Genomic DNA, 57,671 nt, shown 5'->3' with positions numbered 1-57,671 from the left:
TTTCCGCGACTTAGCCAGATCCGGGTTTCGATAGGGAGAATAGGTGTTTGGAGCTTTAGGGAGACCAGCCAAAAATGCCGATTCAGGAAGACTCAAATCCGAGACGTTTTTATCAAAATAGGTTAAGGCGGCGGCGGCCACTCCATAGGCACCGTGACCGAAATAAATTTGGTTTAAGTACATTTCTAGAATTTGCTCTTTGGTTAATACCCATTCCATTTTCACTGCGAGAATAAGCTCTTTAATTTTTCGCTGATACGTTCGTTCGGGAGAAAGAAAAAGAGCTCTGGCTAACTGTTGGGTAATGGTGCTCGCGCCTTGAAAACGGCCACCTTTTTTGAGATTGGTCCAGGCGGCCCGGCCGATGCCGACAATGTCCAGCCCAGGGTGATCAAAAAATCGGGTATCTTCTGTTGCAATGACCGCCTGTGTGAAGGCTTTGGGAATTTTGTCGATAGGCGTATACAGACGACGTTCGATGAAAAATTGCCCAATGAGTTCACCGTTATCTGCATAGACTCTAGATACTAAACTCGGATGGTAGTCTTGAAAGGAGTCGAATGTGGGAAGATCACGGGTCGCAATCCAGAGAATTCCCGCAAGACCTCCTACCCCGACACATAAGCCAAGGAACGTGGTGATCATCGTTATTCGAAGCCAGGACCAGCCGCGTAGGGTAGAAAAAAACGCCTGAAATTTACTCATAAAGCATACGTAACCAACAATAGCCTAGAGATTGGGAAGATTTTGGATGGTATCAAGGAGGAAGAAGATTTCACTGGCCTTTTGTTTACGATACCCCGAGATAGACCAAAACACAAGATCGATATCTGTTTCCGAGAACGGCAAGTATGCCGCCATGGCATATGTCAACGATGTTGGGATTAGAGGTGGTGAAAATTGGTGTGAGGGAAGATAGCAGATTTGAACCCCATACGGCTCTGGGGACTCAGCAAACTACATCCGGAGTGGAAATTCGTTAGGGCTAAATGGACAATTCTGTAGGGCTTCTGCCAGATTGACAAACTTTTTCACCCCATGTTACCACCAAAGGTCAAGTGAATTTTCGGCATTTCCATAACAACGAAGGAGAGTCATTATGTCTACAGATGTTGCCGCAGAAGTTAAAGTCGGAGACACAGCCCCCGATTTTACATTAAAAGACCAGGACCAAAAGGATATTAAGCTCAGCGACTATCGCGGAAAGAAGAACGTGGTTCTGGCATTTTATCCTCTGGATTGGAGCCCGGTTTGTACCGGAGAAAATAAATGTTTGACCGATGATTTTCCTAATTTTGGATCAGTCAATGCCGAAATTTTTGGCATTAGCTGTGATAGCTTTTTTTCCCACAAAGCTTGGGCGGATTCCTTAGATCTTAAGCATCAATTACTCGCCGATATGCATCGGACGGTATCAAAGGCCTATGGATTGTATTTTGAGCCGTTGAATTGCTCAAAGCGGGCTACCGTCATTGTGGATAAAAATGGAAAAGTGGCCTATGCGAAAGTTCAAGATATCAAAACCGCTCGTGACGACAAAGAAATTTTGGAAGCGTTGCAGAAGTTGAAATAATCAAGAAGATGCTCTGACCGAAGGGGTTGGTACTTAATCCTACCCCTTCGGCCTGTAATCTTGGACAGCGAGGCTGTGATGTCCGGTATCGTTGAAGATGTGAACGATGACAATTATGAAGGGTTTACGGAGGCTTCAGCTGCGGTTGTGGCCTATGGCATTGCGACCTGCGAACCGTGTAAAGCCTATGATCCTGTTCTTGCGGACATTGCTCAACAGTATTCGAATGTGCGATTTGGAAAGGCTAAAATGCACGTTCCGGGGCGGTGTCGGGCCATTAAAAAGCGCCATCAATTTGAAACGTATCCCACCACCCATTTCTTTTCCAATGGAACCCTTGTGCTTACCAAAGAGGGAAAATTAGAACCCGCCGAACTGGCCGACTTAATTCGGCAATCGTTCTCTATCCAAACCTAAATTTTGTTTTGGGGAAATTTCACCAGGTCCGGGTTCCATCCGGCCTGCAGAGGGTTTTTCAGCTGGCAGAGTATCCTGTTTGAGTCGGTGCGCGTCCTCGAGATGGTGCTTCCAGATTCAGGCTATACAGAATACACAGCCACGGTACCGGGTTGTTGGCTCACGGAGACTCGGCATAGCGGAGGGGTGTGGAAGTGGGGCTCCAGTGTTTCCCAGATGACCTTGGCCAGCGCGGAGTTTGTGACGGGAATGTTGGCAAAGGCCTGATCCTGGCTTAGATTTCGCTGGTCAAATCGTGCAAGGATCTGGTTTCTGACGATTTGATCCACAGTCTGTAAATTCATAACCTGCCCGGTGTCGCTGGAAATTTGGCCCTTAGTGGCAATCCACAGAGCATAATCATGCCCTTGCGTATGCCCTGTCCCGGATTGATGCAGGGCTGAAAACGCATAATGTCGAGCGATGATGGCCGATTCCACGTTAGCAGGTTGGAGGGCATCACCCATAAAACTTGCATTCACCTCGGCGTAGAGAGTTTCGTCCTCATAAAGACGAAGGGCATCCGGATTAGGGAGGTCTGGATGTTTTTCCAAAATGTGCCAGAGAGTGACTGCGAGATTTTCGGTCGTGGGAATTCTCTCGGAAAAATATGGGGTATCGAGATTTAAGTTTTTATGATCAAATTGTTCCAGGACCTGATTTAAAATGAGTTTTAAGTCATATAAATTGATGATCATTCCTGTGACAGGGTCGATGTCTCCCCGCAAGGTGACTTCCAATAAATAATTATGGCCATGGGTATTCACATTGTTACAAAGACCAAAAACCGCACGATTTTTTGCGTCATCCCATTCAGGATTGTGGTAGCGGTGAGAGGAGCAAAACTCTAAACGTTTGGTGAGGGTCGCTTTAGGCATACAGCCTCTATAGAAAAGAAAAAGGGCTGGATCTTGGTCGCCTATGGAAGCCCAAGTCCAGCCCTAATTTGGTTAGGGTTCTGAGTGATTATTTTCTAGGTCGAGAATGAGCTTCCACATCCACAGGTGGACTTCGCTTGAGGATTTTTGATGGCAAATCCCGACCCTTGCAGGCTATCAACGTAATCGACTTCTGCGCCGCTAAGCATTGGGGCGCTTTGGGAATCCACAATGACCTTCACGTCGCCTTTTTCGATGATGGTGTCATCATCGCTGGTTTTATCTTCAAATGACATTCCATATTGATAGCCGCTGCATCCGCCGCCTTTGACGTAAATACGCAAACCGACAGAATTTTCTTCTTCCTTAATCAGTTCCTTAATCTTCTGCTCTGCGATCGGGGTAATTGTTACCATAGTCGTTGTATCCTCCTTATAATCACATTATTTTTGTAGATTCATCTTTCCTTTCAATCGGTTGAAAGGAATCCAACATTGAGCTTACATCTTAAAGCACGACTTTTAATCTTGTCAATTTATAGAGGACCTGCGACATTGCGGAACCATGCACGGCATGGATGATGAATCACTTGAGATCCTTTAGCCATTCCTGCCTCAACTCCGGAGAAACTGGGGCTTCTGCACGATATTGAGGGTGGAGGATAGTCAGAAAGGCAGGGACTTCCTCCTGGGCCAGGAGGTCTCGAAATTTTGGGGTTGTGGAAAAACGGACAAAATGCACGGCACTGATTTTATCTTCCTTGCTATGCCCGGCCTCAAAATTTGCAAAAACTGAGGTATCGCCAACCTTGATGCCCACGGTATTGGCCTGGTCAATATTCTTAAAAGAATCCAGAAGCGGTTGAATTTTTTCGGAATCGGTGATTTCGATAAACAGTGTGGCGCTCAATTCATTTCGATCGGGTAGGAGGGCATTATACACGTCACATTCCTCCTGAATTTTTCCCGGATCAAAAATGCGCTCTATTCGAATCATTTCTTGTATTTGAAACAGCAGGGTTTCCCGATTCTCAAATACGAGCGTCACGAATTCTCCTACAGAAATGCGGCGCCGTTTTTTAAGGGCTATAATTTTTTGCCGAATGGCGGCGCGGTTTTCCTCATATTGAGCAGCCGGGAGGAGATCTTGCGGTGTGAGCAGTTTCATGGTGTTAATCCATAGGCGTTACGAACGACTTGAATAGGATGAAGGGCCGATTGAGTTGGTGCAGTTTGAAGTGCTTGGTCCAGTTGTAGTGCCGACAGAGGGCAATCGGAGGCGACGACGTCGAACGGCTCCTCTTGAATTTCTCGCACGGCTTTCTTGGCGATTTTCATCGAGAGATCAAAGAATTCGGTCTTGGCACTCCAGGCTCCATCGTGTCCGGAACATTTCTCGATCAGATGAACCGTGGCCCCGGTCAACTCCATCAATTCTTTTGATTTAAAGCCGATATTCTGATCACGTAAATGACAGGGAATTTGATACGCCACGCGTCCAGGATTAGCTTGAAAATCAAGGGAAAGCCTACCTTCCCGTTTGAGCCGCATTAAATATTCGCAAAGATCAAACGTGCGCTCACTCAATTGCTTCATTTCAGGTGTGGGTTTGAGGTAAGGGTATTCCCGTTTGAACATCAGGCTACAACTGGGTGCTGGAATGACAATGTCATATCCCTGATCGAGATAGGGCGCAAAGAGTCGATATTGAGACTCGGCAATCTTGGCCATTCCATCGGTATCACCCACGTCAAACCGTGGCATCCCACAGCACTGCTGATTTGGAGGTACCACGACCTCAATGCCGTTTTTCTCCAAAATTTGTACGGCAGCTTTTCCAATATCAGTCACCTGATACGTCACCAGGCAACTTGGGAAGAAGACTACTTTCCCCTGGCTGCGGGTAAGTGCGGGAGCCGGCTTTCGCTGACACCACCATTGGGTAAACGTCTGGGATTGAAACGAAAGGACTTGGCGGTTTTTGTGCACTCCAACCATACGCTCAACCAGACTTCGAAGCCACGGTGTGCGAAGGGCCCAATTGGTCAGTGGAGCGGTCAGACTTCCCAGTTTTCCGATTAAATCGGTTTGGATCAGGAGCTTGTCGCGCCATGTGGCCCCACCCTCAGCCGTCCGTTGCTTTTTCCAAGCAGCCATGAGCCTGGGAAAATCCAGATCGTATTGATGGGGGGGAGAATAAGGACAATGGTTGAAACAGAGTTTGCAGTAGTAACATTCCTGTTCAATCTTTGTGAAATCCTGCGCAGTGAATTGTGTTGAATCGCTCTCATACTCATCAATCCGGTCAATAAGGGTATTGAACGACGGGCATAAATTAAAGCATCGTCGACATCCGTCACAGACATCGAAAATGCGTCGTGTCTCCGTTTCGAGCTGAGACCGTGTCCAGCCTGGAGTGATAAGGTCAAATTTTGGCACAGGTTATGACTTCGTTTGAGAGTCTGTGAAAGAGTGTTTACAGGGCGGCAGCCTTCTTTATCGACCGCCGCCGTGTGTCATGAGGCCGAGGCTATCAGCTCTGTTTTAGAGTTTCCAGCCCTTTCGTGAACCGGTTCGCATGGGATCGTTCGGCTTTGGCCAACGTCTCAAACCATTCTGCGAGTTCCTCAAGACCTTCATCACGAGCGGTTTTCGCCATGCCGGGATACATCTGGGTGTATTCATAGGTCTCACCTTCAATCGACGCTTTTAAGTTGGCTTCGGTGTTGCCAATCGGCACGCCGGTGGCAGGATCACCGACTTCCTTCAAAAAGTCCAGGTGACCAAACGCATGTCCGGTTTCAGCTTCCGAAGTATCACGAAACAGACCGCCGATATCGGTATAGCCTTCAATGTCCGCCCGCCGGGCGAAATATAAATAGCGTCGATTCGCTTGCGATTCACCGGCAAATGCCGCTTTTAAGTTTTCGTGGCTTTTTGTGCCTTTAAGAGCTTTTCCCATGGAGTCCTCCTTTGACGGTTGTGGGGTGTAACCCCGGTGATGAATGGTTGATGGAGCGCCCCGTGTGGCGGCGACAGGAGCCGCAAAGTCCACGGAAAGCGACCTGATAACTTGTAATTTCAAAATCTTTGGGAATGCCGGCTGGGGAGGTCAGGCGATTCAGTCGAGGATCGATGACATCGACAATGGACTGGCACCCCAAGCAAATTAAATGGTGATGGGGAGACAGGTTGGCATCAAAGCGAGCCCGGGTATGGCCAATATTGACTTCATGAATCAACCCGGAGGTACGCAAGGCCCCAAGTGTGTAGTAGACGGTGTTCAGAGACATCATCGGAAATTGCGGAGCGACTTCAGCAAAGAGCTCTTCCGCGGTCGGATGGGTAGTGCTGCGAAGGAGTGCGTCATAAATAGCCGTTCGCTGCGGAGTCGTTTTTAATCCGCATGCCTGAAACTTTTGTTTGATGTCCTTGAATGAAATTTCCATATCATTCCTGTTTAGGAATAATTCCTATTTAACAAAACACTCAAGAGATGGTCAACCGGAGTACGTAGGCTGTATGGGGGAAAGCCGAGAAAAAAACCAAATTGGGAAGACCCGTGCTTCGTTGAGTGGCGGTTTCAAGGTATTTAACGTTTTGCAGGAACCCATTGCCGCCATCCCTGGCCTTCGTGTCCAAACTGAAATTGAGTGGGATGGAGGATCTCAGCCAAAATTTCGAGGGATTCCACGAGACGCGGGCCCGGGCGGTTGAAAAACTGGTTCCCATCTGTCAAATACACCCTCTGATTTTGCACTGCTCGTAACTGTGGCCAAAGAGGATGCAATGTCATGACCGGCAGTTCTTCTTGAATGCGGGCCATGGAAAATCCACAAGGCATCAAAATCAGGATATCCGGATCCGAAGCGGCTAAGGCTTCCCAGCTTATCCATGGAGCATGTGCTCCCCGCTGGCCAAACACCGATTGCCCTCCGGCAAACTGAACCAGTTCGGGTACCCAGTTGCCGGCAGCCATAAGCGGTTCCATCCATTCAATGCAGGCCACAGTGAGGGGAATAGGTTGTTGTTGGGAGCGGTCCGTAATATCGGCTATGCGTTGGTGGGCCTGTTTTAGAAATGCCTGCCCTGCAGCTTGCTGTCCTAAGCCGTCCGCCACTCTGGTCAGATCCTCCCAAACCCCTGATAAGTTCTGTGCACCCAAAGAAATCAACGTTGGTGACATTCCTATCAGGTCGCGAAGAGCCCGCTGCACCTCATCAGCACTTACGGCACACACCTCACACTGGGTCTGGGTGACGATGACATCCGGACCTAAGTCCTGTATTTGATCAACCAAGACCTCATACAAGGAAATGGCTGACTGGAGACGTTTGGAAACCTGGGCATGAATAGCTTGGCTCGTTCCCTCACTATCCACCGTGGCTTGAGTGCAAACAGGAAGAGAGGTAATGTCGGAAGGGAAATCGCATTCGTGTGACCGGCCGACAATCTGGGCACGGCAACCTAATGCGCAGACCATTTCTGTCCCACTAGGAATCAACGACACAATACGAGAGGACATAAATATTTCCTTGAAGGTGAATAGAATAGGGGAGTGTTGAATAAAACCAATTTCCAAGGGCATATTGCCCCACAGGCACGTTGCATATTAAAGGTCTCGGGGCGGTTCAAAAAAGTCCGTCCAGCAAGGCCGCAGTCATTTTTGCGCGTAGAGCGTACTTCCAGTACGTGAGCACGGAAAAATGGCGAGAACGCCGCTGGCGGCTTTTTTCAACAGCCCCAATAGGGGAAAAATAATCGTTCATCCTACCTGAGAAAGGCAGGGCATCCGCAACTTCTTTTTGGTTACCTGGGCTGTTTGAGAGAGAGCGGGAAGAGAATGGAAGCTACTTTCCATCTATGGTACAAAGGTACTTTCAGCATGGCTCGGCAAATCGCTAATGACTATATCTTTTGTGTCCCAACACCAATTTCACTATTGATGACCGAAATCTGATTCGCATTCATTAAGGAGGTATGTATGGCAGCCAAAGCGTATATTCTCATGAAAGTCAAAGCAGGAAAAGTCCAGGATGTGTTAGAGACCCTCAAAGCCCTTTCCGGGGTGGAACAAGCTCATGCCTGTTTCGGTCAGCCTGATATCTTTGGTCTGGTCAATGCGCCTGATGACCGGGCCCTGTCCAATCTCATCATGGCCAAGATTCACACCATCCCCGGAGTGGAAGAAACCGACACGCATATCGTCGTCCAGGATTAGTTCTTCTTCATCCTTGGAGTAGAAGCGAGGGGTGGATTCCACGGCTGGGACCGATTGAGAACGAACTGAGGATTTTAGATGAAATGGAGAATGCGCATTGCTCCAAATGGTTGCATTGGCGTCTTCGTGCTTACAATCCTTCCAGGCGCTTCTGGTAAATCGAGAGAACAAACGATGCTATAAGAAAAAAGCCGGGGTCTTTTGACCCCGGCTTTTGTTTTGGTTCCGATTCGTTAGAAAGTTCTGATCTGAAATCAGAACAGACCGGAAGCATGGCCAGAATTGGCCATGAAAAATAACATTGGGATGGAAAGCATGGTATTCGTGCGAGACGCCAGGAGTGCCATCCGTCCGGCCTTGGCTTTTTCTTCAGGTGTGGCTTCCTTGAGCCCGAGGACTTTTTTCTGATTGGGCCAGATGATTCCCCACACATTCAGCAACATAATGGTCCCGAGCCAGGCACCCATGCCGATCACGGCATCCGGTCCCTGCAGCATAAATGCACTTCCCATCCGATGCTGATTCATTAGTAAGGCGGCACCAAATATCCAGGTGAATAGGGCTCCCCAGCGAAACCACCAGAGCGCATTGGGCACCAGGTGTTTAAAGGATTCAGCTTTGGTTTCGGGTGTGACGGCTTTGAGAAATGGCACTTGGATGAAATTAAAGTAATACAGGATTCCAATCCAGGTAATGCCCGCGAGGTAATGTCCCCACGCCAATAAACTTTCCATAAAATGTCCTCGTATTCGTTAGGTTGATTAATGATGTCTTTGGAGGTGATGAGGTTCACACCAGCATTTTGACCAGGCCGTACAGGACCACGGTCAATACAAAGCCAGCAGTGATGGTGCCAGAGATCGTATCGAGCGGATTGCCCATTGTCTTCCTCCTTTATTGTTCGTAGTGTTGAGAAGCGGGTTGTGTCATGTGGACTACGGAACGTAGCCAACACGTGTCTGGTGATCTAGCCTAACGTAGACCGGCTATCTTGTTCAAGATATCGGGCAAAAGGATTCGAAAGTATTTACTTCGGGGTGACTCGACGTGTTTTTGGGGGAGTCGAAGCCGGCAGACAGAACCGCCACAATTTCTTTGCCCATTCTCCCGCATAGTCCACGCCGATTCGAGGCAGAGTTTGAATCTGTTTGGGCAAAACGGCCAGTCCGTGGTCTTCGATCCAAAGGGTGGTGCCGAGTGTGGCATCCAGTCCGTTATGCGTGCGATTCACTTCTAAAAAGCGGCAGACCCGGCCGGGACCGTCGATGCGTTTTGGCAAATCCGGCGAATGATCCCCTCCCAAGATTTCCAGTCCTCGAATTAAGACTGCGGCAGGATATTGCTCTTGTTCCGTCACGATATTGAGACAGTGGTACATTCCATAAATCAGGTATACATAGGTGAAGCCAGCAGGGCCGAACATAATTTCTGTCCGTTTCGTACGGCCTTTGGAGGCATGGCAGGCTCGATCCTCCGGTCCCACGTAGGCTTCCGTATCCACAATTTTGGCCTGGATAATCCCGTTTGGCGTCTGTTTGATCAGCACCTTTCCCAGCAGTTCTCTTGCGACTTTCAATGTGGGCCGCTCAAAAAACATAAGCGGTAAAGGGTTCGGAGTATTTTCAAGTTGCCGAACTGTGCTCAAGGAGAAAGAATTCTGATTTCGCTCATTGGTAAGAAAGGTCCGAGGTCTACGGTGAATGACTGGCAGGAATTTCGAAGTAGGGTCATCGTTTTGCCTTCCCCTCCTTTGTAAGGAGGGGTTAGGGGAGGTAGAGCTCTTGGATATTTGGAGGGTTATATTTTCTAATACTCCATCCAAATTGCCTAGAACCTCGTCATTGTTGTAACGAACAATCATGATCCCCAACGAATGTAAATGGTTTTCCCGTAGTCGATCGTTCTTGATTTTATTTTCTGTCGCGTGTACATCCCCATCAACTTCAATGGCCAACGCTCGTTCCGGACAAAAGAAATCTACGATGTAAGGTCCGATTCCATGTTGTCGACGAAATTTGAGCCCCTGGATTTGATAGCCGCGAAGTTTCGACCAGAGCAATTGTTCGGCCGGGGTTTGGTTCGACCGAAACCGACGGCGTATCGGAAGAAAGGCTGACTTCCCTTTTTGTGTGGTCATGGATCCTTGGTCAAATTGATTAAGTTTTTCCCTCCTTAGGTAAGGAGGGCTAGTTGAGGTAGAGACTTCCGGCTACTAACCCAGATTTCAAAAATTTGATACCTCTGACTTCTTTTGGAGAAACTCTACCCCACCTACACCTCCCCTTACAAAGGGGAGGAATAGGAATCGAGGATTTGGGAAAAACCTCCCTCTTTAAGTCCTCTTCGAAATTAAACCCATCACAAAGGAGAGGAAGATTCATCATGTGACGTGAGGGCCGTAGGGTGGCAACGTCGTAAGACGACCATCGTCCAGCGGGCCGCCAACAGTGAAATGATAAAGCGATTGCCACTTGGTTTGAGGATGAATGCCGAGCACCCGATGGACCGGATCATCAAAAAAACAGCCGATCCCCGTTGACCGGATGCCAGCCGCTTCGGCCTCTAGGTAGAGGACTTGGCCAATCAATCCGGTTTCCCAAAATAACCGTTTGTAAAACCACGGGCCATACGTTTCTAAGCTCCTGTCGAATTCGGCGACCATTCCAAGCGCAAAGGCACTGTCTCCGGCAATGTCCTGTCCGCAACTGAGTTGTTTGGCCAGATTTTGCGCATTACCTTCTTCCAAGAGGTAGAACGGAAGATTGGAGGGGCATGCTTCAGGAGTCGACCAGACAAACTGCTCGTGCATCGCGCTTTTGAAAAACATGAGGTCCCGGTGTTCGGGATTTCTATTGACCCAATACAGTCCAGGCGTTAGGCCGTCTATTCGATGTACGAACAAGATGAGGTGAATCGTGGGCTCCCAGGGAATGGCATCCCAGGGCATGGGTCGATCCGGTAAAGGCAAGCCCTCTCTTGGCATGATCCGTTGCAGCATGGTGAAAAAACGATCGGCGGGGAGGCCGGTTCGTCCGTCAAATGCGACGGCACTCCGTCGTTGATGGATGATGTGACCAGCCAAGGGAGTGGATTCAATCACTTCGCCTTCGTTTATGGGAGCCGCTGAAGCATGAAAGGCAATACGTTCGGATTCTTGGGTCGATTTCCATGACGCCTCCGTGACCGAATCGATAATTTCCCACAGGACCGGTTCATCTTTGCTCAAACGGTTTGCCGTGCCTTTCCATTCTCCTGATGTTAGTACCGTATCATGAAGATCGTTGAATGCCAGATTCAGCGTGGGAGAGGGTTGAAGGTTTCTGCGCCAGACTGTCGCCAGCAATTCCGGATATTCCCGTTCTGCCTGTTGAAAATCCTGCGGTCTCGTCAGACCCAAAAGCCGTGCGATCGTCTCGTCTGAGGTGCCACTCAACACCAACAGATTCCAGCCTAAGGTCGCCGCAGCAATTCGCAACGTGCCGATCGCATGGCCCGTATCATGTTGGCAATATCGAAAGGCCCGCTCTCCATATTTCCATGCTTCCCGCCAATGAACGGACGTGAGGCCTATCAGAAATCCTTCAGAAGGCATGCCTTGAAGTATCGATTGGGCGGGTTCAGGAGGAAGCGCCCAACGGTATTCGAGGGCATGTTCCTTCGGGGCATAGTGGTACAGGCCTGGTTCCACGGCAAGATGAGGGAGGGAACCCGTGAAGAGATAGCCCTCCGTGGGGTGGAGGTTCCCGCTGGAAGGGTTACTCCGCAGTGCCCACCGGGTCCCGCCGTACTGTTTCCACGCCGTCAGTGATAACCCATATTCGAAGAAGCGAGAGAGTGTTTTGAGGGTAATGGGTTGAGAGGGGATCGAGTGCAGATGAAAGAGTGATGCATATGGTGGGGAAAGCGGATCTTCCTCACGTGTGAGGTGAGGAAGCGCGATGAGCGGAGCGCCGTCGAATCGTCGGAAGGGATCGGGCTGATTGGCCCAATCCAAATATCCTAACGAGCGGGCGTACCGGTTGAACTCATGCTTGGTCTGCTCGTGATATTGTTTGACGTGGTCAAGGGCTGTTTTCGATTCTTGCTTGGACATGTGGAAGTTCATGAGGACAAGTGTAACACCGTGAGAGGTGAGTGAAACAATACGGGGAGTGTTGAATAATAAAGATGTTCAAGGGCAAATTTGCGCAGGATGAGATTACTCCTCAAAGGCTCCGGGTCGGTTCAAAAAAGCATGCCCTGAGTCTTCCCGAAGGGTCCGTCCAGCAAGGCCGCAGCCGTTTTTACGCGCGGAGCGTACGCTGAGTACGTGAGCACGGGAAAATGGCGAGAACGCCGCTGGCGGCTTTTTTCAACAGACCCATACGGCCTGCCTTATCGCGATGGGTTGGTGTTCCCACCGTTTTTGTTTACAGCTGGCGGGTTGTTACACGTCCAGGTTATCAGCCAACCCGGCGTTGGCCATCAAAAATTCGTACCGGGCTTCTGTGCGTTTTCCCATCAAATCCTGAAAGGTCCGGTCGGTTTGAATTTCGTCTAACAATTCGACTTTGAGTAAGCGACGAGTGGCGGGGTGTAAGGTCGTGACTTTGAGCTGTTGAGGAAACATTTCGCCCAAGCCTTTGAATCGGCTGATGGTGGGATTGGCGTTGCTGCGAGCCCCTGCCACAATCCGTTCTTTTTCCTCGTCGGTGCCCGCCCAGTGGACTTCCTTCCCGATCTCAATTCGGTAGAGTGGGGGTTGGGCAATGTAGACGTGGCCTTGCCGGATCAGATCAGGCATGTGCCGGAAAAAAAAGGTCAGCAACAGTGTGCTGATGTGATAGCCGTCAATATCCGCATCCATCAACAGGATAATTTTATGATACCGGAGCTTCTTGACATCAAAGTCTTTCCCGACTCCACAGCCCAAGACTTTGACGACATCCGCGAGCTCTTTGTTCTCAACCACTTTGCCCAGGGTGAGTTCTTCCGTGTTCAGCACTTTGCCCCGTATGGGAAGAATGGCCTGATTTTTTAAGTCGCGGCCTTGTTTGGCTGTTCCGCCTGCGGAGTCGCCCTCGACGATAAACAGTTCGCTGATGGTTGGATCAGTGCTCTGGCAGTCGGCCAGTTTACCCGGCAGATTGAGACGATGGCTGACGGCCGACTTCCGCATCACGGCTTTGGAGGCTTCACGAGAGGCTTCGCGGGCTCGTGCGGCCAGAATCATGCGACCCACGAGGGTTTCCCCAATACTTTGGTTTTCGTTGAGATAGGTTTCAAGCGCCGGCCGGACCAGATTATCTACTTGTGCCTGCACTTCCGGATTATTGAGCCGTTCCTTCGTTTGCCCCTGAAACTGGGGGTGGAGGACGAGGACGCTCAGTACGGCCGCCATGCCCTCGCGAATATCTTCGGCTTGAAGGGAGAGGCTTTTGGGTGTGAGATTGTGGGTGTCGATGTAATTGCGTGCAGCTTTCACGATGCCGCCGCGTAATCCCATTTCATGCGTGCCCCCATTCGGAGTGGCCACCCCATTGACATAACTTTTGACAAATTCGGCGGGTTCATCGGTCCATTGCAAGGCAACTTCCATCTTCAGTGCCTGTGCCCCTCCTTCAGGGCCTGATGCGCCATTTTTAAATTGGCGTTCCAGGTAAAAGACGAAATCGACGGTCGTTTTTCGACGGCGATCCGCCACTAATTTGCGCAAGTATTCCTGGATGCCCTGTTCGTGATGGAACAGGTGGGTTTCTCCGGTGGTACCATCTTTGAAAGTCAGCTTGAGCCCCTTGTGCAGATAGGCTTTCGCATCCAGGGTATCCTGTAACACCGCGGGATCGAATTGAATGGTTTTGCCGAATATTTTGGGGTCGGGACGAAAATAGACCGAAGTCCCGGTTCCTCGTGCATTGCCCAAGGTTTTGACGGCACCTTGAGGTACTCCGGCCTGATAGGTCTGTTCCCACTCCTTGCCGTCACGTTTCACCTGAACTTCCAGGTGACGGGACAGGGCATTTACCACCGATGCGCCGACTCCATGCAATCCGCCGGAATGGATGTAACTTCCGGTATCAAACTTTCCTCCGGCATGTAAGGTTGTCATAATAATTTCTAATGCCGACTTTTTGTGTTTGGGATGTTTATCCACCGGAATGCCGCGACCGTTGTCCGTGATGCGGAGACCTTCACGCGATTTATCCAGTTCCACGATGATGTGAGTGGCGTAGCCATTAATGACCTCATCGATCGCGTTATCCAGGATTTCCCAGACTAAGTGGTGCAGGCCCGTCTTATCGGTGCCTCCGATATACATCGCAGGGCGGCGTCGGACGGGCTCAATACCCTCCAGCACCACGATGTCACTGGCATCATATGTTTTACCCATGAGTGGATCCTTGTGAGTGAATGGGAATCAAAAAAGGGAGTGTTGAAAAATGCCGCCAGCGGCGTTCTCGCCCCTTTGCCGGGCTCACATACTCCTCCGTACGCTCCGCCCACCCAAGCCGCTGCGGTCTTGCTGGACGAGCCTTTTTGAACACTCCATCAAAATCTTCAGATGAGTATCGGTCATTCATATGTTTATGAAATGCATCAGGAAGCTAAGGGGTAACTTCTGCTTGGAAAATCGGCACGGTCAATTCAGTTGGCATCATGCCGGTCAGACGACCCCGCTTAAACAATGGATGTCCTTTCCCTCCACGTCCGACCACCTGGTACTTGCGAAGGGAGACGGAAAGAGTGCCACCGTCTTCTTTGGCAAGCACGAGTTCTTCCTCTTTTGAAGACAATAACCTAAATCCAACCACGGTATCGTTCTGGTCTAATTTCAAAACGATGACTCCACGGCCCGGTCCGGCCAATTGCGCCACCTCTTCGGCCTGACAAAGCAGGGCTCGTCCTCGCGCAGAGACGACCGCCACGACGGTTTTTTGCAGAGGAGCGGTGACCTGGCTGACCCCGACGACTTCTTCCCCTTCCTTAAGTTTACAAAATTTTCGGCCCAGTCGGGTCGAGGGTTCCTGGAAGGGGTCAAGCTCAAACCGGATCCCCATCCCGCTTGAAGTCATGGCGACGGCTTCTCCGTATAGACCGGTTGGGGTGCTGTCGAAGAGTGGCAGGTTGCGACCTTTTGACGGTGCAAGGGCGGACACTCCCGTTGCCCGCATTCGCGGGTCGAAGCTCAGCCCCTCAATAATCCGTTCGCCATCTTTGAATTTAAAAAGCTTTTGCGCCGGATCTCCAAAGCCACTTCTGGCCGGTGGAATATCGCCGATGCGAATAGAGTACGCGCTGCCATAATTAGAAAAGAACACCACCGATTCAAGGGTGCTCCCGCCTAAAATCGTCATGACCCGATCGCCTTCCCGAACCCGTGCTTTGGAAAGATCTTTAATAAGGCCGACTCGCCGGATCCACCCATCTGCGGAAACGGTGATTACCGCATCTTCTTTAACCCGGAACGCGTCCGGATCAAACTCGACTTCCTCGGTTTGCCGCCGGCCGATTTTGGTCCGACGTTTGTCTCCAAACGCTGTAGCGACCTCTTCCAGTTCTTTTTTGACCACATCCCATAATTTGGTATTGGAAGCCAGAAGGGTTTTGAGATTCTTTGCCTGGCGGAGCTTGTCGGCCAGCTCATCCAGCATTTTTTTGATTTCGGTTCGGGATAATTTATAGATGGGCGTTTCCAAAATCGCGTCGGTTTGAATGGGTTCGAGTCCGAATCGTTGTTGGAGTTTATTGGCAGAATCGGCTTTACCCTCACTTTGCCGGATGATTTTGAGCACCTGATCCAGAGCGTCGAAAATGAGTTTGAATCCATTCAGGATATGGATGCGCTTTTCCAGGACTTGCAAATCGTAGCTGAATCTTCGCTTAACGGTGACAAAGCGAAAGTCGATGAACTGTTCCAGCATCTGCTTGAGATTCAGGCAATCAGGACGCGCCACGGTCGATCCTGGTACCGGAACCAGGCACGTCAAATTAACGGAAAAGTTATTTTGCAGCGGCGTATGTTTAAAGAGATAGGCCATGGCCAGATGGGGATCGGCATCTTTTTGTGTCTCAAGCGCGATTTGAACTTCGGTCGTGGACTCATCCCGGACATCCACCAATTGCGGAACCTTTTTGGTGATGATTAATTCGCCGATCCGTTCCACTATCGTGGACTTATCGACGGCAAAGGGAATGGATGTAATGAGAATGGCTGATTTCCCGTGATCCAATGCTTTGACTTCATATTCTCCGCGAAGCCGGATCGACCCCTGTCCGGTCTCATACATTTCCCGGATCTCAGTTTTGTTGTTTAAAATTTCGCCGCCGGTCGGAAAGTCCGGGCCTTTCAGGTATTTCATGAGATCGGAAATTGAGGCATCCCGTTTCGCAATCAAGGCGATCGCGGCCTCGATCACCTCTCCTAAATTATGGGGAGGGATATTGGTGGCCATGCCCACGGCAATGCCTGTTGAGCCATTCACCAGCAGATTGGGAAAGCGCGCGGGGAGTACCAGCGGTTCTTCCGCTTTGCCATCGTAATTGGGTTGGAAGTCGACCGTGTTTTTATTCAGTTCATTCAGCAGTTCGAGTGCGAGGGGTGTCAGACGGGCTTCGGTATAGCGATAAGCGGCGGGACGATCACCGTCCTGGCTGCCGAAATTTCCATGGCCATCCACCAGGGTGTTACGCAATGACCAGGGCTGGGCCATTCGAGCCATCGCGTCATAAACCGCCGCGTCCCCATGTGGATGCCATTCACCGATAACCGACCCCACGACCTTGGCGCTCTTGATGGGAGGCCGGTCAGGCACAAGGCGATGATTGTGAAACATGGAAAACAAAATGCGCCGCTGCACCGGTTTCAATCCATCCCGGATATCCGGAAGGGCCCGTGAGGTAATAACCGAGAGCGCATAATTGAGGTAGCGTTGACGTGTTGTCTCATCCAATAGAACCGGGATGGTTGCTGAAGGGTTGGTGGTGGAATTATCGGTGCCAGACCGGGTTCGTTTGGCCATACGTTCGTATCCTTTGATGACTCAGAGGGTCTTGAAATTCATGTAGGATTCGGATCTCGGAGGGTGAAGCCGCCTTATGACATTACTGGACTGGCGCGGGCGAGGGGCCTAAGTGTGTTGTGGCCGGTTCCGGTTCTTCATCCGTTGGTTTAACCAGAGAGGGCAATCCTAACTGGTCTTTGATGCGGGTTTTCACCCAAAACGGATCCCACCATTCCGTGGGATTCACCTGTTCGCCATGCAAAATCAAACTAAAATGCAGGTGATCGCCGGCTGCGAGACCGGTGGTGCCTGATTTGCCAATGGGTTGCCCCAGGGTGACAGCGTCACCGGGTTTGCCTTCAATTGAGGAGAGATGTGCATACAAGGAAAGCAATCCATATCCATGATCAACAATAATTGTGTTCCCATAAATTCCCAGATATCCGGCAAATATTACGATTCCATTATTAGCGGCTTCGACGGGATAATGCTGGGTGACGGCGAGATCAAACCCTAAATGATCTTGGGTATCGACGACCTGTCCTTTATACATATATTTGCGGTGATCGGCGAAGGAGGCTTCAACCTGTGAACCTGACAATTGACGAAACGCCCCTTTCCAGAGAAATTCATGGCGGCTGTTTTTGGCCAGTTTGGCAATGGTCTCGTTATTCATTTTGCGTAACGTGTCATTGACCAGAAGGAAATCCTTCAGTGGATCGCCCAGACTCTGTAATTCAGGGGTCTGTGCCAGAATGGTCGGAACCGTTTTACGGATAAATGAGTCGGAAATCGTGATGGAACGGGTACGCCAGGCTTGAGGTTTGACTTTGAAACTGACATCCATGAGAGCGGAGTTGCCATGCCCGTCGTCTGCAATGACTTGAATCGGGGTCGAGGAGGGCAAATTATAAGGAAAGGCAATGAAGGCAAACATGCCGGCATTGTCAGGTGCAGGATATCCCGGGAAGAAGGCCTTTCCAATCTTGATCCCGTGAATAGACACTTCCGGGATCACACGATACCTGACGATACCTGTCCCACCTTGCACGATGGTCGTGGGGGGGGACAGGAGTTCCAATCTGGGTGGGGTAAATTGTGGAGTAAATTCCTTCTCCAATCGTTGTCCGTTACCTTCAAACCAGTTTCGCCAGGAATAGTCCCTGGCGGTCACAATGAGTTGGGCCTGACCTTGCCGGCGAGGCAGGTCCGAGTTGGCATAGGGAATCACGTTCAGCGTGAATTCATGGTCCCGTCCTCCGGTTGCCGACAACCACCCCTCAGAAGAAAAGGATTGGTCAGCCAGGCTGAATGTTTCCAAGTTGTGAATAATGCGGACTGAGATATCCCGAAGACCGGTCTCATTATCATGAATACGAAGCACCAGTGGCGTGGTTGGGCCGACCAGCTCGAATGGTTGTTCGAGCGAGATTTCAGGGGCGGTGGAATCTCCCCATCGTGCGTTCCCGATTAATCCCAGGTAAATGGCGATAAGAGCCAGGACGATGATAAACAGCAAGCCTTTTTTAGACACGATCGAGGTAACTCTTCCTCCAGAGGATGATGCGAGCCGGACAAAAAATGTTCCTCTTCTTATACCATACCCAGCCTTCAGAGCAAGTGGACGATCTGTGTGAAAGACGGTGACGCGCGCGCGCCTGATTCACAAACGTAGAAATCGGCTCTCTGTACTCTTGACATGGACAGGATGATCGCCTAGCCTGTGCCGGGCCACAGCCAGGCCCCATGTCTCATATCCCTCCTCTCGGGCCAGGTGTTCCGTCCAGATGGATGATGTGGGAATTCCCGCTCCCTGAATGGTTGATCAGGAGCTTGGTTTCATGGAAGAAGCCGGTGGCTTCTTGGTGACAAACACATTCCCGAACATTTTCTCAATATTCCTTTATTTTGATAAATGGTGTTCCGATATATGTCGGTAGTGCCGAACAGGCGACAGCCTGATCGGCATTTTCTGAATCAACCGTCTTTCCACATGGGGGGCTCATGCCAGGGTTGAGTGATATTCTAGGGTGGTTTTCGAGTGATTTAGCCATCGATTTAGGTACGGCGACGACACTGGTCTATGTTCGTGGTAAAGGCATCGTCCTGAGTGAACCCTCGGTGGTGGCCATCGAAAAACAATCGAACACGGTATTGGCCGTGGGTGTAGAAGCCAAACGCATGGTGGGAAGGACGCCGGGTAATATTGTGGCGATCCGCCCGATCAAAGAAGGAGTCATTGCCGATTTCGCCATGACCGAGCGCATGTTGCATTATTTTATTACCAAAGCGCATAACCGACGGGCGTTCGTCAGGCCTCGCTGTATTATTGGCGTGCCATCCCGTATCACCGAAGTTGAGCAACGGGCCGTCCGTGAATCGGCCAGCCAAGCCGGCGCTCGGGAAGTCTATCTCATCGAAGAGCCGGTTGCGGCAGCAATTGGAGCGGGGTTACCGATTACGGAACCTTCGGGGAACATGGTGGTCGACATTGGAGGAGGTACCACCGATATTGCGGTCATTTCCCTTGGGGGCATTGTGTGTAGCGAGTCGGTTAAAGTGGCGGGTGATTCCATGGATGATGCCATTATGAGTTATATTAAGCGACGATATAACCTCCTGATCGGTGATCACATGGCGGAAAAGGTGAAAATCGAAGTCGGATCTGCCTACCCGTTAGAACAAGCCAAAACGATGATGGTCAAAGGGCGTGACATGATTTCGGGTATTCCCCGGACGGTTGTGGTGAATGATTCCGAGATTCGAGAAGCATTGGAAGATCCCATACATGCCATCGTGAATGCCTTACGAAACGCGTTGGAGAATACCCCGCCGGAATTGGCCGGAGATATTATCGATAAGGGAGTGGTGATTACAGGCGGGGGTTCGCTGTTGCCTGGCATTGCCACGCGGTTTCAGGAGGAAACCAATCTGCCCATCATTACAGTGGAAGATCCCTTGACCTCCGTGGTGTATGGCGTGGGAAAAGCTCTTGATGAAGTCGATTTATTTCAAAAGATTCAAAAATTTTAATGGTAGGCTAGGGCAAGGCAACCGACGTGTTCGGTGCGATCTGAAAAATCTTGCCTTGATGACCGATCACATAGAGTTCTCCCTCACGATCTTCCCCAAAAGACGCGATTCGTAGTTCCGTATCAAGCAGTTGTGTGGTCTGCCCGTCGCGATAACCCCAGATTTCTCCGGTACAATAATCTCCGAACACATAGAGCCCTTCTAACGAAGGCACGCGTTTTCCACGATAGACGTAGCCTCCGGTTACCGAGCATCGTCCCTGTTCGTGCCGGTATTCTGTGACCGGCGGCGTGATCTCATGCTGGGCCGATTGGCAATTCTTGGCGGGATTGAAACAGTGGGTCCCCTCTAAGAGTCGCCATCCATAGTTTTTCCCTTTTGCAATCACATCGATTTCTTCCCAAAGGTTTTGTCCGACATCCCCGGCCCATAAGTCTCCGGTCTTGCGGTCAAAGGAAAAACGCCAGGGGTTTCGAACGCCAAGCGCAAAGATTTCAGGTTGGCCTGGTTGTCCGACAAAGGGATTGTCGGCAGGGATGCGGTAGGGAGGCGGTCCATCTACATCGATCCGAAGAAATTTACCCAACAAAGACTTTCGATCTTGAGCTCGGTTCTCCGGATCACCGCCTGCTCCGCCATCTCCCGTCCCAATATACAAGAATGCATCGGGACCAAAGGCGATCATGCCTCCGTTATGGTTGCTGTAGGGTTGCGGAATGACGAGTCGGATGGTTTCTTGTGGGTCCGCTTGGGCAGAGTCGGATGATACTTGGTATTCGGCAATCACCGTGGCCCCGTCCTCCGCCCTAGTGTAGTTCACAAAAAACCGGCCATTTTTCGAGTACTGAGGATGGAATGCCAGACCCAGGAGTCCCCGTTCCCCTCCTGTGGACAGCTTTTCAGCGATATCCAGGAAAAGAGCAGGATTCCGTTGGCCTGGAGTCAGGGTAACAATGCGGCCATTCTGTTCTACCACGAACAAGCGATTGGTTTGATCCGGACTGCCGGTGAGAAAAACCGGCTTAGAAAAGTCGTGCTCCACCAGGGGTTGCAATCCAATGGGACCTTTAACAGAGGCAGGTTTTCCAGAAAGACCCCAGCCGGAGGTTGACCAAAGCCCTACCGCGATCCCTATGACGATTCCCATCATTACGGGGCCCAGGTGTCTAGGAAGGGCTGCGTGAAGGTGGGATGACTGATTTCGGGAATGAATTGAGCGGAATAGGGATTGCCCGGGAAATCGATGCCTTGTTATAACTTGAGAGGCCATAACGGTAACGTGAAGGAGTGTAAGATGATTTTAAAGTATGAGTCCGATATCTTAGATGATGAAAATGCCCGAGGAAATTTCTATCATGTTTGTCAGGGAAAGGTCCAGGACACTCCGGTCGGCATTCCACCTGAGGATCAGCCCTATGAATGCCCTGCGTGTGGGATTGATCTGGAACAGGAAGACTTTTTGTTAGCGCAACAACGAGGGTGGTCATAATGTCGGTTGAGACCTCACCCATCTTAGGCAGGGAGGACGTTATGCATTTACCACGTAGCCAGGGAAGAAAAACGGTATCGGTTATGCGAGGCCTCATGATGCTCTGCCCAGCATGTTACGACAGCATTCATGAAGAAAAATTGGTGGATGAAAAAAACTATGTGGCGGATCATGAAACCTTTTTTGACGTGATTTGTCCAGGCTGCGAGGATCTGAATCGTCCCCTCATCGACGATATGCTGGGCAGTTCGGAATAGCCCAGGTCAGCTCTTGACCGGGCATGCTGAACCGGTCCTTTTTTCCATACGACCGGGACTTCGATCCGGCCGCTCGACTTTTACGGGTTCGTTTATCCCTCCTAATCCAATCTAAAAGTCCGCATTGGCCTTGAGGCATCACGATAATGTTTTCATGAGATCACGTGCGCATGCAGTTTGAGATAAAGACCGCAAAATCCATTGAACTTTTTGTGCCGCCATTGCACAAACTGATCTGACGGCCCATCCCGTCCAATTGTTCAATCCATTTGCCTTTATAGCACCTTCCAGGTCGTGGACTTAGTTTCTTTGTTCGTTTCTTTAATTCCTGTGCGGATGTGACCGATAAGAAGATGAGGGTTAAAAGTTGTCGTGAAGATTCCCGAGCAGGAGGTGTCCGATGGGAGGCTTCAGAGCTGGTCCACTGATCTTTGCGGTCTTTGGGTTCTCACCCATCTTCCTGATTACTTCCCCCTCTGCAACGTTGTCGTGTGATTCTTTCCTCAATCCTTCAGCCTTTCAGGTTACAACTTTCACCCAAAATACCCTCCTTCCGAATGGAATGATGGCCATTCGGTATCCTGAAACGGAGCAGGAGAGCTCTCCGCATGTCAGCGTGCATCGAGTGTTGATGGTGATTCCTGGACTACAGGAATCCCTTCCTGAAGCCTCGGATATGCACTATCGAATCGTTGAAGGAGATGGCACGATTGGATGGATAACCTACATCCTTTCGGCCCAGGCACTTTTCTATGGTGTGGGTGAAGATTCGTTAGGTTTTCCCGAAAAGATGTGGATTGATCCTGAAGAAGATGGCCTGAATGGTAATGAACATATCAATGGCAGAGAGCCTGATTCGGGGAAATAAGGCTGTCATCTGCTACCTAAGGTAGGCTTCCGGATCTCCTAATTCATCGAGCAGGCGCCTGGTCCACGGGGATCTCCGCAGGATCCGCAACTGCCTGGATCAACAATGTTCATTCCACTGCCTGTCCCCCCTACGGCAAATCCCGTCAACTGTTTTTCAAGTCTATCGGCCTGACATTCCGGACATTGCGGGATGGTTGAGCCATGGACAAGCATCTCAAATTGATGCGAACATTCCTGACATCTATAAGCGAAAATCGGCATGGGTTCTGGACCTCCTTTTGAATGAAATGGTACATCTAGTATAGGCAATCATGTGAGATGAGGACAATGGAGGTTCGCGAAAAGGAGTGGCCTCCGGTCATGATGGAGAAGGAGAAAAAGATGTATCAAGAGGAGGAGTCGTTTAACCTAAGGTTTTCCCTGGAAGCCAACTTCCCGGATGAATATGAGGGCGAGGAGGATGAGAGGGCATGGCTCGCACATTGGGAAGAAACCGTGAAGCCTGCTATTGTGAAAAGTATATTTTGCACATTAGAACGGTATCCCGACTGGGTGGCCCGTTTTCGCAATCGAGGAAAGGCCGCTACGGACGAAATTGAAATTGTCTTAGAAAAAACCTATACCGATTCTTCATTGAATTAACCCCATGATGTTCTGGTCATTCGCCAAACGATCTGTGATTTGCGGTATCGCCTGGGCGTGTATGACCGGATGGCCTCTCTCCGCATATGCGCAGAATCTCACCTATTCCCCCACGCCGAGTAATCCGGTTGGGCGCGCTCCGCAAGCTATTACCGCAGGAGATTTCAACGGGGACGGATTATCGGATATCGCGACGGTTAACGGCACATCCGACGATATCTCAGTGCTATTAGGCAACGGCAACGGCACTTTTCGATCGGCTGTGTCCTTTGGAGTCGGGAAAATTCCGCTGGCGGTCGTTGCTGCCGATATGGATGGTGACGGCCTCCTTGATCTGGTTCTGGCCTTGAGCGGAGCTGATCAGGTGGTTGTGCTGAAAGGTGAGGGCACCGGCCTGTTTAAGAAGTTAGCCAGCCAGGGGGCAGGCAAAGGGACGACCTTTCTAGCGGTTCGGGATGTAAACGGGGATGGGTGGAGTGATGTGGTGGCGATCAATAGCGGACGATTTGGTTATTACCCGCCTTTTGATCTCTCGGTGCTCATGAACGATGGGAAGGGCGGACTGTTGACCCCTGTGACCTATGAACAGGACGGACGGGACGGCATGTTTCCAACCGGGGTGCTGGTCGAGGATCTGACCGGTGATGGAAAGCCCGACCTTGCGGTGACATGGAGTCAGCCGAGTTGGCGGTCCCCGAACGGGCTTGTTTCCATGCTAAAGAATACCGGTAATGGAAAGTTTGTCCTTGAGAAGGAACTCAAGCCGGGCTTCACCTTAAGCGCGATTCAGGGGGCCGACATCAACCATAATGGATTGGTGGACCTGGCTGTGACCAGTCTTTTTTCGGATACCGTACGCATTCTGCTCCAGCGCGAGAGGGGATCGTTTACAGAATTGGATCCCATTAAGGTGGGTTTTGCGCCGGTGGGAGTGGTGTTTCGTGATTTCGACGGAGATCAAGAAATGGACATGGTTGTGGTCAATCGTGATTCCAATAGTTTGTCGATTTTATTGGGGAATGGAGCCGGACTGTTTACCTCGGCGGGCCATTTTGGTGTCGGAGCCACGCCTTCAGCAGTGGTCGTGGAGGATTTTGATCAAGACCGATTCCCCGATCTGGCCACGGCCAGCACGAATATCGATGGCGTGTCGGTCCTGCTCAGCGGAGATGGGGGTATCCCCCTCCCAAGCCTGAGCACGGATGCCATGGTCTTTGAGATGGAGTCGGGCCAGGAGGCGAATCCTTCATCCTCTCATCACATGATGCGGGTCTCCAACATCGGATTGGGATTGCTCAAAATTGTGGAGGTAAAAATTACCGGCAATGAAGCGGATGCCTTTTCAGTTGTGGATAACACCTGCGCGGATGTGACTTTGTATACGGGCGATTCGTGCACGCTCCAGGTCGGATTCGCTCCACACGAACCGGGAACCCACCATGCCATGCTCACGATTCACGATAATGCCAGCGGTAGTCCACGACGCGTGGTGTTAAAAGGCCTGGTGAAAAGTTAAGCAGCCGCATTCGTTGGAATAAATGTATAGCTGAACCAGCCCCTTTTACCCCCTTCCCATCACGCCATGTGATGTTTGCGCTTCAAACCTTTCCCATAATCCGGTATGCTCTCTTTACCATTCCTTGAATGGTCTGTTGAATAATTCAAACATCTTGCTGTTTCATCAGCATATGAATATCCAAGGCTCACCAGAAAAAATAGTGGAGTGTTCAAAAAGGCTCGTCCAGTCCTGTCCTGAGGCTTCTCGAAGGAAAGGCCGCAGCCGCTTGGTCGAGCGGAGCGCACGGAGGAGTACGTGAGCACGGCCAAGCGGCGAGAACGCCGCTGGCGGCATTTTTCAACACTCCCCTGAAGAAGAGTGTGTTCGATGTCGACTTTCGGCCAATCGAGTCAAAATGTATGGGTGGGGATAGATATTGGAGGGACCTTTACCGACTTTGTTATCTATTCCTCCTCGGATCAATCTCTCCAGCGATTTAAAATTCTTTCGACCCCGTCCGACCCTGCGGAAGCGGTACTGCAAGGGTTAGCCCAACTTCCTCACCATCCTGGTCGTCATATTGTGCATGGTTCCACCGTCGCCACCAACGCCATCCTGGAACGCAAAGGGGCGCGGACGGCTCTCATTACGACAAAAGGCTTTCGGGATGTGCTGCTGATTGGACGACAAGATCGTCCTGCGTTGTACGACCTGTTCCCTGTCATTCCTCCGCCCTTAGTCCCGCGTGAATGGTCATTTGAAATCCCGGAACGGGTGGATAGTGCAGGGAACATCCTGACGCCTCTTCAGGAACAAGGCCTTATCCCAATACTTGAAATGTTACGGCATGAAGCGATTCAGTCGGTGGCTGTATCGTTTCTATTTTCCTTTGTGAATCCTGTTCATGAGCAATGGGTGACAAAGCGATTGCGTGACGAAGGATTCTTTGTCACGGGTTCTTCCGAAATCCTGCCGGAATTTCGAGAATATGAACGAACCAGTACTACGGTGGTGAACGCCTATGTTTCTCCGGTTCTTGATACCTATTTGGGCCGGTTAGAACGGGAGATGAAACCGACCGAGTTTCATATTGTGCAGTCGAACGGGGGGCGAATTTCGGTCGCTCAAGCGCGAGGGCATGGCGTCCGTTCCATTCTGTCTGGTCCGGCCGGAGGTGTGGTGGGTGCCCGATACCTGGCAGGGTTGGCGGGCTTCACCCGGATTCTGACGTATGATATGGGCGGGACGTCCACGGACGTGGCGTTGGTTCATGAGATGATTCATGTCACGAACGAAGCCAAAGTCGGGGGGAATCCCATCCGTGTGCCTGTCATTGATATTCATACGGTCGGTGCCGGAGGTGGCTCTCTAGCCACGGTCGATGCGGGCGGCAATCTTCGTGTGGGACCTCAAAGTGCCGGAGCTCAACCGGGTCCGGTGTGTTATGGGCGGGGCGGGACCATCCCGACGGTCACGGATGCTCATGTGGTTTTAGGGCGATTGCCGACCGACGGGTTTTTAGGTGGCCGGATGAGATTGAATGTCGAGTCCGCGCAACAGGCATTTGATGAACTAAGCCGGCAGATGGTGTTGGCCCCTCGTTCCGGCTTGGATGTCCGGCAGACCCTGGCCTTGGGTATGATCCAAATTGCCAATGTTCATATGGAGCGCGCCCTGCGTGTTATTTCGGTGGAGCGGGGAGAAGATCCCAGGGAAACTGTCCTGGTGGCATTCGGTGGGGCCGGAGGATTACATGCCTGCGATCTGGCCAGAGCATTGGGTATTCCACACGTGTTGGTGTCGCCCATGGCCGCCACGCTCTCTGCTCTGGGCATGTTGGCTGCGGAGGTGCAATTGGATTATGTCCAGACGGTGATGCTACCGGGAGACACGCCGATTGAGATTCTTGAACAGTGTACGCAACCGTTGATTGATCAGGGGCAAAAGGACTTACATCGGGAAGGCGTGGATCCTGACCAATGGGTTCTCTCTCGAACCGTCGATGTCCGTTATGTGGGTCAATCCTTCGACCTAGCGGTGCCGCTGACTTCAATGGTCCGCGAGGAATTCCATCGGATTCATCATGCGCGCTATGGCTATAGTCAGACAGAGACCCCAATCGAAATCGTGAATGTCCGCGTCCGGGCAGTCGGCCATGTGACGCCGCCCACCATTCCCACCAGGCCGCTAGGGTCAGCGGATCCGACTGCAGCTCAATGGGAAGATCGTCCGGTGGTCTTGCCCCAAGGGATGAAACCGGTCCCGCATTATTGGGGAACCCGCTTGCGTCCGGGACATGAAATCAAAGGACCGGCCATTCTGGTTCTGGATGATACCACCATCTATCTTGGACCCACGGATCACGCCGTGATTGATACGTATTCGAATATTCTCATAAAGGTTGGAGCCACCGATGGATGATCCCATTCGCACAGAAATGATGAAGCACCGGTTGGTGTCCGTTGCCGAGGAAATGGGTGCTCGCCTGCAGAGAGCTGCCTTCTCCCCCAACATCAAAGAACGCTGTGATTTTTCCTGTGCGGTGTTTGATTCATCCGGAAATCTGGTCGCGCAAGCGGCGCATATCCCGGTTCATCTTGGAGCCATGCCCTTGTCGGTGCAAGTCTGCCTTGAGTTCTTGACGCTGGCGCCCGGCGATGTGGCCATGGTCAATGATCCCTATCGCGGGGGCACGCATCTTCCCGATCTCACCGTGGTGTCGCCCGTTTTTGTGGAAGACACCTCTCCTCCCACTCTCTTGGGATTGGTCGCCAATCGCGCGCACCACGCCGACATTGGGGGAATGTCGGCGGGGTCGATGCCGTTGTCACAGGAAATTTTTCAAGAAGGACTCATTATCCCCCCCGTGAAACTCATGGTGGGCGATAAAAAAAATGAGGACATCTGGCGGATGTTATTGGCGAATGTCCGTACTCCGGAGGAACGCATGGGTGATCTCCAGGCTCAATTGGCCGCGAATCAGATTGGAGGTGAACGGATGCGAGCGATGGCTGAACGGTTTGGAATGCAACCGTTGCTTGCGGAAATGGATGCCCTGCTTCGTTACAGCGAACGCATGACGCGCCAGTTAATCAGCATGTTACCCAAGGGCTGCTTCCGTTTTGAGGATGCACTGGATAACGATGGATTCACTGAAGAACCGGCTGTCATTCGTGTCGCCATTATGATCCAGGATGAACAGGTCACGGTGGATTTTTCTGGAACCGATAGGCAACGGCCTGGGAGCATCAATGCAGTCTATCCGGTCACGTTGTCCGCCGTGGCTTATGTGTTCCGATGTGTGTTGGGATTGGACATCCCGGCCAATAGCGGATGTTTGCGGCCGATTCACGTCATTGCGCCGGAAGGCACATTGGTAAACGCCAGACATCCTGCCGCGGTGGCGGCCGGAAATGTCGAAACCTCCCAGCGAATTGTGGATGTGTTACTTGGAGCCCTGGCGCAAGCCTGTCCTAATCGCATTCCGGCGTCCAGCCAGGGCACGATGAATAATCTCACCATCGGTGGATGGGATCAACGACACAATCGGCCCTTTGCCTATTACGAAACCATTGGCGGTGGGATGGGTGCGGGTCCTGAATGTGATGGCGTGAATGGCCGCCACTCACACATGACCAATACCCTGAATACCCCGGTGGAAGCGGTTGAGTACGCCTATCCGTTTCGAATTGCTCGCTATGCCTTGCGGAAAAAGTCCGGAGGAAGCGGTCAGCATCAAGGCGGAGAAGGAATCGTCCGGACGTACGAATTTCTTCAGTCTGCTGAGATCACCCTCTTGTCTGATCGCCGGATTACCAGACCCTATGGATTGGAGGGAGGCGCACCAGGACAACCTGGTCGCAACCGCATGAAGCAAAACGAAATCGAAAAAGAGGTTAGTGGAAAATGTTCATTCCCCGTTGAAGCGGGCGATGAAATCACCATCGAAACCCCAGGCGGCGGTGGATATGGAATCAACTAGAATCTCGGTTGGTTGGGGAAAAGCGATCCTACAATTATGGAAGACTTCAGGATAGAGACCTTAGGCATGAGACTGCGTCTTGCTTCGTCAAACTCCCGGACAAAAGCCCTTACGGAAAAAATCAACAATCTCGTATCCGAATAGATACAATCGTATCTCAGGACCTATCAAAATCCTCCCATCCTTGCTTTTAAAACTTCTTCTCACCGTTCCGATGTCTTAACCGTACAATAGTTTTAAGGCGTTGGAATAGTTGCCCATTAATCGTCATCCTATGGAATGGTTTTTGCTGTTACTCAACAACGGCACAGAAAAAAGTGAAGCTTAGCCTTACAACTCCCGGGATTACCGCAGTGGCGTATGACAATATCCTGGACGATGACCAAATTTCACAGTTACCGACAGAAAACGGTGCGTGGGGTGACCCGGGAACCCCCTATCATCCAGACACCCTTTGGAATCCTGTACCGTGGATGATGGGGCAAAACATCTATCTGGCTAATGAATTGTACCAGACCATTTATGTTGAATATTTCTACGAGCAATGCCATGAGACAACTCAGAGCAACATCCTTATTCACCCCCATAAGGATGTTCTGCAATGCCGAAAGGGGTCAGTCATGAAAAAGTTCACCGGGAGGTCTATGATGATGACACATGCAAGACGTCGAACTTTTACCATGGTTGCATGGGCTGCAGTGCTCTGCGTCCCACTTGGTGTGTATGGCCAGCCTGAAAGTAATCAGGGGATACCCATTCAAGAGGCCGGTCAAGCAGGAGTATTGATGGAAGAAGATAAGAATCAGGACGCCAAGTTTTTTTCGTCTGAGAATAACGCTAAGGTTCAGTGGCGTCTGTCTTCCACTCCATTCAACTATTCACGAGTAGATCATGGGAGTGATGTCTCGATACGGCTTGTGGCGCTTGATTCTGTTGATGGGCCACCGCCTTGTGGGGCGGATGGCTCTTGTAACTTGAACGCTTGCTCTGCCGACCCGGATTGTCCCGCCGGCCTTCCCCAGCAGGAGAGTGAAAGCGAGCCCTACGAACCTCCGCATGATGAAAAAGGCATTGGGGGGTCAGTCTGGCTGACGACAGGTCCTGACGGATTTGAGGGTGGACATTCCTGTGATTTTGACAAAGGCACTTGTAACATCAAAGTGACCTGGAGTGTGCAGCCGGATAAATATGATAAATGGAAAATCTGCTGGAAAGATTGGGGCGACACCTTTACCAACGCGTGTGACGTGAACCAAAAAATTCGAAAATTTGAAAACAATTTTTATGTCATTCCTGATTTGAAGGAAGACCATCACTATCGTATTCGGCTCGAAGGTCGAAAGGATTCAAACGATAAGTGGAAATGCCTGGCAAAAGCGCGATTGCGAAATGTTCACTTGAATGGGACGAATATAAGAGGAGTTGTGCCATGCATCGTGCCGTAATTTTGGCATTGGACAGGTGCGGCCTTGCCTCGGGGATTTTTGGGGACATTAAGCCCTGTTGAACTATTATCCTGTACCATCGCGTCTATGGACTTTAGGGAGCAGGCCCGTATCTCTCATTAATTTTAAAAGACCACAGAGAGGGTATAAGGACAGGTTCGAAAATATTTTTCCTGAAAAGACGGAGGCTACCTACCAAACGACCCCTCGGCCATTTTCGCACTACGCCCAAACCATTCAACAGGCTCTACAGCAATCATTTGGTGCCACGCCTCCTCAACTGATGATTGAACCCGGTCGTTTCTGGTGGCGGATGCGGGAGTGATACAGAGCGAGGTCATACTAGTGGCTCACAAATCCCGCGAAAATGTTCGGCGATGGGTGTATCTCGATATCGGTAAGTTTGGCGGTTTGCCTGAAACGATGGATGAATGTATTAAGTACCGCCTACGCACCCTCCGTGAGGGTCCAACGGGACCGGTGATTTTGGCGGGTCCCACTTGCGACAGCGCGGACGTGTTATATGAAAAAACCTCCTATGAGTTGCCCCTGAATTTGGCTATCGGTGATCGAATCGAAATTTTAAGTGCCGGTGCCTATACCAGCAGCTACGCCTCTGTGGGGTTTAATGGATTTCCTCCCTTGCGGACCTACTGTCTCTAACGGATAGCCCCGTTAAGGTAATGGGCTCATCCCATTGGTCATCAGGATACGCAGGCCGGTGATGTATTTCCTTTGGTTTTCTCCCGTCTTTTACTGATTCAGATAGCGCTGCAGGGCGGTTTCGTCCAGGCTGAAAGGCCTGGACCCCGTCCTTCCCGGTAAACGAAGAGGACTGTCTACGTTTCAGACAAACAGGAAAGGGTAATTGTATTAATTGTTCCATTTTTAATACATTATATAGAATGCTAGGGGGTTTTCCCCGGAAAACTAGGGATTTCACTAGTTGTGCATGAGATAGAAACTCTTATTTACTCTTTATAAAGAGCTAAAAGAGTTAAAGAGCACTGAAATACAGCTGAAATACATTGGTGAGAGAATCATCTCTATGATAGGGGAAATGGATAGAAACCAGGGAGGGTTCGATGTCCAGGGAACGTTGGTCGAAGGCCATGTGGGAGGAATTCCTGAGCAGGATTTTTTCAGGGGATCATGTCTCGTTTATTCCCCATAAAATCTTTCGCTGGGATAAAAATGGGATCTATCGGGATTGTTTTTTTCCTGTTCCTTGTCAACACCTTTTAGGTGGAGAGCATCTTCTTGGACGGACCATTAATGAGGTCTTACCTAAAGACTCAGCCAAAAGTTTGAAAAAGGCCCTGATCAAAACGCTGAAAACCCAACGGCCGCAAGATGTTCAATTGGTGTTTCCCACCCTGGGAAAGACGGTTGTCGCGGTAGTCCGGTTATTTCCCTATGAGTCTGAGGCATTGGGCTTTGTCACAGATCATTACCTGGATGGTTGTCCCGTCATCTCGGTTTCCCCGCAGGATTCCTCCTTGTCCTTTCTGAAAAGCTCCCCGACTTATACCATGTAATTCGTGTGGGAGAAATCTACTGAAAATTACTCCCGATGATCGGGCCGGCAATGGGTGGGAATTCTCTGCGGTTGTCCTGACAGGGCTGCTGCATCTTGTATTCAAGAGTTTTGATGCAAAGGGACTTTTTATAGCCTTGGCGGGCAGCAGTTGGATGAGCTATGTCGTCTGGCAGGTTCGGCGAGATCCGACGAGGTGGAAAGAGTGGGGATTTCGCACCGACAATCTAAGACAAGCCTTTATGTGGCCATCGGTATTATTTGCCGGGGCGGGATTTGCCATGGCCTGGTATGGCATCGTGGCCGGTCGAGAGCTCTGGCAAGGCCACATGCTGTTCCTGTTGTTCCTATATCCTTTATGGGGAATTCTCCAACAGTTTCTTGTGCAGGCGCTGGGTGTCGATAATCTTATAAAAATATTTCCTCAGCATGGCCTGTGGCTGGCCATTCCCATTGGGGTGATTCTGTTTGCCCTGGTCCATTTCCCCGACTGGTGGCTGACGTTAGCCACCGGCCTTATGGCCTGCTTTTTTATCCCGTTTTATATCCGTGATCGGAATCTTTGGCCACTGGGGCTCTATCATGGCTGGCTGGGCACGTTTTTTTATCTCTGGGTTCTTGGCCGCGACCCCTGGGTATCTGTTTTCGGAAGATAGCCACCCACTTGACGAGTTTGATGAGAGCGGAGTAGAAAAAGAACCATTGTTGTCGATGTGAAGGGAGAGGTATGGCTATGGAAAATAATCCGCTCGTAATTTCTGATCAAGAACGGTTGCAGCTTTTGTATGAACGGTTTCGGGATGTGTGTTTGGTGGAAAAGGAAGTGTGGACGGAAATCTATATGCCCCGGCAAACGGAGAAGGGCATGGTGCTCACCAATCAACACGAATGTTATGAAGTGATCATTGATGATGAAGCGGTTGAAAATGCACTGGAGGCCAATATTCCACTAGGTTCGAAGGCGTTGGGCGCGGCGATTCAGGAGTATAAAGACCATATTTCGTTTCGAAAGAAATAGTTCGTATAGTCGAGCAGGGTGCATTAAAGCCTGATGGTTACCGCCATGACTATTGCCGGCTTTTCTCCAGCCCTTGTTATCAAGGTTCTGCAGGGTGCAACCGGCTTAACCAGGCCCTCATTCAGATTTCTTTAGTTTGAGGATTGCAAAATATTGAAGCGTTTCCCCCTCTGCTTTTTTTGGCAGAGGGGGAACAATGGTGATGCCCCTCAAGTGAACGGGGCCTTTTTTAGCCCTGGAATGTTCTGTAATTAGGGAGGGATTGATTAGGTTGCCGCAATCGCTTCTTTCGCAGGCGCTGTGACTTTTGCTGCAGCAGGCGCTACCTTTTTGGCTTTTTCGGTATCCTGATAGGCTTTGTCTTGCGCCATCCAATCATGTCTGAGTTTTTCAGAAATGATTTTTGTGCTTTCCAGCATTTCCGGGATTTTGGTCAGGGTTTTGTCGTGGGCCTCCATGGCGAATCCGATGTGGTTCGAGCTGTATTGATCGAATTGCACGCGAATGATTTCCACGTTCGGAAGAATATCCGAAAACCGAGCGGTATAGGTTTTCCCCTTCGCCGTTAAGCTTGTGCCGTCTTCCTCCACCAGGGCCTCGGTGCCTGCCGGTACAGTCTTTCCGGTAAATTTATGCAACTTTCCAAAATCTCCAATGGCATAGCGTGTGATTTCGGTTCCCATGTGACCCACCCCTTGTTGTGTGTTGATGATAAGAGCCTCGTACTAGACAGACGGGGTGTGAGTGTATTTGGAGTTGTGGTCCAGACAAAGACACCATACATTCCGGTATGTCTCGAATAGGTTTATTATGAAGCCTCCAGGGCTAGAGAGCAATGGGTCAGATTTCCAAAAAGGTGAGTGGAAAATCCCCTCAACAGGGTTCCCAGAAGTGGAACTCCGTTAAGAAGAGGCTCTGTGGAGTCACTTGCAGTATGTATTGATCTCAGACCACTCAGCGTGAAAGGGGAAGGCTCGATAGGCCCTGGAGGCTGGAGGTAGCAAGGACTTCAGGTGTGCCAGGCGGTCTTGGGTCGCTGGATGGGTCGAAAGATAACGAAGGACGTCGTTTGCAGGTTGTTCTTTCCCAAGTTTAGCGAAAAAAATGACCATCCCCTCGGGATTAATTCCCGACCGTTGCAATAACCGGAATCCCTGTTCATCGGCTTGGTCTTCTGCCTCACGGCTATAGGACAGGGTCTGAAGAGTTTGGGCGGCTTGGAGGGCATAGGCCACCATGCCGCTGGCATCCCCGCTAAGGGCTGCGATGACGAAAGCCATCGACACATGCCGCACGATAAGGTGCATGGTGTGTCGAAGCAGAACGTGTTGAATTTCATGAGCTAACACTCCTGCGAGTTCTTCCGGCGAAGCGGTGTCTCGTAAGAGACCGCGGAAAACCATGACATATCCGCCTGGGGCAGCCATGGCGTTGACGAGGGGGCTATCCACCACGGTCACCTGAAATTGATAGGGAAGGTGGTCAATGGATCTGGTCAGGGACGTCATTATGGAGTCGACCGCGTGGATCAGTTTCGGGTTGTCGCAAACCGGTTTCCCGTCTGTGACTTCCTGTTGTACATATTGGCCCAATTGAATTTCCCAGGAAAACGGAATGGCGGCGGTGATTGGCTGAGCCAATGATGGAATCCCCCAGGTGAAAATGCCATACACGATGGGGATGCTGGCGAGTGCGGCCAGAACGGTCCAATACACACGAGTGTGTCGTGTGCGGGGATGATGAAAATGCCTGGCGTGTGATCCGCCATGCTCATGAATCGCCAGCAGAATTTTGGGGCTGGGGATGACCAGGGTTTCGCCAATTCCGGTCCCTCGCTCAAATCGTACTTCTTCGCCGGAATAGCGCCCCTGGGTTTGTCGAAGATCATGATAGTTCCATGTCGTGGTTGTGTGGTCAGCAAAGTGAAGGGTCAGGCCGACACCTGAAATGGTAATGGTCACATACTGTGGAACTACCGATTGTCCGTCATAATAGGACCCTTTCCATTCGGTGGGGTATGCCATGATCGAATTGGTTTAGCCTAAGGAACGCATCAATCGTCGATGGATGGAAAGGTCAATACGGGGAGGATCGGTGCCGAAAATGCACAATGGCCAAATTAGCCTAAATCAAAACCAGCGTCAAAGTACCCCGCAAGCTCTTCTCCGGTGGGGGACGCATCCAAAGCTTCCTGTTCGATGCGTTGAAAATCTAAAGGTCCTTGAAGGTTCAGATGATAATAGAGAAATTGGAGGTTCCGGACCTGGACCCACGGCCAGGCTAATCCAAACGTGAGAATAAGCATGAGGAAGTTCGTCATCCGTAACTCCATGAGATTCCATGTGGAGGCAGAAAAATGAAAATGCGCGTCTCCAAAATCTGAATGATTCCATTGGTACCGTTGTTTGGCTACCTGCAGGTAAAACCATGGAAGCAGCAGCGTGAGCAATCCGGTGATGAATAGGGAATTAAAAAAAATGTCTCGCCAACCTTCAGATGGCCATTGGGCGAGGATGGTGAGACCGTCAGGTCCCGCGTTAATCCCGATGAGTGTGATCATAATGATCATGATGAAGGCGAGGGATGTGACATAGATCTTCAAGAGCCCGCTTCCCGTTCCGGAATAGGTGAATGGGCGATTACCAAAGTAGGTGTGAGCGACGAGAAATTTTCGTCTGGCATTTTCGAAAAACGGGTAATAGATGCCGGCGGTCAACACGGTCAGTACGCTTCCCAAGACCCATATTTTCGTATAATCTTTCACGTGTCCCCGGAAGGAGAAACGGATCGTTCCCAACGAGGTTCGACTCAACCGATAACGATGCGATCCAACCACGGCGACTGGAATGAAGCATAAGGCCATGGTCCCTGCAAGTGCATTGGGAATCCAGATCGGAATCTGGTCCCAAATGAGGGGGGTGAGACTGAGGAATGCATAGGGAAGACCGAATACCAAAAACGCTTTTGACCATCCCTTCAATAATTCCTGGGGAGTTCCATGATAGGAAAAGCGAGTGTGGGCAAAGCTGGTCTGACTGCTCAAAAATTGGCGAATACGCACTCTCCCCCAAAAAGAATACAGGCCAAGTGTCAGTAATGTGAAAAAGGTATTGACAATGAAAATGCCAAAAAGCGTTCGCCCACGGCCCCAAAAAATGGGATGGTGGATGGGAAACAAATCGGAATCTTCCGACTTGTCCGGGCCGGAAGGGGGTATTTCGTGAAGGGCCCGGGTTTGGTCTCTCTGACCCTGGCCCCAAGTGGCCAAATCAGAACTGCGTTCAGCCGATGAGTCTGTTCCATGAGTGGTCAACGGCTTATGAGACTCTGATGAAATGAAGGCATGATCTGTGCCGAGTAGTGGTTCATTGGAGTGGTTCACGGATTCCTCTTGTGGAGAATGAAGCGCGGCTCCACATTGCGAACAGGTCTCTCTACCATTTCTGACCGACCCGCATGTTGTGCAAATCAATGCGGGCTTTAATTCCATCGAGCAGGCGCCTCCGTCTTGATGGTGCTCATCAGTGGTGTCTTCCGTGATACATGGTTTCACCTATCTGGGTCTATCGGTTCTATCTGATACAATCCTAAGGTTTTCCCCAACTCAATTGTCATGGGGGAGCGAGGGAAAATTTATGCAGAGTATAGTCAAAATGTTCCTGATCATCATAAATGTTTTTGCTGCGGTAGGTTGTGCCGATGTCTCCCATCAGATTCCTCGAGGGGAAGGGAATGGCCTTGACCCCTCCCATCCGCCTCGACAACTTCAAGATCTTGCCGGGATCTGGGAGTATGCAGATAAAACCGGGTCCAATACCATTAACTTAAATGAAGAGGGAAATGGACCATATGAGTGGGAGGATGGCTGGTTTGAAACCCAAGAACTGAAGGATGGGGTATGGAAGGGCAAATGGATGCAAGCCGGGAACGATCGGGAAGGAGGGTTTGAGCTGAAGTGGTTAGATGATTCGCCGGTAGCCCACGGACGTTGGTGGTACACCCGCATTGGTCAGGATCACAACCCTCTTGAACCTGGAAGTACCTTTACCATGCAACGGATATCCCCTTTCCTGACAGGTGGGAAGTAGCCTCCTCGCGGTATTTCCATAAAGAGAGAAGAATCAAGGCCGGAGAGAAGATCATCCCCTCAAAGCCTAGGGACTGCCCATGACGGATTTCTGCTCACTTTCGGCAGGCTGGGTGTGAGGAGGATTCTTTTCTCTCTCACGAGTGTCCGGCGTCTTGAGCAGGACAGCATGTAAGGCCTCCTCAATCGTTTCCACGAAAACAACGGACAATTCCGATCGTACCGTGTCAGGCACATCTTTCAGATCTTTTTCATTGGCTTTGGGAAGGACAATGCGTCGCAATCCGACCCTATGCGCCGCCAGAATCTTTTCTTTAATCCCGCCCACAGGCAGGACCAATCCGGTTAACCCAATTTCTCCGGTCATCGCCGTATCCTTCCTAACCGGGATTTTCAGTAAGAGTGAAGCCAGAGCACTGGCCATGGTCACACCGGCGGATGGCCCATCTTTAGGAATGGCGCCCTCCGGCACATGAATATGCATTCCACTCTGCTTGAACACCGCGATATCCAGGCCCAGCGATTCGGCACGCGACCAGAGATAACTTCGAGCCGCTTGTGCTGATTCCTGCATGACATCGCCAATGTGGCCGGTAATGGTGAGGTCGCTCCCTCCCGGAAGAAGGGCACTCTCAACATAGAGGACATCCCCGCCGGTTTCTGTCCAGGCCATTCCCGTCGCTACCCCCAGGGGCAATGTTTTTCTGGCTTCCTCAGGCATAAATCGTTCGATGCCCAACCATTCCGGAAGGTCCACTTGGGTAATCGTGAGAGATTCCTCCGGCTGGTCCGGCGGATGTTCTGCCAGCTTCAGCGCCACTTTCCGAGTTAACCGTCCCAACATCTGTTCCAATTGGCGAACGCCGGCTTCCCGGGTATAGCGTTTGATGATATGAGGAATCACCTGTTCCTCGAGCGTCAAAGGTTTGGACTCCAAGCCGGCTTCCTTTAAGCGGCGAGGCCACAAATAGCGATTGGCAATTTCAAGTTTTTCCTGATGACTGTAGCCTCCCAGACGGATAGTCTCCATCCGATCCAAGAGAGGACGGGAGATGGTGTCCAGGGAATTGGCCGTGGTAATGAACATCACTTTAGAGAGGTCAAAGGGCAGATCTAAGTAATTGTCGCGGAAGGTATGATTTTGTTCCGGGTCAAGAATTTCTAACAAGGCTGACGCGGGATCTCCCCGGAAATCCTGTCCAACCTTATCGACCTCGTCCAGCATCAGGATCGGATTTTTGGCCCCAGCTCGTCGAAGAGCCTGAATTAGACGGCCTGGCATCGCGCCAACATATGTGCGGCGATGCCCACGCAATTCGGCTTCGTCATGAAGACCCCCTAAGCTCAGACGTTCAAACTTTCTTTCCAGGGCGCGGGCAATGGATTGCCCCAAGCTGGTTTTCCCCACCCCCGGAGGTCCCACCAAGCATAGAATGGGAGCCTTCGCAGAAGGATTCAACTTCAACACGGCCAGATGCTCAAGGATGCGTTCTTTGACATCCTGAATGCCGTAATGATCTTCATCTAATATCGTCCGAACATGAGTCAGATCCAAGTGGTCTTCTGTGAGGGTGTTCCACGGTAATTCCAGAACCAACTCCAGATAGCTCCGAATGACTTGATGATCCGGGGAGGCAGGAGGCAGCTTGACCAGACGCTTCAGTTCTCTGGTGGCTTCAGTTCTCACGATGTCGGGAAGGTCGGCTTTCTCGATCCTGGCTTTTAATTCCCCTACCTCGCCATCTTCGGGTTGGGTCTCCAGGTCTCCCAGTTCCTGCTGAATTTCTTTTAACTGTTGGCGCAAAAAATATTCCCGTTGGGATTTTCCAATTTCGGCTTGGGCCTGGCTCGCGATTTCATGGCGAATTTTGAGGATATGAAGTTCATGGGCCAACGCGCCATACACCTGGCGAAGGACTTCCTTGGCATCGGATTGCTCCAGAAGCCCTTGTAATCGTTCCACATTGAGGTTGAGGAGGGACACGAGCCGATACGCCACTGAAAGGGGATTTTTTTCGGCTCGAAGTACGGCTACCAATTCCACCACGCCCTGAGTGGTCAATAATTCCGGTAATTGGCCAATAAGTTCAACCAGTTCACGATGCAAGGCTTCCAGTTCAAGGTCGGATTCAAGCGCAAGAGCAAGTTGCCGGGAGCGAACGATCATATGGGGTTCGTCTTGTTCCTTTTTCAGTAAGACGACGCGTTCGATTCCCTGTGCGAGAACCTGAAGATGACCGTCCGGAGTTTTGCCCATTTGCTTGATGACGGCTTTCGTGCCGATGCCATACAGGTCATCGAACTCGGGTTCCTCCTTTTCTGAGTCACGCTGGGTGGCGAACACCAAGGCTTTGTCTTCCGAATTCATCGCGGCTTCCACCGCAGCGATCGAGCGGGGTCGACCAATCGTGAAGGGAACGAGGGTATCGGGAAACAAGACCGTTCGTTTAACAGGGACGAGCGGGAGGGAAACAATGAGTGTATTTTCGGTAGCTGGGGGAGTATCCATTTATATCTTCACCGTCCTTCAGGTGTATACCAACATAATAACTGTTCTCCCCAACAAGATACGCATCTTTTCCGTTGAGTCAAATTGATTGGCACGACCTACCGGTTGTGCCATGCTGGGGTAGAGTCAAAAAGCCATTCATGAGCGAAAACGAAAGCTGCACCTGCACCTGCACCTGCACCTGCACCTGTGTTGGTGATGAACTCTCGTGGCCATAATGGGAGGTGGAAACTCCCTTGTGTCCATCTGAACATCTCAGAGCATCCGAAGTACTGATGATTGTGATGAAACTGGATTGGGTGGATTAGTTTTACGAATTTTCCACCGTTCCCGAAAAAATTGCAAATGATCCAGATTCCTTGACAGGTTTCTTGTGAGATCATACCATGGTAAGTGAATACTCACTATGCTGGAAGGTAGACGATGCCATTATCACCGAAACGAATAAGCGGTCCGGTGCGGAAGGCCAAAATCATTCAATCGGCGGCCTCCTTATTTGCCAAAAAAGGGTTTAGCGGGACCAAGACCCGGGAGATTGCCCAGAGGGCAGGAGTCAGCGAAGCCCTTATTTTTAAACATTTTCCCAGTAAAGAGGATTTGTATGCGGCCATTCTTGCAGAGGAATCGCCCGTGCCGGGATTACTCTCCAAAGTAAAAAGTCTCGCTGAGCAACAAAAAGATGTTGAGGTGTTTTCCGTGATTGCCCGGACGGTGGTCGGAGGGGCTCCGGATTCCGATTTGATGAGGCTGATTTTGTTTAGCGCACTGGAAAACCATGAGATGTCGGATATGTTTTTCCACAATCACATCCGGGTGTTTTACGATTTTTTGGCCGGCTACATTCAACAGCGCATAGATGATGGGGCCTTTCAGCCCGTTCAGCCCCTCATCGCTGCACGCGCCTTTATGGGCATGCTGATTTATCATCGGTTGTTGACGGTCTTATTTCAGGCCCAACTTCCTCAGACTGCCGAAGACATTTCGCGGACTTTTGTGAACCTCATGATGAACGGACTCAAACTCCCTTCACCGAAGGGAGCGGTACGCAGGTCAGGTCAGCCAAGCAAACCTCGGACGCGGACGGCACGGAAGGTATGAATTATGTTGCACTGAAAATGTTGTTTGGCGATCGCCCCAAATACCTCATGTTGCTGGCGGGGCTCACGTTTTCCACGATGCTCATCGTTCAGCAGGGATCCATTTTCTGGGGGTTGATGACCTGGTCGCAATCGGGCATCACCAATGTGAATGCCCCTGTATGGGTCACCGATTCCAATATCAATCAAGTCGAAGAGATTAAACCGCTGGCCGATACCACGGTGAACGTGGTTCGAAGTGTTTCCGGTGTCGAGTGGGCGGTTCCCCTCTATAAGGGCGTCCAGCGGGCGAGGTTGCGGGATGGGAATTATGAGCAAATTGCGTTAGTCGGGATTGAATCCAGTACGTTAATCGGTCGGCCCGCTAGGGTGTTGGAAGGCAACATTGAAGAGCTGCGGTCTCCTGACGCGGTCGCGATCGATCAATTAGGAGTGGAACGGTTAGGTGGGCCCGAAAACATTCATCTCGGCACCACGTTTGAAATCAATGATCACCGTGTCAGGGTCGTGGCGATCGTGAAGACACAAAAAAGTTTTCAAAATTTTCCCTTCGTCTACACCACCTACGAACGAGCCTTGAGTGTGACACCCGAAGAACGGCGGAAATTGTCGTATGTCCTTGCCAGTCCGGTGAGTGGGATCAGCCCGGAAGAATTAGCCAGGCGGATTCATAAACAAACCGGATTGGGTGCATTTACCGCTGACCAGTTTGGATGGAAAACGATTCGATGGATTCTCCAAAACACCGGTATTGGCGTGAATTTTGGTACCACCGTGTTATTAGGATTTATTGTGGGGATGGCGATTTCCGGACAAACCTTTTACCTGTTTACGGTTGAGAACCTGCCGCAGTTTGGCGCGCTGAAAGCGATTGGAGCCAGTACGGGGATGCTGGCGCGTATGATCCTCCTGCAAAGTTTTACCGTCGGATCCATTGGGTATGGAGTCGGTGTGGGATTGGCCACCCTGTTTGGATTGACCGCTGCAGGTGGAGACCGGCTGCCCTTTAAAGAAACATGGCCTCTTCTCGTCGGAGTGGCCGTGGCGCTCTTATTGATCTGTAGTGTCTCGAGTGTAATTAGCATTCGAAAGTTGGCCAAACTTGAACCGGCAATTGTGTTTCGGGGGTAGCGCCGTGAGTGGGAATCCATCTCCGCCCAACCATGATTCGGCTCACTGGCTGGTGCAGGCCAGGGGAGTGGTGAAATCGTTTGGGGAAGGAGAGACCAGGATTCCTGTCTTGAAGGGAGTTGATTTACATGTCGCCCACGGGGAAGTTTTGTTGCTGGTGGGGCCTTCGGGTAGCGGGAAAACGACTCTCTTGTCGGTGATTGCCGGCATTTTAGAAAGCGATGAGGGCGAGGTGAAAATTTTGGGCGAATCCATCCTGGAATTGTCCGCGTCGGAAAAAACGAAATTTCGTCGAGATCATCTGGGATTTATTTTTCAGCAATATCATCTCCTGCCCACTCTCACCGCGGTCGAGAATGCCGCCGTGCCGTTATTGATACGCGGGGTAGCCAAACACGAGGCCCTGGCTCAAGCGGAGAAGATTCTTGGGAGCATGGGCATGGGAGAGCGCTTGGCGGCATTGCCAACCAGACTGTCGGGAGGCGAGCAACAGCGGGTGGCGATTGCCCGGGCCCTGGTGAGTGATCCCCAGTTACTGCTGTGTGACGAGCCGACGGCGAACCTGGATGGAGAAACGGGACACCGCATTGTGCAGCAATTGCATGATATCGGAAAGCAGCATGATCGGGGGGTGATTATTGTGACGCACGATACCCGGATTTTTGAATTTGGCGATCGCATTGTCCATATGGAAGATGGACGAGTGGATCAGATCCAAGAAGGACAGGAGACACCCGTTTAGATGGTACTGCGGCGTTTGAGTTTTTGGATTGCGTTGGGGGGCATCATTTTGACGATTGCGACGTTGTGGGGCGCAAATAAGAAAGTGGCTCCGCCTCCACCGATGGAAGCTCCTCCTCAGAATCCGTATCCGGTCACGGTGGCCGCAGCAGGCATTATTGAGGCTGTGAACGAAAATGTCAGGATCGCGCCACCGGTCTCCGGTCTGGTGACGAAGGTGTATGTCACGGTGGCGGATCATGTTGAGCAGGGGAATCCGTTGTTTCAGTTGGATGATCGGGAGTTGCGGGCACAACTGCAAACCAAAACCGATTCGCTCCCGTCTGCCGCGGCGCGGATTGCCGAGCAGGAGATCCGGCTTCGGGATGTCCAGGACCAATTAAAGCGGCTTCAGTCGGTCACGGATCGTCGGGCGGTCAGTGAGGATGATGTGAAGAGAAAATGGCATGAGGCGGAAGGTGCCAAGCGTGCGTTGGTTCGGGCAAGGGCTGATTTCCATTTGGCCAGAACAGAACGGGATGAAGTGCAAGCGTTATTAAACCGTCTCACGGTTCGAGCACCGCGTGCGGCGACGATTCTTCAGGTCAATATTCGAGCCGGGGAATATGCCACGGTGAATGCCATCGAGCCGCTCATCATATTAGGGGATACGGAAACCTTACAGGTACGGGCCGATATCGATGAGGTCAATGCGCCGCTGGTGGTGCCGGGAAGTCCGGCGGTGGCCTACCTTAAAGGATATACGGATCAGGCTATTCCTCTTACCTTCGATCGCATTGAACCCTACATTGTGCCCAAACGTTCCCTCACTGGAGACAATCGAGAGCGGGTCGACACCAGAGTGCTCCAGGTGATTTATCGATTTGAACGGCCTCCATTCCCGGTCTATGTCGGCCAACAAGTCGATGTCTATATCGAGCGCCCTGTTGAACGGGTTTCGAGTCAGGACCCTAACCGATCGAAGAACGGAACCCGGCCATCTGATTCCTCCCGTCCGTTGTCGGAGACAGGGGAGACTCCGTAAGGAGAAACGTATGATCGCAACGAAACACATACCCATGCTGCTTATGATCCTTTGTCTGCCGGGATGTCTGATGGGGCCGGACTATCAGCAGCCGGACCTCAATGTCCCGGAAGACTGGAACAGGATGACCCTGGAAGGCTCATCCGCTCAGCTTCCTATTACGGTAGGACAGGTGCCGGAGGCCGGGTGGTGGCGAATGTTTGGCAACGATGAATTGAATGGATTGATTGAACAGGCCTTGGACCGTAACCATGATCTCCGACAAGCTGCGTTTCGGGTGCTGGAGGCGCACGCGATTGCCTATGGGTCAGGAGCGGGGCTCTATCCCAATGTGTCCTTGAATGGATCGTATAGCCGAATCCGTCGATCGGAAAGCATTTTGGTCGGTCCCACAGGAGGGGCGCCTGAAGGGTTTGCGCCGCCGGGAGCCAATTTTGATATTTGGCGTGCGGACATCGATCTTCGATGGGAACTGGATTTATGGGGTCGCATTCGACGCGGAAAGGAGGCCTTTACCGCAGAAGCGCTGGGGAGCGAAATGAATCGCCGCGGTCTGTTGTTGAGCCTGGTCGGTGAGGTGGGAGATTCCTATTTCCGGCTTCGTGAACTCGACGAACAAGTGGAAATTGCGGAACGGAACTTGGCCCTTCAACAAGACTCACTGTCGATCATCCGGAGCCGTGCACAGGCCGGTCTGGTATCCGACCTGGATGTGAAACGAGAGGAAACCCTTGTGGCTCAAACGGCCTCGCAAATTCCCGAGTTTCGGCGTCAACGGGCTGTGCAACTGCATCAACTCGAAGTGTTGACGGGAGCCAATCCCGGTACGCTGGTGTTGTCCTCCAAACCCCTTCGGTCCGTGATGGCGCAACCCACGATCCCTGTTGGGCTGCCTTCAGATCTGTTGCAACGGCGCCCGGATATTTTGGAAAAGGAAGAAACCTTAAAAGCCGCCAATGCTCGAATTGGAGAAGCCCGCGCCTACTTTTTCCCCAGCGTGGCCATCACGGGAAACGGAGGGTTTCTCACCAGCGAATTCGATCAATGGTTCAAATGGGGCAGCCGCAACATGGCCATCGGTCCCTCGATTACCGTTCCCATCTTTGAAGGCTATACCAATTTGGCCAGATTGGAGGTGGCGGAAAACCGGTATCAGCAAATGTTGGAAGACTACCATCAAACCATTCTGAATGCGTTTAGGGAAGTGGCTGATGTGCTGGTTGCCCTCCAAACGCGCAAAGAGCAACTGGTCAGTCAACACCAACATGTGGCAGCCGCCCGGGAATCGCTGGAGCTCGCGGACATCCGCTATCGCAAGGGATTGGTCAGCTATATCGACGTCATCGATGCTCAGCGCATCGTCCTGGATGCGGAATTGGGCGTGGTCCAAACCGAACGCGCACGTCTCACGGCTATGGTGGATCTGTTCAAAGCCGTAGGCGGCGGTTGGGAGCAGGAACACCTGGCTCAAGTGAATCCACAGTAGTGGATCCAGGATGCTTCTCCCGCCAAGTATTTCTAAAAAGATTAGTTTACCCCGTCATCCATATTTGCAATCCCCTTTGCCTTGATTCTTTTTTCCTTATTACTTTTTCCCTAATGTCATGCTGAGCTGGCGGCGAAGCATTTCGCCTAGCGGGGGATAAGTGGTTTGGGCACAGATCCTCCGTTTCCCTTAGTATCACACTTTGGCTGCAGGGGATAGGCTGTTTTTTGCTGAGAATGGGCGAAGGAGGTCAGAGAAAGAAAAGGCCGGCATCGCCCTAAGGGTTTTCTAGAATGCTGCTGGTCATTCTGACCGGCGGGAAGTCGGAATTCCTGTTCTATGTTTCCCCTTTGTATTGTCGGATCATAAACCTGCTTTTTTCTCAATTAAGGTTTGCATAATGGTTTGCTCGGGTAAGGGCCTCGTCGGACATTCGCCGAAATTAAACCCTCCCTTTTTCAGCCTCTGCCACCTCAATGCTTCTTTCAAGACTTGTCATGTCCATGATTCCTCAATGGTCTGTCCGCGTTTTACTCTAGTGACGGAGTCTAGGGTAGGAATTTTTCGACGAATTTGCTGTAATACCCTCGCAATCTTCTATCGATAGAGAAAAAGAATGGAACGTCAGTCATCACTCGCACAGGTCACTCACTGCTTGTCCCGGTAGGTATTGGTGGTTGTGCCAACATCATGTGGAGAATAGACAATGAAACGTCTCATGATTCATGGACAACGTCAGGCACTTGATTCGAAATCGACTCCTCCCGATTTCCCTTCCAATCTGAAGAGCCTGATTACGCTCAAGCATAGTGCGAAGGTCGAACGTGCCCGTGCGGGGCGCACGCCGTTGGCACTTGACGATCTGAATCCCGACGATCTGGTTCAGTTGGAATTGAACCAGGGCGTGAAATTGTGGGTACGGGCCGATGACCTGCAGCAGGATTTTGGATTGACGCCCACTCGTGGGGCTGCGGGGGAGGAGATAGAACTTCCCCTGGTTCTGCCATTGGGGTCCGCGAGCCGTGGGGTGGTGGGCGATTGGATAATTAAAGGGCTCAAAGTGTTTGGTCTGGATCCCGTGGGTGCGACCACGGATTTTATTAAGGACAAAGTGGAGGGTGTCTTACAGCCCGGCCCGGGCCTCTATCGTTGGAAGGGGAAAGCGCCTTCTGACTATTCACGAATTAAGCCACTGGAAACGGGAAAGTCGAACAAACCCTGGCTGGTCTTTCTCCATGGGACCGCTTCCTCCTCCGAGGGAAGTTTCGGAGGGTTATGGGAAGACGGTGCCAATGCACGCATGTTGCAACTGCTCGCGCAGTATCCAGATCGCGTGCTTGCCTTCCAGCATCGCACGCTTTCGCAAAGTCCTATTCAAAATGCGGTGGAACTGGTTCGCCAGTTTCCCAAGGGAGCCCGCTTGCATTTGGTCTCCCATTCCCGTGGCGGGCTTGTCGGCGAATTACTCTGCCGCAGCATGGTGGAGGGTCGATTTCCATTTGATCAGGAGGATCTCGGGATATTTGTGCAAGCCGATCGTGACGACGATCGTAAGGAATTGGAGCAACTCGGCAACCTGTTGCAACAAAAGGAATTGGTGATTGAACGGTTTGTGCGGGTGGGGTGTCCGGCCCGAGGTACCACCTTGGCGAGTGGCCGGTTGGATCGGTACCTGTCGATTCTCTTGAATGTGGTGCAAGCGATTCCCGGCCTCAAGGCCAATCCGGTGGTGGAGGGGCTTTCTGCGTTTCTCCTCGCCGTGGTGAAAAACCGGACGAAACCGGAAGAGTTGCCCGGGTTGGAAGCGCAGATGCCCGGGTCACCGTTGATTCGCATCCTCAATCGGCCTGGAGTGCGGACGAGGGCCGATTTGCACGTGTTGGGGGGAGATCTGGAAGGCGAGGGGATTGTCGGCCGACTCAAAACATTCGTCACGGATTTATTCTATCGGGAAGATCATGATTTGGTGGTCAATACGCCGGCCATGTTGGGGGGGACGGAGCGCACTCGGGAGATTCAGTATTGGATTGATACGGGGAAGAACGTCGATCATTTCCATTATTTTCGAAATCCCGATACCGCCAGTCGACTCCTTCAGGCCCTCATCCAGGCAGAGCCGCATTCCTTGTACCATCGCCTGGAGGGCCGGCCTTCTGAAATCACCGAAGAGGACTATCGGAAACGTGCCCCCGGTCTGTCGCAGCCGGTCGTGTACGTCTTGCCGGGCATCATGGGCAGTGAACTCAATGTCGGGAAGGACCGGGTCTGGGTGGATATGTGGGATCTGGCTATGGGAGGTCTGAAGAAGCTGAAGCTTACGGCGGAGAATGTGGTGGTCGGTAAGCCGATCGCGTCGGGGTACAAGGACCTGGTCCGGTTTTTGGCCCATTCCCATGAGGTGAAACCCTTTGCCTACGATTGGCGGAAGTCTCTCCTGGAGACGGCGCAACTTCTTCGCAAATCTCTGGAAGAAACGTTGGAGAAACTGGAGGGGAAGCAACCGGTCAGAATTGTGGCTCATTCCATGGGGGGACTCGTGGTACGCGTGATGCTTGCCACACCGGAAGGGAAAAACGTGTGGGACCGGATGTGTGAGCATCCCGGTGCCCGTTTTATCATGCTGGGCACACCTAATGGGGGATCACATGCCATTACCGCCATGCTGATGGGGCGTGATCCATTGGTGCGAAAATTGGATCTGTTGGATCTCACCAATTCCCAAACGACTTTACTCGGAATCATTTCCCGCTTCGATGGCGTGTTGCAGTTGTTGCCGCACACCGGCACACTCGATGTGTTCAGGACCGAAGTATGGGAAACCCTTCAGGAGCATGATCGCCCGGAGGACCGAGGAATGGGGAAGGGCAAAATTGCCACATCCGAGTCGGCGGGGATTTTTTGGCCGTTGCCCGACACGGCCCAACTGACGAACGCATCCAAGATCACCACACTTATCCGGGACAGTCCTATCGATCCTCAACGCATGATCTATGTGGCGGGATGCGCGGCGGCCACCCCTTGCGATGTCTCGATTGATCTCTCGGCAAAGCCCGACCGTCGTATTCAGGTTTTGGCTACCTCGGCAGGAGATGGGCGTGTCCCCTGGGAAACCGGCATTCCCGCAGCACTCAAAAACAGGACCTATTATGTGGATTGTGAACATGGGGATCTCGCCAATTTCCCGGAAGCGTTTGAAGGATTGGTTGCTCTACTGAATAGCGGAGTAACCACTAAATTATCCCAAACGCCTCCTGCCCGTCGTGGAGTAATAGTGGCTCCTTCCGCCATTGCGGAAGGAATGGTGGAGATGTTTCCCAATGAAGAGGATCTTATCGCCTCCGCCTTGGGATCGAGTCGCGTTCGAAAAACGAAGCTGCCTCCCCGGAAAGTCAGGGTCAAGATCATTAATGACAATCTGTCCCGGGCGTCTTCGCCGGTGGCGGTGGGACATTATGCAGGAGATACCATTGTCAGTGCCGAGGCGTATCTTGACCGTCAACTCAATGGCCGGTTGCGCGAACGGCAACGCTTGGGACTCTATCCCAATACACTCAATACCTCCGCGGTGGTGCTGAATGATCAAGAAGATCAACAGGGGTCAATCCATCCAGGCGCCATTGTTGTGGGGTTGGGGATGGTGGGAGAACTGACCCCTGGCGGATTAACGACTTCGATGTCGAATGCCATAGTCAATTATGCCCTGGAGTGTTTGGAGGCTCACCGTAAACGCTGCTTGAGACTCTCCGAAGTGGTTTCGGATGACTTTGAGCTGAAAATCCCTTTGACGACCCTGTTAATAGGGACGGGCGCAGGCGGGTTTTCCCTGAATGATTCCTTGCAAGCACTCCTCAATGGGGTACTGCAGGCCAATCGGCGTTTGCGGCAGTTGAAAGAAACCAGGAAATCAGAGGACGGCGAATCCCCGGCGGATGCCTTATTCGAAGAGCACATGGAAGATGGCGCGGCACAAACCGTCTCGATCGATTCCGTGGAGGTACTTGAGTTGTTTCAAGACCGGGCAATCCAAGCCACGAAAGCTTTGCGGGAACTAGCGCGGTCAGGGGATTTTCAAAAACATCTGCATATCGAGGAACTGTTGGTCGAGGGGGCGGCATCGCGGCAGAGGGCCTTTTTTGTGGAGGATGCAGCATGGTGGCAGCGGCTGCGGATTGTCACGCAACCGGATGGCTCATTGAAGTTTGAATCTCTGACCAATCGGGCGCGGATGGAAACGTATCTGCAACCGGCCCAACGGAAACTCATAGAACGGTTTTTGAAACGGGCGAGTTCTTCTACGCAAACCGACTTTGAATTATCCAACACGTTATTTGAACTCCTTATTCCTAACCGGTTAAAGGAATATGCCCCGGACCGACGGGATATCGTATTGGTGCTGGACGAGGAGTCGGCGGAATTCCCGTGGGAGCTGTTAAACAATCGCTATGATCCGCAAGCCCGTCCCCTTTCGGTGGAAGCGGGGATGATCCGGCAACTGGCTGTCCGGGATTTCCGTGAGAATGTCCTCCATGGGACAGAACGGAATGCCCTGGTGATTGGCGATCCCACCAGTGGAGAACCCTCCGGAAAATTTGCCCCATTGCCCGGGGCGGCGGCGGAGGCGCGGGAGGTGGCCAAGCTCATTCGCCACTACGGGTATCGGGATGTGGTGGAACTCGTGGAGAGTGACGCCGACCCGGAGCACATTTTGACCGCCCTGTACAAACAACCGTATCGGATCCTGCATTGTGCCGCACATGGGGTCTATCAGTTCCCATTGGAAGAGGAGGACGATCGGCCTGTTGCTCCGAATCTCCAGCCAACCTCAAAAAATGATCCTTGCGTAAAACCCAAAACGGTTAAAGGTATGGTGTTAGGGGATGGGTTGTTTTTAACCCCGGCGGAAATTCAACAAATGCGCTATGTGCCCGAATTGGTCTTTTTAAATTGTTGTCATCTGGGGCGCACTAATGGCAGCGGTCCATCACCAGAAATTCCCTTTCATCGTTTGGCTTCCAACCTGGGCACCCAATTGATCCAGATGGGTGTGCGGGCGGTTATTGCGGCCGGTTGGGCCGTGGACGATACGGCCGCGAAAGTCTTCGCCAGAAAATTTTATGAAGAAATGTTTCAGAACCGTTTCTTTGGCGATGCGGTGCGGTTGGCTCGACAGGAAATTTATCTTCAATATGGTGGATCGAATACCTGGGGCGCCTATCAATGTTATGGAGATCCGGATTTTTCATTGAAGGATGGTTCCAGGCCTGGAGCCGGTGACGGCCACATGGTGGCTCCGGTTGAATTGCGGGTGGAATTGTACAATCTGGTGCAAACAGCCCAGACGGCGGAACCGAAAGATGAAAGCCGGATTCGACAACAATTGGACGATTTACAGATTGGAGCAGGACAGGGATGGATGGATTCTTCGGCTATGTGTGCGGCCTTCGGGAAGGCGTATGGAGAATTGGGTCTCTTTGACCAGGCTGTCCAGTTCTATGATCGGGGAAGAACTTTGGAACCCGCCGATGCGACGGTGGAATCCCTGGAACAATTGGCCAACCTGAAGGTGCGATGGGCCCTTAAGCAATCTCTCGAAATGTTGCCACCCGCAAAGGCAAAGACGGATGACAAGGCGGGTAAGCAGGAGATTCCCATCAAAGATCTCATTGATGACGCGGAGAATATTCTGAATTGTCTCATCAAGATTCAACCGACTCAGGAGCGATATGCGCTAAAAGGAAAAGTCTTCAAGGGGAGAGCTGTCCTTTATAAAGGAAGAGTTCAGAGAAAGAAAGCCCTACAACAAATGGAAGAGTATTATGGAAAAGGGTATGAACTCGGAAGAGAGGCTGAACGACATGATGTGTTTTATCCATTGGTCAATCAATTGGCAGCCAAGATCGTGCTGTCCTGGGGAACTCAGAAATCCCGGACTGTTCCAAAAGGAAAGACCAAACAGACTGATTGGGTAAATGAAACGTTGTCGGAATTAGAAAGAGAGGCGGAAGAATTGCGGCACACAGGGCGATCATTTTGGGAGTGGGGCCTGAAACCGGAATGCCGGTTGCTGAATGCTTTATATGTCCAGCGGCTCACCGTCAATGACCATAATGACATTCTCAAAGGTTATCAGGAGGCCAAGCGCCGGGAAGGTTCGGCCAAACACATGGATTCTGTGGTCGAGAATATCAGATTTTTTGAAGCCATGCTGAGCACAAACAATTTTTCCAAAGCTCCCTCGGCACTTGCCCAAAGTCTGAAGAAATTGCGGGAAGGCCTGGAATCGAAGTAGAAGACAACGGACTCCGACAACACATCAATGTCGTCTTAGACGAAACTTGATCTTTTTTGGGTCCATCAACGTCTCTTCTCGTCATCAATCAGGGATGCATTCCCGGTGTTATGGGTGCTTTATGCATACGGAGCGGGAAACCTTCTATCATTTTTGGTTTCCTGTAGCTTCGAAAGAGTAGGTATTCTGTCATTGATAGGTGAACACAGATCCGGTTTGAATTGTCATGCTGAGCTAAAGCGAAGCATCTAATCCAGCCGAGGTAGTGTAGGCATAACACTATAGGCTTTCTGATCTCATTGCTTTCCTTCCTCTGATTCAAATGTTCCCCTGGATTCATTTTTTCGTCCGCGGTAGACTGCTCCCTTCTTGATTCGATTTTTTTCAATCGAACCCCTTCAGATCATGAGCTTGCACCCAACCAGAAAGGAAAGCGGGACGTCGTGATGAAACGATTGTATGGGAGTCTGTTCCTGATTCTCACTTTTCTGACAGCGGTTCCCTCACTGCTTTTGGCCCAGCTGGATATTCAATATCAATCCCGGAGTCAGGATCACCTAGGCAGTTGGAAGGAAGGCGTCAAACCGAAACCGGTCTCGGGATTGAATATCGAATTGATTTCAGCTTTGGCCGATTACCGGGAACTGGTCTCCTCTGAAAATTTTCCCAATGCGGTGAAGCTTCAGTTCTATTTGGATGACCAGCATGCGGTGTATCTGACAGTTCGCGAACTGGATTATCGCACCTACTATTGGTTGGATAAGGTGGAACCCACACATGTATGGGAAAATGGGTTTCAGAATGTCTTTGCCTGGCCGACCGATCCTGTTTTGCAACGCCTGACTCCCAAACTCGATCTCTATGAATTGGGGGCACTGGTTCGCCTGGATGCCGAGTCGACTTCCAGTATAGAGCGAGTGGCCCCTGCGGTTCTGTATCACAAGGATGCGCCTGATAAAATTGAAGGCTATTTCTTTACCTTAAAAACCGGAGAAGATGCGAGACTTCTGGCCTCCATTACACATAAGGCTTCCGGCACGGAAGTTGAGAGGCAACTCTTCCGGAGAAAACGTGCCGGTCTTCCCTTTACGATTCATTGGGACGCCAAAGAAGCAGAGTCAGGTTCCTACAAACTCGACATCAGCGGGTTTTCTCTTTCCTCCAATCAACCCATTTCCAAAGAGATTCATTTCTACCATCAGCCAATTGTGAACCCGTAAAGGGAGGTTCCCCTTCAGCCATGAAGGACGTGTTCATCAGTTACGCCAGCGAGGATCGACCTGTGGCCCAACAATTGGCTGTATCCTTGGAGCAATCCGGGGTATCGGTTTGGTGGGACCGCCGGATTCAAGTGGGAAGCGAGTGGGATAAAACGATTGAAGACGCGTTGGCCTCGGCGAAATGCGTCGTCGTGTTATGGACCGCTCATGCTAAAGATTCCCGGTGGGTGCGGGCGGAGGCTCGGGAAGCTCTGAATACTGAAAAGGTCGTACCGGTCATGTTGGAGGCCAATGCCATCCCATTGGCATTTACCGGTATTCAGGCCTTGTGCTTTCTTGGGTGGGAAGGCACGGCCGGATCCAAGGAATTTGACATTCTCCTTTCTGTCATCCGTGCCAAATTAGAGGGGAAGCCTATGGAGCTCCCTGAGGCCTCCTCGACCAAACCTTCTCTGCTCGGAAAATTGGTCGCTCTTGTGGGGGTCAAGGCCGGGGTGGGAGGGGTTCTTGCCATCCTGCTGATCGGCAGTTCCTTTGTGCGAATCGATCCGGATATTTCGGTGCATGTGGAAACCACCCGGATAGAATTTCGCGTGGCGCCGGGCGTGGATGATAAACGACTGACGGATACGGTGACCTTTGAGACTCTGACCGTTGAAAATATCGGGAAACTCGCTACCAGTCCAGACCGGCTGTTGGTTGCGGATCCGGCTGACTATGATATGGAGTCGGATAGTTATCCGCCGAAAGCCTGGTTCGATATCCCCGTCAATGGGCGAACCGTGCAATTTGATGTGGGCAGCTCTGGTATGGCCTCGGAAATCACCATTGAACCCACGGATCATCAGGAGGCCGTAGCGGGGCAACTCGATGGGATTGTGCTGACCGACGAACCGTTCGTCACGATGCAGGTTTCCAATGATAATGCGGTCACTGTGGCAATCCGAAAGAAGGAGGGTCCGCAGCGGGTGGTGGTGTCCCGCATATATGCCGTCCAATTCATTCAAATCGGATTACACTCGCCGCCGGAACTTCCCATTCCTTTTCCCCAGGATCAGGAGCTGACCTATCACATTATTTTTGAGAAAAAGCCGGGAACGATGGAACTGTTTGGGCAGGATGAGTTGCTGGTCCTGGTGATGAAAGAAAAGGACATCACAGGCAAGAAACCGATTTCCAGTTCGGTCTTGCCGATACAATCCATAGACTTTTCCTGGCAGGATCCCGGGACCGGTGAACGCAAACCGCCAGAGGGATTTGCAGGAACGGTGGAATATGTGAGTCCCCAAGGAATGCCTTCGGTGCCGATGGGAACCAATGCGTTTCTGACCTTGGACCACCTTGACCAGTTTGAGATCACTTCAATCAGCATAGATCCGATTGGCCATAAATTGGTGGTGGATCTGAAGGGCAAGGCCGGCTATGTCAAAACGGGGACAGCCGGTAATCCACAGGATCTTCGGCCCACCCTTTTCGATCAAATCCGTTACAGTTCATTGTTTGAACCCGTCAGAAAGTTGATCGGGTTGTAGGTAGGGAAGAGTATTTGGTTTTTCAGGATCCCCTAGCCCGTGTGTTTTCATTGGATGGGATTGAATGAACTCGAATCGCCCTAGTTTGTTTCGGGATTACCTATTGAGAACTGTATACAATTGATCCGTTGAATACCCCGTCCGCTTGCGGCGGGGATCTTTTATTATGGCAGCAGAAAATGAAAAAAATGGGGTGCTGAATAATATGCCTGACCTTGATTGTGTGGAGTTGCTCGGGACCTACAAGCTTCGTGCATGGGCACCAGGAAATCAAGTGGTGTTTTTCCGCCCTTGGGATATCATGATCCTTTTTACCATATTTATATTTTTCCTGGGTGTCGGGCTGGGTGCTCTAGGTTTATCGCCTTCATTTGAAGAATATATAAATGCCACAGGCTTTTTTGCCCTATGGGGAGTCGTGGGCCTTTTACTGTGGATGGGGTTTCACGGCACACTGTATTATTTGCCCCATACCGTTACCTTTAATTGGATGAATCGGACAGTGACTTCCTCAGCTCTATTCAGAACATGGGCCCTCCCTTATGATGAAATTGAAGAAATCATATTGCAAAAACGGGTAAGTGTGGGGGGGGGACCTTTTGTTGTTCCAGGACCTCGGTGCTATGGTGTCCAGTTGAAAATTTCAAAGAAAGGGGGGAGGAAGCAACCCTTGTCATTTGTTTTGCTTGAATCCAAAAGTTATGTTGAATGGGATTTTAGTTTGGCGCTTCAAGAGTGGACCTCCCTTCTTCAAGTCCTCTCTAAATCCTTGAATATTCCAGGGCAAGTGGTGGACATGAATGGAAAACTTATTCGAACAGTGTAGTAAAGGTAGACGAGCTTGATAACATGTATGGCCAGTTGCGACGTCTTATAAAGGATATTCAATTTATTCCAATTTGGTGAAAATGGCTTTCATGCAAGGATGAACCATTGGTAATCTTGGCTTCTTAGGGTCGTTATGACAAGATTACTCCGAATTTTAACTTTAATGCCCAAAGCAAAGGGCTTGCCGATGGTATCCATCCGGTTTCTGGTCGTCTTTCTTATTGGGTTGCTGGGCATGCCACCTGTGTGGGCCGATGTGGATATCGACATGCTGAAAAAGGGTGTGGTCAAGATTACGGCTCAATTCCCCAACAGGCAAAAGGTTGGAACCGGCTTTGTCGCCGGACAAGGCAAAAAACATGTGTTTATTGTGACCGCCTCACATGTGATTGAGGGAGAGGCCGAAGCCCCTCAGTTGATCACCGTCACTTTTTTTTCTCATCAGGAAGAACCATTGGTCGCTGAGGTGATCAATAAAGAAGGCGGGGATCCCAGAGGGTTGGCCCTGTTGAAAGTGGGCGGAGATCTCCCCGATGACGTGCAGATTTTAGAGTGGGATACCCAGAGTCAATTGCATGGGGGCGAGGAAGTGCGGGTGATCGGGTTTCCCCAGGTTGGAGGCAATCCCTGGGCGGTGACCCGTGGGACTCTGTCTGGATTTGACGGCCCCATTCTTAAATTTTCGGGTGCGGTTGAAGAAGGGAACTCTGGAGGACCATTGCTCTACCGGGGGAAAGTCATCGGTGTCATTGTAGAAATCATCCGGCAGTTTGGTAATGCCAAGCCTTCTCAAATTGCTCAATTCACGGTGGACAATTGGCCTGGGTTTAGCCGTCAAGTCAGGATTGAACCCAAAAATATTTCACCGGGGAGCGCCTCAGATACCGGTGATTCGGCTGAAAAGAGGTTGGCTGCGTTGGTCGTCACCACCGTTCCCAAGGATGCGGAGGTGTTTGTTGACGATGAACTTGTCGGAAACACGACACAGGGATCAGTCGTCGTGGGACAATTACCTCCCGATGAATACGAGGTGGCGGTCAAAAAGAAAGGCTATCGGCCTTGGTTTAAGAATGTTGAACTTCTTCCCGGCGAACGTCGGGAGTTAAACGCGACCCTCCGGGAAGGTGCCGTGGTTGATGTGACGGGCATCTGGAAAAACCCCAATGAACCGACCGTGTCCTATGTCCTGCAACAAATTGGAGATCGAGTGGTCATGAGAGAGGTGACTACCAGTGTGTTGGGAACCATGGTGACCGCGGAGGGAGAAGGACAATTGCAAGGCAATCAATTGTCCATTTTCTATCGGACCGTGTTGGGAACGATGGGCCAATCTGCCACCACGATGTCCGATGATGGGAGAACCTTAACCGGGACCTTCCAGGATTTTTCCAATATGATTCCTATGACTCTCTCGTTGGTTCGATCGGCAGATTCTCCCGCCTCCTTTGGTTTACCAGGCAGTGATGCGTGGAACGCCATTCAGGGTTTTGGGCAGTAAGCACTATTTGTTTTCGTGCCTTTCTTTTCCCCAATCGTGCAACCATGCGTATGTGTTCAGGTCCCAACTGTACAGACGAATAGAGGGTGTTCCGTTCTACCTGTAAGAGGACTTTCTCCACGATTACTCGACAGGGGTTTCAGATGAAATCGTTGGTCATCGGTGGAACCGGGCAACTTGGAGCGAATTTAATTCGGGTGCTACTTGAGCGTGGGGACCAGGTTCGTGTGTTGCATCGATCCACCAGCAACACCTTTACGATTGATGGGCTGAATGTTGAGCGTATGGTGGGTGATCTCAATGATGGAGAGTCCTTGCGTCTGGGCTGTGAAGGCAGGGATGTGGTCTATCACACCGCCGGGTATTATCCGTCTGTGACGATTCCGGTTGAGGTGGCCAAAGGACAGGCTCTGAAAGAAACGGCACTTGTATTAGAGGCCGTCCGTGCGGCCAGGGTGGACCGGTTCGTTTTCGCCAGTACGCTCACGACGGTGGGATTTCCCAAAACGAACGGTCATCCAGCCAATGAAACCTGCCAATTTTCAACCCGATATACGAACAACCCGTATCTCATGGCCAAGGCCGCCATGGAAGAGAAGATTCTGCAATCGGTTCACCAGGGTATTCCCGCAGTGGTGGTGATCCCGACGGAGTTTTTCGGCCCTTACGATCAGCAACCGACAAGCGGCACCCATATTCTCATGGTCGCGAAGGGGCGAATGCCGGTATATGTCCCAGGCCGGGTGAATGTCATTGATGTGCGGGATGTGGCCGTGGCCATGATCCGTGCGGCAGAGCGTGGTCGTGTCGGGGAACGCTATCTCGTGGGTAACTGGAATACGACACAAAAGGACTTGAATGAACTTATTGCGCAGGAGGTTGGAGTGCCACCTCCTTTCTTTCCGGTTCCGTTAGCTCTAGCGCGTTGGGGAGCAAAAGTCGGGGAGTGGGTTTCACGTTCTCTCTTACACCGGCCCCCCTATGTGCCTGCCTTTTTTGTCGAAGTGATGGCGCATATGCAGCATTACGATTGCTCAAAAGCTCACCGAGAGTTGGATTATCCGCGGAGTGCTCCCCAAGGGGCGATTGAGGATGCGGTGTCCTGGTTTCGGAAAAATGGGTACCTCTAGGGTAAAAACGTAGACATCATCATTCAGACATTGAACATTGACTGAACAATGTCTGACAGCCGTATCCTTGAAACCGGCCTGTCATATATGGACTCCCCCTTGTTTGCAAGCAGGAATTTATTCTGATGAGAGAAGGGTCTGCGGTCATATATCCGGCTTCGTGAGGGAACGGTCTTCGTTCCGAGCCATGATGGTTGTCGCGCGGCAGCTCCTCTGCATC

Annotated in this window: 47 protein-coding genes and 1 pseudogene (1 of these 48 running past the window's edge); 28 read left to right on the top strand and 20 right to left on the bottom strand. The window is 51.2% G+C overall.

What is annotated here, in order from left to right:
- Positions 1-705, bottom strand: the 5' portion of a protein-coding gene (locus ACTRXD_RS01080; RefSeq protein ID WP_442430033.1) for a penicillin-binding protein 1A. 1,695 nt of this gene lie to the left of the window's left edge; 705 of the gene's 2,400 nt are visible here — the first part of the coding sequence; the start codon lies at positions 703-705; the stop codon falls past the left edge of the window.
- Between the two features lie 394 nt (positions 706-1,099).
- Here ACTRXD_RS01080 and ACTRXD_RS01075 point away from each other — a divergent pair, with 394 nt between their 5' ends.
- Positions 1,100-1,573, top strand: a complete 474-nt coding sequence (locus tag ACTRXD_RS01075; protein WP_442430032.1) for a peroxiredoxin — start codon at positions 1,100-1,102, stop codon at positions 1,571-1,573.
- 78 nt (positions 1,574-1,651) lie between these two features.
- Positions 1,652-1,990, top strand: a complete 339-nt coding sequence (locus ACTRXD_RS01070) for a thioredoxin family protein (protein ID WP_442430031.1) — start codon at positions 1,652-1,654, stop codon at positions 1,988-1,990.
- 122 nt (positions 1,991-2,112) lie between these two features.
- Here the strand turns inward: ACTRXD_RS01070 and ACTRXD_RS01065 are convergent, their stop codons facing one another.
- The 7 genes and pseudogenes from ACTRXD_RS01065 to ACTRXD_RS01035 all read right to left on the bottom strand — a co-directional run bounded on the left by ACTRXD_RS01065 (position 2,113) and on the right by ACTRXD_RS01035 (position 7,431).
- On the bottom strand, positions 2,113-2,907 hold the full coding sequence (locus ACTRXD_RS01065) for a 6-carboxytetrahydropterin synthase (RefSeq protein ID WP_442430030.1): 795 nt from the start codon (positions 2,905-2,907) through the stop codon (positions 2,113-2,115).
- 95 nt (positions 2,908-3,002) lie between these two features.
- Positions 3,003-3,338: pseudogene (erpA, locus tag ACTRXD_RS01060) on the bottom strand (iron-sulfur cluster insertion protein ErpA); the annotation flags it as partial.
- A gap of 154 nt (positions 3,339-3,492) precedes the next feature.
- Positions 3,493-4,074 (bottom strand): DUF3501 family protein, encoded by a 582-nt coding sequence (locus ACTRXD_RS01055; RefSeq protein ID WP_442430029.1) that lies wholly within the window; start codon positions 4,072-4,074, stop codon positions 3,493-3,495.
- Positions 4,071-5,345, bottom strand: a complete 1,275-nt coding sequence (locus ACTRXD_RS01050; protein WP_442430028.1) for a heterodisulfide reductase-related iron-sulfur binding cluster — start codon at positions 5,343-5,345, stop codon at positions 4,071-4,073. The genes ACTRXD_RS01055 and ACTRXD_RS01050 overlap by 4 nt, the downstream gene beginning before the upstream one ends.
- Before the next feature lie 94 nt (positions 5,346-5,439).
- Entirely contained in the window at positions 5,440-5,868 is a 429-nt protein-coding gene (locus tag ACTRXD_RS01045; protein ID WP_342347508.1) for a rubrerythrin family protein, read from the bottom strand.
- Entirely contained in the window at positions 5,852-6,355 is a 504-nt protein-coding gene (locus tag ACTRXD_RS01040) for a Fur family transcriptional regulator (protein ID WP_442430027.1), read from the bottom strand. Before ACTRXD_RS01040 ends, ACTRXD_RS01045 begins: the two co-directional genes overlap by 17 nt.
- Positions 6,356-6,498: 143 nt before the next feature.
- Complete coding sequence (locus tag ACTRXD_RS01035; protein WP_442430026.1) at positions 6,499-7,431, bottom strand: cobalamin-binding protein; 933 nt, start codon at positions 7,429-7,431, stop codon at positions 6,499-6,501.
- A 459-nt stretch (positions 7,432-7,890) separates the two neighbouring features.
- Here ACTRXD_RS01035 and ACTRXD_RS01030 point away from each other — a divergent pair, with 459 nt between their 5' ends.
- Entirely contained in the window at positions 7,891-8,127 is a 237-nt protein-coding gene (locus ACTRXD_RS01030; RefSeq protein WP_312644591.1) for an Lrp/AsnC family transcriptional regulator, read from the top strand.
- Positions 8,128-8,381: 254 nt separating this feature from the next.
- Here ACTRXD_RS01030 and ACTRXD_RS01025 read toward each other — a convergent pair whose 3' ends face one another.
- The 6 genes from ACTRXD_RS01025 to ACTRXD_RS01000 form a co-directional block, all read right to left on the bottom strand.
- Positions 8,382-8,861 carry a urate hydroxylase PuuD gene (locus ACTRXD_RS01025; protein ID WP_312741846.1) on the bottom strand — a complete coding sequence of 160 codons (480 nt, stop codon included), beginning with the start codon at positions 8,859-8,861 and terminating at the stop codon, positions 8,382-8,384.
- A gap of 293 nt (positions 8,862-9,154) precedes the next feature.
- A complete protein-coding gene (locus ACTRXD_RS01020; RefSeq protein ID WP_442430025.1) occupies positions 9,155-10,264 on the bottom strand; it encodes a DNA-3-methyladenine glycosylase in 1,110 nt (369 codons plus the stop codon).
- Positions 10,265-10,507: 243 nt separating this feature from the next.
- Entirely contained in the window at positions 10,508-12,220 is a 1,713-nt protein-coding gene (locus ACTRXD_RS01015; RefSeq protein ID WP_442430024.1) for a SagB/ThcOx family dehydrogenase, read from the bottom strand.
- A gap of 333 nt (positions 12,221-12,553) precedes the next feature.
- Positions 12,554-14,497 carry a DNA gyrase/topoisomerase IV subunit B gene (locus ACTRXD_RS01010; RefSeq protein WP_442430023.1) on the bottom strand — a complete coding sequence of 648 codons (1,944 nt, stop codon included), beginning with the start codon at positions 14,495-14,497 and terminating at the stop codon, positions 12,554-12,556.
- A 214-nt stretch (positions 14,498-14,711) separates the two neighbouring features.
- Positions 14,712-17,126, bottom strand: coding sequence for a DNA gyrase/topoisomerase IV subunit A (locus ACTRXD_RS01005; RefSeq protein WP_442430022.1), 2,415 nt, complete (start codon positions 17,124-17,126; stop codon positions 14,712-14,714).
- Positions 17,127-17,208: 82 nt separating this feature from the next.
- Complete coding sequence (locus ACTRXD_RS01000) at positions 17,209-18,642, bottom strand: M23 family metallopeptidase (protein WP_442430021.1); 1,434 nt, start codon at positions 18,640-18,642, stop codon at positions 17,209-17,211.
- A gap of 470 nt (positions 18,643-19,112) precedes the next feature.
- On the opposite strand from ACTRXD_RS01000, the gene ACTRXD_RS00995 reads away from it, so the two are divergent.
- Positions 19,113-20,141 carry a rod shape-determining protein gene (locus tag ACTRXD_RS00995; RefSeq protein ID WP_312644576.1) on the top strand — a complete coding sequence of 343 codons (1,029 nt, stop codon included), beginning with the start codon at positions 19,113-19,115 and terminating at the stop codon, positions 20,139-20,141.
- A gap of 7 nt (positions 20,142-20,148) precedes the next feature.
- Here the strand turns inward: ACTRXD_RS00995 and ACTRXD_RS00990 are convergent, their stop codons facing one another.
- On the bottom strand, positions 20,149-21,291 hold the full coding sequence (locus ACTRXD_RS00990) for a PQQ-dependent sugar dehydrogenase (RefSeq protein ID WP_442430020.1): 1,143 nt from the start codon (positions 21,289-21,291) through the stop codon (positions 20,149-20,151).
- Between the two features lie 144 nt (positions 21,292-21,435).
- On the opposite strand from ACTRXD_RS00990, the gene ACTRXD_RS00985 reads away from it, so the two are divergent.
- The 3 genes from ACTRXD_RS00985 to ACTRXD_RS00975 all read left to right on the top strand — a co-directional run bounded on the left by ACTRXD_RS00985 (position 21,436) and on the right by ACTRXD_RS00975 (position 22,755).
- Positions 21,436-21,630 (top strand): hypothetical protein, encoded by a 195-nt coding sequence (locus ACTRXD_RS00985; protein ID WP_312644570.1) that lies wholly within the window; start codon positions 21,436-21,438, stop codon positions 21,628-21,630.
- 41 nt (positions 21,631-21,671) lie between these two features.
- Positions 21,672-21,887 carry a hypothetical protein gene (locus ACTRXD_RS00980; RefSeq protein ID WP_312644567.1) on the top strand — a complete coding sequence of 72 codons (216 nt, stop codon included), beginning with the start codon at positions 21,672-21,674 and terminating at the stop codon, positions 21,885-21,887.
- Positions 21,888-22,287: 400 nt separating this feature from the next.
- Complete coding sequence (locus ACTRXD_RS00975) at positions 22,288-22,755, top strand: hypothetical protein (protein ID WP_442430019.1); 468 nt, start codon at positions 22,288-22,290, stop codon at positions 22,753-22,755.
- A 38-nt stretch (positions 22,756-22,793) separates the two neighbouring features.
- Here the strand turns inward: ACTRXD_RS00975 and ACTRXD_RS00970 are convergent, their stop codons facing one another.
- Positions 22,794-23,018: an FmdB family zinc ribbon protein gene (locus ACTRXD_RS00970; protein ID WP_312741823.1), complete on the bottom strand. Its 225-nt coding sequence runs from the start codon at positions 23,016-23,018 to the stop codon at positions 22,794-22,796.
- Positions 23,019-23,117: 99 nt separating this feature from the next.
- Here ACTRXD_RS00970 and ACTRXD_RS00965 point away from each other — a divergent pair, with 99 nt between their 5' ends.
- The 9 genes from ACTRXD_RS00965 to ACTRXD_RS00925 all read left to right on the top strand — a co-directional run bounded on the left by ACTRXD_RS00965 (position 23,118) and on the right by ACTRXD_RS00925 (position 32,879).
- Positions 23,118-23,399: a hypothetical protein gene (locus ACTRXD_RS00965; RefSeq protein WP_442430018.1), complete on the top strand. Its 282-nt coding sequence runs from the start codon at positions 23,118-23,120 to the stop codon at positions 23,397-23,399.
- 4 nt (positions 23,400-23,403) lie between these two features.
- Positions 23,404-24,915 (top strand): FG-GAP-like repeat-containing protein, encoded by a 1,512-nt coding sequence (locus tag ACTRXD_RS00960; RefSeq protein WP_442430017.1) that lies wholly within the window; start codon positions 23,404-23,406, stop codon positions 24,913-24,915.
- Positions 24,916-25,284: 369 nt separating this feature from the next.
- Complete coding sequence (locus tag ACTRXD_RS00955) at positions 25,285-27,318, top strand: hydantoinase/oxoprolinase family protein (RefSeq protein WP_442430016.1); 2,034 nt, start codon at positions 25,285-25,287, stop codon at positions 27,316-27,318.
- Positions 27,311-28,879, top strand: a complete 1,569-nt coding sequence (locus ACTRXD_RS00950) for a hydantoinase B/oxoprolinase family protein (protein ID WP_442430015.1) — start codon at positions 27,311-27,313, stop codon at positions 28,877-28,879. The genes ACTRXD_RS00955 and ACTRXD_RS00950 overlap by 8 nt, the downstream gene beginning before the upstream one ends.
- Positions 28,880-29,196: 317 nt before the next feature.
- A complete protein-coding gene (locus tag ACTRXD_RS00945) occupies positions 29,197-30,324 on the top strand; it encodes a hypothetical protein (RefSeq protein WP_442430014.1) in 1,128 nt (375 codons plus the stop codon).
- A gap of 345 nt (positions 30,325-30,669) precedes the next feature.
- Positions 30,670-30,987: a hypothetical protein gene (locus ACTRXD_RS00940; RefSeq protein ID WP_442430013.1), complete on the top strand. Its 318-nt coding sequence runs from the start codon at positions 30,670-30,672 to the stop codon at positions 30,985-30,987.
- Positions 30,988-31,409: 422 nt separating this feature from the next.
- On the top strand, positions 31,410-31,862 hold the full coding sequence (locus tag ACTRXD_RS00935; RefSeq protein ID WP_442430012.1) for a hypothetical protein: 453 nt from the start codon (positions 31,410-31,412) through the stop codon (positions 31,860-31,862).
- A gap of 154 nt (positions 31,863-32,016) precedes the next feature.
- Positions 32,017-32,517, top strand: coding sequence for a CPBP family glutamic-type intramembrane protease (locus ACTRXD_RS00930; RefSeq protein WP_442430011.1), 501 nt, complete (start codon positions 32,017-32,019; stop codon positions 32,515-32,517).
- Positions 32,518-32,588: 71 nt separating this feature from the next.
- A complete protein-coding gene (locus tag ACTRXD_RS00925) occupies positions 32,589-32,879 on the top strand; it encodes a hypothetical protein (RefSeq protein ID WP_312741799.1) in 291 nt (96 codons plus the stop codon).
- Between the two features lie 266 nt (positions 32,880-33,145).
- Here the strand turns inward: ACTRXD_RS00925 and ACTRXD_RS00920 are convergent, their stop codons facing one another.
- The 3 genes from ACTRXD_RS00920 to ACTRXD_RS00910 form a co-directional block, all read right to left on the bottom strand.
- On the bottom strand, positions 33,146-33,562 hold the full coding sequence (locus tag ACTRXD_RS00920; RefSeq protein WP_442430010.1) for a hypothetical protein: 417 nt from the start codon (positions 33,560-33,562) through the stop codon (positions 33,146-33,148).
- A gap of 240 nt (positions 33,563-33,802) precedes the next feature.
- Complete coding sequence (locus ACTRXD_RS00915; RefSeq protein ID WP_442430009.1) at positions 33,803-34,903, bottom strand: M48 family metallopeptidase; 1,101 nt, start codon at positions 34,901-34,903, stop codon at positions 33,803-33,805.
- Positions 34,904-34,998: 95 nt separating this feature from the next.
- Positions 34,999-36,432, bottom strand: a complete 1,434-nt coding sequence (locus tag ACTRXD_RS00910; RefSeq protein ID WP_442430008.1) for a YjgN family protein — start codon at positions 36,430-36,432, stop codon at positions 34,999-35,001.
- Between the two features lie 82 nt (positions 36,433-36,514).
- On the opposite strand from ACTRXD_RS00910, the gene ACTRXD_RS00905 reads away from it, so the two are divergent.
- The gene (locus ACTRXD_RS00905) at positions 36,515-36,967 is read left to right on the top strand and encodes a hypothetical protein (RefSeq protein WP_442430007.1); all 453 of its coding nucleotides are present in this window, start codon (positions 36,515-36,517) and stop codon (positions 36,965-36,967) included.
- 66 nt (positions 36,968-37,033) lie between these two features.
- Here the strand turns inward: ACTRXD_RS00905 and lon are convergent, their stop codons facing one another.
- Positions 37,034-39,475 carry an endopeptidase La gene (gene lon / locus ACTRXD_RS00900; protein WP_442430006.1) on the bottom strand — a complete coding sequence of 814 codons (2,442 nt, stop codon included), beginning with the start codon at positions 39,473-39,475 and terminating at the stop codon, positions 37,034-37,036.
- Positions 39,476-39,898: 423 nt separating this feature from the next.
- Here lon and ACTRXD_RS00895 point away from each other — a divergent pair, with 423 nt between their 5' ends.
- The 11 genes from ACTRXD_RS00895 (at position 39,899) to ACTRXD_RS00845 (ending at position 57,451) form a co-directional block, all read left to right on the top strand.
- Complete coding sequence (locus tag ACTRXD_RS00895) at positions 39,899-40,573, top strand: TetR/AcrR family transcriptional regulator (RefSeq protein WP_442430005.1); 675 nt, start codon at positions 39,899-39,901, stop codon at positions 40,571-40,573.
- The gene (locus ACTRXD_RS00890) at positions 40,570-41,703 is read left to right on the top strand and encodes an ABC transporter permease (protein WP_442430004.1); all 1,134 of its coding nucleotides are present in this window, start codon (positions 40,570-40,572) and stop codon (positions 41,701-41,703) included. Before ACTRXD_RS00895 ends, ACTRXD_RS00890 begins: the two co-directional genes overlap by 4 nt.
- A gap of 4 nt (positions 41,704-41,707) precedes the next feature.
- The gene (locus tag ACTRXD_RS00885; protein ID WP_442430003.1) at positions 41,708-42,445 is read left to right on the top strand and encodes an ABC transporter ATP-binding protein; all 738 of its coding nucleotides are present in this window, start codon (positions 41,708-41,710) and stop codon (positions 42,443-42,445) included.
- Positions 42,446-43,468, top strand: coding sequence for an efflux RND transporter periplasmic adaptor subunit (locus ACTRXD_RS00880; RefSeq protein ID WP_442430002.1), 1,023 nt, complete (start codon positions 42,446-42,448; stop codon positions 43,466-43,468).
- Between the two features lie 10 nt (positions 43,469-43,478).
- Complete coding sequence (locus tag ACTRXD_RS00875) at positions 43,479-44,954, top strand: efflux transporter outer membrane subunit (protein WP_442430001.1); 1,476 nt, start codon at positions 43,479-43,481, stop codon at positions 44,952-44,954.
- A 706-nt stretch (positions 44,955-45,660) separates the two neighbouring features.
- Positions 45,661-51,243, top strand: coding sequence for a DUF7379 domain-containing protein (locus ACTRXD_RS00870; protein ID WP_442430000.1), 5,583 nt, complete (start codon positions 45,661-45,663; stop codon positions 51,241-51,243).
- Between the two features lie 446 nt (positions 51,244-51,689).
- Positions 51,690-52,463: a hypothetical protein gene (locus tag ACTRXD_RS00865; protein ID WP_442429999.1), complete on the top strand. Its 774-nt coding sequence runs from the start codon at positions 51,690-51,692 to the stop codon at positions 52,461-52,463.
- A gap of 20 nt (positions 52,464-52,483) precedes the next feature.
- On the top strand, positions 52,484-53,995 hold the full coding sequence (locus ACTRXD_RS00860) for a TIR domain-containing protein (RefSeq protein ID WP_442429998.1): 1,512 nt from the start codon (positions 52,484-52,486) through the stop codon (positions 53,993-53,995).
- A gap of 166 nt (positions 53,996-54,161) precedes the next feature.
- Complete coding sequence (locus ACTRXD_RS00855) at positions 54,162-54,821, top strand: hypothetical protein (protein WP_442429997.1); 660 nt, start codon at positions 54,162-54,164, stop codon at positions 54,819-54,821.
- Positions 54,822-54,956: 135 nt separating this feature from the next.
- Positions 54,957-56,321: a trypsin-like peptidase domain-containing protein gene (locus ACTRXD_RS00850; protein WP_442429996.1), complete on the top strand. Its 1,365-nt coding sequence runs from the start codon at positions 54,957-54,959 to the stop codon at positions 56,319-56,321.
- 143 nt (positions 56,322-56,464) lie between these two features.
- Positions 56,465-57,451, top strand: a complete 987-nt coding sequence (locus tag ACTRXD_RS00845) for an NAD-dependent epimerase/dehydratase family protein (RefSeq protein ID WP_442429995.1) — start codon at positions 56,465-56,467, stop codon at positions 57,449-57,451.
- Positions 57,452-57,671: the final 220 nt, after the last annotated feature.

Origin of the sequence: Nitrospira sp. T9 (genome assembly GCF_052156535.1) — a bacterium.
Taxonomy (GTDB): Bacteria; Nitrospirota; Nitrospiria; order Nitrospirales; family UBA8639; genus Nitrospira_E.
The sequence above is the reverse complement of the archived record's forward strand: the minus strand, read 5'-3'. Positions and strand labels throughout refer to the sequence as shown.

Bases quoted from the DNA above. Each gene is read 5' to 3' on its own strand.
- ACTRXD_RS01075 (WP_442430032.1), top strand. From the start codon at position 1,100: ATGTCTACAGATGTTGCCGCAGAAGTTAAAGTCGGAGACACAGCCCCC.
- ACTRXD_RS01070 (WP_442430031.1), top strand. From the start codon at position 1,652: ATGTCCGGTATCGTTGAAGATGTGAACGATGACAATTATGAAGGGTTT.
- ACTRXD_RS01065 (WP_442430030.1), bottom strand. From the start codon at position 2,907: ATGCCTAAAGCGACCCTCACCAAACGTTTAGAGTTTTGCTCCTCTCAC.
- ACTRXD_RS01055 (WP_442430029.1), bottom strand. From the start codon at position 4,074: ATGAAACTGCTCACACCGCAAGATCTCCTCCCGGCTGCTCAATATGAG.
- ACTRXD_RS01045 (WP_342347508.1), bottom strand. From the start codon at position 5,868: ATGGGAAAAGCTCTTAAAGGCACAAAAAGCCACGAAAACTTAAAAGCG.
- ACTRXD_RS01040 (WP_442430027.1), bottom strand. From the start codon at position 6,355: ATGGAAATTTCATTCAAGGACATCAAACAAAAGTTTCAGGCATGCGGA.
- ACTRXD_RS01035 (WP_442430026.1), bottom strand. From the start codon at position 7,431: ATGTCCTCTCGTATTGTGTCGTTGATTCCTAGTGGGACAGAAATGGTC.
- ACTRXD_RS01030 (WP_312644591.1), top strand. From the start codon at position 7,891: ATGGCAGCCAAAGCGTATATTCTCATGAAAGTCAAAGCAGGAAAAGTC.
- ACTRXD_RS01025 (WP_312741846.1), bottom strand. From the start codon at position 8,861: ATGGAAAGTTTATTGGCGTGGGGACATTACCTCGCGGGCATTACCTGG.
- ACTRXD_RS01020 (WP_442430025.1), bottom strand. From the start codon at position 10,264: ATGACCACACAAAAAGGGAAGTCAGCCTTTCTTCCGATACGCCGTCGG.
- ACTRXD_RS01015 (WP_442430024.1), bottom strand. From the start codon at position 12,220: ATGTCCAAGCAAGAATCGAAAACAGCCCTTGACCACGTCAAACAATAT.
- ACTRXD_RS01010 (WP_442430023.1), bottom strand. From the start codon at position 14,497: ATGGGTAAAACATATGATGCCAGTGACATCGTGGTGCTGGAGGGTATT.
- ACTRXD_RS01005 (WP_442430022.1), bottom strand. From the start codon at position 17,126: ATGGCCAAACGAACCCGGTCTGGCACCGATAATTCCACCACCAACCCT.
- ACTRXD_RS00995 (WP_312644576.1), top strand. From the start codon at position 19,113: ATGCCAGGGTTGAGTGATATTCTAGGGTGGTTTTCGAGTGATTTAGCC.
- ACTRXD_RS00990 (WP_442430020.1), bottom strand. From the start codon at position 21,291: ATGATGGGAATCGTCATAGGGATCGCGGTAGGGCTTTGGTCAACCTCC.
- ACTRXD_RS00985 (WP_312644570.1), top strand. From the start codon at position 21,436: ATGATTTTAAAGTATGAGTCCGATATCTTAGATGATGAAAATGCCCGA.
- ACTRXD_RS00980 (WP_312644567.1), top strand. From the start codon at position 21,672: ATGCATTTACCACGTAGCCAGGGAAGAAAAACGGTATCGGTTATGCGA.
- ACTRXD_RS00975 (WP_442430019.1), top strand. From the start codon at position 22,288: ATGGGAGGCTTCAGAGCTGGTCCACTGATCTTTGCGGTCTTTGGGTTC.
- ACTRXD_RS00970 (WP_312741823.1), bottom strand. From the start codon at position 23,018: ATGCCGATTTTCGCTTATAGATGTCAGGAATGTTCGCATCAATTTGAG.
- ACTRXD_RS00965 (WP_442430018.1), top strand. From the start codon at position 23,118: ATGATGGAGAAGGAGAAAAAGATGTATCAAGAGGAGGAGTCGTTTAAC.
- ACTRXD_RS00960 (WP_442430017.1), top strand. From the start codon at position 23,404: ATGATGTTCTGGTCATTCGCCAAACGATCTGTGATTTGCGGTATCGCC.
- ACTRXD_RS00955 (WP_442430016.1), top strand. From the start codon at position 25,285: ATGTCGACTTTCGGCCAATCGAGTCAAAATGTATGGGTGGGGATAGAT.
- ACTRXD_RS00950 (WP_442430015.1), top strand. From the start codon at position 27,311: ATGGATGATCCCATTCGCACAGAAATGATGAAGCACCGGTTGGTGTCC.
- ACTRXD_RS00935 (WP_442430012.1), top strand. From the start codon at position 31,410: ATGTCCAGGGAACGTTGGTCGAAGGCCATGTGGGAGGAATTCCTGAGC.
- ACTRXD_RS00930 (WP_442430011.1), top strand. From the start codon at position 32,017: ATGAGCTATGTCGTCTGGCAGGTTCGGCGAGATCCGACGAGGTGGAAA.
- ACTRXD_RS00925 (WP_312741799.1), top strand. From the start codon at position 32,589: ATGGCTATGGAAAATAATCCGCTCGTAATTTCTGATCAAGAACGGTTG.
- ACTRXD_RS00920 (WP_442430010.1), bottom strand. From the start codon at position 33,562: ATGGGAACCGAAATCACACGCTATGCCATTGGAGATTTTGGAAAGTTG.
- ACTRXD_RS00915 (WP_442430009.1), bottom strand. From the start codon at position 34,903: ATGGCATACCCCACCGAATGGAAAGGGTCCTATTATGACGGACAATCG.
- ACTRXD_RS00905 (WP_442430007.1), top strand. From the start codon at position 36,515: ATGCAGAGTATAGTCAAAATGTTCCTGATCATCATAAATGTTTTTGCT.
- lon (WP_442430006.1), bottom strand. From the start codon at position 39,475: ATGGATACTCCCCCAGCTACCGAAAATACACTCATTGTTTCCCTCCCG.
- ACTRXD_RS00895 (WP_442430005.1), top strand. From the start codon at position 39,899: ATGCCATTATCACCGAAACGAATAAGCGGTCCGGTGCGGAAGGCCAAA.
- ACTRXD_RS00890 (WP_442430004.1), top strand. From the start codon at position 40,570: ATGAATTATGTTGCACTGAAAATGTTGTTTGGCGATCGCCCCAAATAC.
- ACTRXD_RS00880 (WP_442430002.1), top strand. From the start codon at position 42,446: ATGGTACTGCGGCGTTTGAGTTTTTGGATTGCGTTGGGGGGCATCATT.
- ACTRXD_RS00875 (WP_442430001.1), top strand. From the start codon at position 43,479: ATGATCGCAACGAAACACATACCCATGCTGCTTATGATCCTTTGTCTG.
- ACTRXD_RS00870 (WP_442430000.1), top strand. From the start codon at position 45,661: ATGAAACGTCTCATGATTCATGGACAACGTCAGGCACTTGATTCGAAA.
- ACTRXD_RS00865 (WP_442429999.1), top strand. From the start codon at position 51,690: ATGAAACGATTGTATGGGAGTCTGTTCCTGATTCTCACTTTTCTGACA.
- ACTRXD_RS00860 (WP_442429998.1), top strand. From the start codon at position 52,484: ATGAAGGACGTGTTCATCAGTTACGCCAGCGAGGATCGACCTGTGGCC.
- ACTRXD_RS00855 (WP_442429997.1), top strand. From the start codon at position 54,162: ATGGCAGCAGAAAATGAAAAAAATGGGGTGCTGAATAATATGCCTGAC.
- ACTRXD_RS00850 (WP_442429996.1), top strand. From the start codon at position 54,957: ATGACAAGATTACTCCGAATTTTAACTTTAATGCCCAAAGCAAAGGGC.
- ACTRXD_RS00845 (WP_442429995.1), top strand. From the start codon at position 56,465: ATGAAATCGTTGGTCATCGGTGGAACCGGGCAACTTGGAGCGAATTTA.